The sequence below is a fragment of the Mesotoga sp. B105.6.4 genome (assembly GCF_002896535.1).
GTDB lineage: Bacteria > Thermotogota > Thermotogae > Petrotogales > Kosmotogaceae > Mesotoga.
Map to the genome: position 1 here is coordinate 1 of NZ_JWIM01000075.1, position 46,680 is coordinate 46,680.

The 46,680-nt window shown below is 46.6% G+C and carries 46 protein-coding genes and 2 pseudogenes; 23 read left to right on the top strand and 25 right to left on the bottom strand.

All coding sequences use genetic code 11. From position 1 onward, the window contains the following. Positions 1–1,917 precede the first annotated feature (1,917 nt). Together RJ60_RS13945 and RJ60_RS13950 are read left to right on the top strand one after the other, a co-directional pair. A complete protein-coding gene (locus tag RJ60_RS13945; protein ID WP_099829651.1) occupies positions 1,918–3,330 on the top strand; it encodes a radical SAM/SPASM domain-containing protein in 1,413 nt (470 codons plus the stop codon). Continuing rightward, positions 3,320–5,056, top strand: coding sequence for an ABC transporter ATP-binding protein (locus RJ60_RS13950; protein WP_099829652.1), 1,737 nt, complete (start codon positions 3,320–3,322; stop codon positions 5,054–5,056). The genes RJ60_RS13945 and RJ60_RS13950 overlap by 11 nt, the downstream gene beginning before the upstream one ends. 409 nt (positions 5,057–5,465) lie before the next feature. On the opposite strand, the gene RJ60_RS13955 is transcribed toward RJ60_RS13950, so the two are convergent. Together RJ60_RS13955 and RJ60_RS13960 are read right to left on the bottom strand one after the other, a co-directional pair. Further along, positions 5,466–6,011 (bottom strand): hypothetical protein, encoded by a 546-nt coding sequence (locus RJ60_RS13955; protein WP_099829653.1) that lies wholly within the window; start codon positions 6,009–6,011, stop codon positions 5,466–5,468. 25 nt (positions 6,012–6,036) lie between these two features. Next, positions 6,037–7,230: a hypothetical protein gene (locus tag RJ60_RS13960; RefSeq protein ID WP_099829654.1), complete on the bottom strand. Its 1,194-nt coding sequence runs from the start codon at positions 7,228–7,230 to the stop codon at positions 6,037–6,039. A 225-nt stretch (positions 7,231–7,455) separates the two neighbouring features. On the opposite strand from RJ60_RS13960, the gene RJ60_RS13965 reads away from it, so the two are divergent. From RJ60_RS13965 to RJ60_RS13975, 3 genes are all read left to right on the top strand, one after another. Further along, complete coding sequence (locus tag RJ60_RS13965; RefSeq protein ID WP_374704118.1) at positions 7,456–8,733, top strand: MFS transporter; 1,278 nt, start codon at positions 7,456–7,458, stop codon at positions 8,731–8,733. Positions 8,734–8,825: 92 nt separating this feature from the next. After that, positions 8,826–9,773, top strand: coding sequence for a phosphotransferase enzyme family protein (locus RJ60_RS13970; RefSeq protein ID WP_243392291.1), 948 nt, complete (start codon positions 8,826–8,828; stop codon positions 9,771–9,773). Between the two features lie 361 nt (positions 9,774–10,134). Next, positions 10,135–10,488, top strand: a complete 354-nt coding sequence (locus RJ60_RS13975) for a GntR family transcriptional regulator (protein ID WP_099829657.1) — start codon at positions 10,135–10,137, stop codon at positions 10,486–10,488. Between the two features lie 35 nt (positions 10,489–10,523). Here the strand turns inward: RJ60_RS13975 and RJ60_RS13980 are convergent. Further along, positions 10,524–10,742, bottom strand: a pseudogene (locus RJ60_RS13980) (ISNCY family transposase); the annotation flags it as partial. A gap of 171 nt (positions 10,743–10,913) precedes the next feature. Here RJ60_RS13980 and RJ60_RS13985 point away from each other — a divergent pair. Then, positions 10,914–12,203 (top strand): SLC13 family permease, encoded by a 1,290-nt coding sequence (locus RJ60_RS13985; RefSeq protein WP_099829659.1) that lies wholly within the window; start codon positions 10,914–10,916, stop codon positions 12,201–12,203. A 9-nt stretch (positions 12,204–12,212) separates the two neighbouring features. On the opposite strand, the gene RJ60_RS13990 is transcribed toward RJ60_RS13985, so the two are convergent. The 11 genes from RJ60_RS13990 to RJ60_RS14040 all read right to left on the bottom strand — a co-directional run bounded on the left by RJ60_RS13990 (position 12,213) and on the right by RJ60_RS14040 (position 21,444). Further along, entirely contained in the window at positions 12,213–12,656 is a 444-nt protein-coding gene (locus RJ60_RS13990; RefSeq protein ID WP_099829660.1) for a poly-gamma-glutamate biosynthesis protein PgsC/CapC, read from the bottom strand. Next, the gene (gene pgsB / locus RJ60_RS13995; RefSeq protein ID WP_099829661.1) at positions 12,653–13,759 is read right to left on the bottom strand and encodes a poly-gamma-glutamate synthase PgsB; all 1,107 of its coding nucleotides are present in this window, start codon (positions 13,757–13,759) and stop codon (positions 12,653–12,655) included. Before pgsB ends, RJ60_RS13990 begins: the two co-directional genes overlap by 4 nt. Further along, positions 13,756–14,859, bottom strand: a complete 1,104-nt coding sequence (gene pgsW, locus RJ60_RS14000; protein WP_103135148.1) for a poly-gamma-glutamate system protein — start codon at positions 14,857–14,859, stop codon at positions 13,756–13,758. The genes pgsB and pgsW overlap by 4 nt, the downstream gene beginning before the upstream one ends. An 18-nt stretch (positions 14,860–14,877) precedes the next feature. Then, positions 14,878–16,500 (bottom strand): OPT/YSL family transporter, encoded by a 1,623-nt coding sequence (locus tag RJ60_RS14005; protein ID WP_103135149.1) that lies wholly within the window; start codon positions 16,498–16,500, stop codon positions 14,878–14,880. 98 nt (positions 16,501–16,598) lie between these two features. Beyond that, on the bottom strand, positions 16,599–17,123 hold the full coding sequence (locus RJ60_RS14010) for a UPF0158 family protein (RefSeq protein WP_103135150.1): 525 nt from the start codon (positions 17,121–17,123) through the stop codon (positions 16,599–16,601). 138 nt (positions 17,124–17,261) lie between these two features. Continuing rightward, on the bottom strand, positions 17,262–17,894 hold the full coding sequence (locus RJ60_RS14015) for a methionine ABC transporter permease (protein ID WP_103135151.1): 633 nt from the start codon (positions 17,892–17,894) through the stop codon (positions 17,262–17,264). Next, positions 17,894–18,883 (bottom strand): methionine ABC transporter ATP-binding protein, encoded by a 990-nt coding sequence (locus tag RJ60_RS14020; protein ID WP_103135152.1) that lies wholly within the window; start codon positions 18,881–18,883, stop codon positions 17,894–17,896. The genes RJ60_RS14015 and RJ60_RS14020 overlap by 1 nt, the downstream gene beginning before the upstream one ends. A gap of 11 nt (positions 18,884–18,894) precedes the next feature. Then, complete coding sequence (locus tag RJ60_RS14025) at positions 18,895–19,674, bottom strand: MetQ/NlpA family ABC transporter substrate-binding protein (protein WP_103135153.1); 780 nt, start codon at positions 19,672–19,674, stop codon at positions 18,895–18,897. Between the two features lie 245 nt (positions 19,675–19,919). Continuing rightward, positions 19,920–20,294: a hypothetical protein gene (locus RJ60_RS14030; protein WP_103135154.1), complete on the bottom strand. Its 375-nt coding sequence runs from the start codon at positions 20,292–20,294 to the stop codon at positions 19,920–19,922. Positions 20,295–20,440: 146 nt separating this feature from the next. Continuing rightward, positions 20,441–20,857, bottom strand: coding sequence for a secondary thiamine-phosphate synthase enzyme YjbQ (locus RJ60_RS14035; protein WP_099829669.1), 417 nt, complete (start codon positions 20,855–20,857; stop codon positions 20,441–20,443). A 20-nt stretch (positions 20,858–20,877) separates the two neighbouring features. Beyond that, the gene (locus RJ60_RS14040; RefSeq protein WP_103135155.1) at positions 20,878–21,444 is read right to left on the bottom strand and encodes an isoprenylcysteine carboxylmethyltransferase family protein; all 567 of its coding nucleotides are present in this window, start codon (positions 21,442–21,444) and stop codon (positions 20,878–20,880) included. Between the two features lie 163 nt (positions 21,445–21,607). Between RJ60_RS14040 and RJ60_RS14045 the strand changes: the two genes are divergently transcribed. From RJ60_RS14045 to RJ60_RS14095, 12 genes are all read left to right on the top strand, one after another. Then, a complete protein-coding gene (locus RJ60_RS14045) occupies positions 21,608–22,033 on the top strand; it encodes a PPC domain-containing DNA-binding protein (RefSeq protein WP_103135156.1) in 426 nt (141 codons plus the stop codon). Positions 22,034–22,043: 10 nt separating this feature from the next. Beyond that, on the top strand, positions 22,044–23,210 hold the full coding sequence (locus RJ60_RS14050) for an exonuclease SbcCD subunit D (protein ID WP_103135157.1): 1,167 nt from the start codon (positions 22,044–22,046) through the stop codon (positions 23,208–23,210). Beyond that, complete coding sequence (locus RJ60_RS14055; protein ID WP_103135158.1) at positions 23,207–26,044, top strand: AAA family ATPase; 2,838 nt, start codon at positions 23,207–23,209, stop codon at positions 26,042–26,044. The genes RJ60_RS14050 and RJ60_RS14055 overlap by 4 nt, the downstream gene beginning before the upstream one ends. Positions 26,045–26,060: 16 nt before the next feature. Continuing rightward, positions 26,061–27,413 (top strand): 8-oxoguanine deaminase, encoded by a 1,353-nt coding sequence (locus RJ60_RS14060; RefSeq protein WP_103135159.1) that lies wholly within the window; start codon positions 26,061–26,063, stop codon positions 27,411–27,413. A gap of 228 nt (positions 27,414–27,641) precedes the next feature. After that, positions 27,642–28,295 (top strand): histidine phosphatase family protein, encoded by a 654-nt coding sequence (locus RJ60_RS14065; RefSeq protein WP_103135160.1) that lies wholly within the window; start codon positions 27,642–27,644, stop codon positions 28,293–28,295. A 326-nt stretch (positions 28,296–28,621) separates the two neighbouring features. After that, positions 28,622–28,894, top strand: coding sequence for a LexA family transcriptional regulator (locus RJ60_RS14070; RefSeq protein ID WP_103135161.1), 273 nt, complete (start codon positions 28,622–28,624; stop codon positions 28,892–28,894). A gap of 375 nt (positions 28,895–29,269) precedes the next feature. Further along, positions 29,270–29,695, top strand: a complete 426-nt coding sequence (locus RJ60_RS14075) for a type II toxin-antitoxin system death-on-curing family toxin (RefSeq protein WP_180979976.1) — start codon at positions 29,270–29,272, stop codon at positions 29,693–29,695. Positions 29,696–29,812: 117 nt separating this feature from the next. Next, entirely contained in the window at positions 29,813–29,953 is a 141-nt protein-coding gene (locus RJ60_RS15685) for a hypothetical protein (RefSeq protein ID WP_180979977.1), read from the top strand. A 6-nt stretch (positions 29,954–29,959) separates the two neighbouring features. Next, entirely contained in the window at positions 29,960–30,220 is a 261-nt protein-coding gene (locus tag RJ60_RS14080) for a hypothetical protein (RefSeq protein WP_103135163.1), read from the top strand. 138 nt (positions 30,221–30,358) lie between these two features. Continuing rightward, positions 30,359–30,727 carry a hypothetical protein gene (locus tag RJ60_RS14085; RefSeq protein ID WP_103135164.1) on the top strand — a complete coding sequence of 123 codons (369 nt, stop codon included), beginning with the start codon at positions 30,359–30,361 and terminating at the stop codon, positions 30,725–30,727. A gap of 231 nt (positions 30,728–30,958) precedes the next feature. Beyond that, positions 30,959–31,714, top strand: a complete 756-nt coding sequence (locus RJ60_RS14090) for a thermonuclease family protein (RefSeq protein WP_103135165.1) — start codon at positions 30,959–30,961, stop codon at positions 31,712–31,714. A gap of 11 nt (positions 31,715–31,725) precedes the next feature. After that, on the top strand, positions 31,726–34,482 hold the full coding sequence (locus RJ60_RS14095; RefSeq protein ID WP_103135166.1) for a hypothetical protein: 2,757 nt from the start codon (positions 31,726–31,728) through the stop codon (positions 34,480–34,482). A gap of 113 nt (positions 34,483–34,595) precedes the next feature. Here RJ60_RS14095 and RJ60_RS16370 read toward each other — a convergent pair. Both RJ60_RS16370 and RJ60_RS16375 read right to left on the bottom strand, forming a co-directional pair. Further along, a pseudogene (locus RJ60_RS16370) lies at positions 34,596–35,626 on the bottom strand (HD-GYP domain-containing protein). Continuing rightward, on the bottom strand, positions 35,611–35,832 hold the full coding sequence (locus RJ60_RS16375) for a hypothetical protein (RefSeq protein ID WP_258006355.1): 222 nt from the start codon (positions 35,830–35,832) through the stop codon (positions 35,611–35,613). The pseudogene RJ60_RS16370 and the gene RJ60_RS16375 overlap by 16 nt, the downstream one beginning before the upstream one ends. 212 nt (positions 35,833–36,044) lie before the next feature. Between RJ60_RS16375 and RJ60_RS14105 the strand changes: the two genes are divergently transcribed. The 3 genes from RJ60_RS14105 to RJ60_RS14115 all read left to right on the top strand — a co-directional run bounded on the left by RJ60_RS14105 (position 36,045) and on the right by RJ60_RS14115 (position 37,761). Next, positions 36,045–36,317 carry a hypothetical protein gene (locus RJ60_RS14105; protein ID WP_103135167.1) on the top strand — a complete coding sequence of 91 codons (273 nt, stop codon included), beginning with the start codon at positions 36,045–36,047 and terminating at the stop codon, positions 36,315–36,317. Between the two features lie 191 nt (positions 36,318–36,508). After that, a complete protein-coding gene (locus RJ60_RS14110; RefSeq protein WP_219725901.1) occupies positions 36,509–37,231 on the top strand; it encodes a DUF3800 domain-containing protein in 723 nt (240 codons plus the stop codon). After that, entirely contained in the window at positions 37,222–37,761 is a 540-nt protein-coding gene (locus RJ60_RS14115; protein WP_103135169.1) for a hypothetical protein, read from the top strand. The genes RJ60_RS14110 and RJ60_RS14115 overlap by 10 nt, the downstream gene beginning before the upstream one ends. A gap of 494 nt (positions 37,762–38,255) precedes the next feature. Here RJ60_RS14115 and RJ60_RS14125 read toward each other — a convergent pair whose 3' ends face one another. The 5 genes from RJ60_RS14125 to RJ60_RS14145 all read right to left on the bottom strand — a co-directional run bounded on the left by RJ60_RS14125 (position 38,256) and on the right by RJ60_RS14145 (position 42,324). Then, on the bottom strand, positions 38,256–39,023 hold the full coding sequence (locus RJ60_RS14125; RefSeq protein WP_103135171.1) for an ABC transporter permease: 768 nt from the start codon (positions 39,021–39,023) through the stop codon (positions 38,256–38,258). Beyond that, positions 39,024–39,785: an ABC transporter ATP-binding protein gene (locus RJ60_RS14130; protein WP_103135172.1), complete on the bottom strand. Its 762-nt coding sequence runs from the start codon at positions 39,783–39,785 to the stop codon at positions 39,024–39,026. 12 nt (positions 39,786–39,797) lie between these two features. Then, a complete protein-coding gene (locus RJ60_RS14135) occupies positions 39,798–40,664 on the bottom strand; it encodes a pentapeptide repeat-containing protein (protein ID WP_103135173.1) in 867 nt (288 codons plus the stop codon). A 14-nt stretch (positions 40,665–40,678) separates the two neighbouring features. After that, a complete protein-coding gene (locus tag RJ60_RS14140; RefSeq protein WP_103135174.1) occupies positions 40,679–41,008 on the bottom strand; it encodes a PadR family transcriptional regulator in 330 nt (109 codons plus the stop codon). 557 nt (positions 41,009–41,565) lie between these two features. After that, the gene (locus RJ60_RS14145) at positions 41,566–42,324 is read right to left on the bottom strand and encodes a M48 family metallopeptidase (RefSeq protein ID WP_103135179.1); all 759 of its coding nucleotides are present in this window, start codon (positions 42,322–42,324) and stop codon (positions 41,566–41,568) included. 159 nt (positions 42,325–42,483) lie between these two features. Between RJ60_RS14145 and RJ60_RS14150 the strand changes: the two genes are divergently transcribed. Continuing rightward, positions 42,484–42,840, top strand: a complete 357-nt coding sequence (locus RJ60_RS14150) for a four helix bundle protein (RefSeq protein ID WP_103135175.1) — start codon at positions 42,484–42,486, stop codon at positions 42,838–42,840. A 144-nt stretch (positions 42,841–42,984) separates the two neighbouring features. Here RJ60_RS14150 and RJ60_RS14155 read toward each other — a convergent pair whose 3' ends face one another. Further along, a complete protein-coding gene (locus tag RJ60_RS14155; protein WP_103135176.1) occupies positions 42,985–43,737 on the bottom strand; it encodes an ATP-binding protein in 753 nt (250 codons plus the stop codon). 25 nt (positions 43,738–43,762) lie between these two features. Beyond that, positions 43,763–44,968, bottom strand: a complete 1,206-nt coding sequence (locus RJ60_RS14160; RefSeq protein ID WP_103135177.1) for a hypothetical protein — start codon at positions 44,966–44,968, stop codon at positions 43,763–43,765. A gap of 152 nt (positions 44,969–45,120) precedes the next feature. Between RJ60_RS14160 and RJ60_RS14165 the strand changes: the two genes are divergently transcribed. After that, the gene (locus RJ60_RS14165) at positions 45,121–45,363 is read left to right on the top strand and encodes a four helix bundle protein (RefSeq protein WP_258006356.1); all 243 of its coding nucleotides are present in this window, start codon (positions 45,121–45,123) and stop codon (positions 45,361–45,363) included. A gap of 119 nt (positions 45,364–45,482) precedes the next feature. On the opposite strand, the gene RJ60_RS14170 is transcribed toward RJ60_RS14165, so the two are convergent. Together RJ60_RS14170 and RJ60_RS14175 are read right to left on the bottom strand one after the other, a co-directional pair. Next, positions 45,483–46,049, bottom strand: coding sequence for a hypothetical protein (locus tag RJ60_RS14170; RefSeq protein WP_308410922.1), 567 nt, complete (start codon positions 46,047–46,049; stop codon positions 45,483–45,485). A gap of 323 nt (positions 46,050–46,372) precedes the next feature. Continuing rightward, positions 46,373–46,680 (bottom strand): group II intron maturase-specific domain-containing protein (locus RJ60_RS14175; RefSeq protein ID WP_308410923.1); only part of this gene is annotated, 308 nt, incomplete at its 5' end.

A 46,680-nucleotide genomic window follows, 5' to 3' on the forward strand; every position in this document is an offset into this window, starting at 1 on the left:
TCATCTTGTCTGTTTGCTCCTTCCTTGTCTCTGTTCACAGTTCCTCCCTTTCGGTTGTCTGCACAGAGTTGGTTGACTAACCTACAAAACTGGATAACACAGTCCCTTCGCTCCACTCCCATTACAGGAGCTTCATCACTACTACGGACTGTTCCGCCCCTGAATCTGGCATCGGTACTTTCACCCTCGTGGGTCTTCCACTTGCGGCTTTTCCCTTAACATCCAGATCCAGGTTCCCAAGTTCCTAATCGAAGCCTGTACCAGGGTCACGCCACCTATATGCCGGTCACCATCTGGACAGTAAGCAGGTTTCCTCCAGACTTATCCCGGGATAGTTGGTCCTCCCGGTTTAGATGACACTAAAGGTCCTTACGACACGTTCACGGTGGTTCACTTGTATTCGTCTCCTCTGGTACTCACCTGACGGGATCGCTGTCCCGCCTTTTCCCGTAACGTTCACTACCATGGCTCTTTACCACAGCAGCTTACGGTGGTTTGAAGCCTCCACCTGCATGGCGGCTTCGAGGGGCCCTCCCTCATCTTCGATTAAGCATGGCTTGAAGTTTCCTTCTTCGCCTTCTTGGCACACACCAACCCCGAACCTCGTCATTTATTCTTGCAACTTGGAACAGTCAACTTCCAACTCTTCTCGTTCGCGAAGCGGAACTGGCATCCGAAGGTGACCGCCTTTTCTCTCGTTTTCTCTTGAGCATAGCGAAGCCCTCGACAAAGCTCTTTCTCGGTTATTCTCTTCAAAGAATCGAGGTCAGCATGACGAATAGGGACGCTTCCAGAATTTCTTAATACTGTCATCCGATGATGCCTCTGCACGGGATCTCGCTCCAAAATCCCTCTCTTGTTTTGAGCATCTTGGAGTGCAAATGTCTCTTCCCGAGATTCACTCTTCACGTTATTTGGTCAGTAATCCATATGTATGTTCCTTCCAGCAACCAAGAACGGGCATCGAACAACCTTTCTTGTGGAACTATTTCAGATCGTTGCCTTTTCTCGTAAACAAAGACTAACACCCTCCTCGCTGCATGGCCCTCCTCACGTAATGGAGTACTCAAAATCATCAAAAACAAGCTCGCGTAAGAACCAGTATATTGGCGGTATTTAACTCCCTGACTTATGTGTAATGAGGAGCTCGCTGAACGGGATAAGTTGGAAGAGAATGAGAAACGGACTGGAGAGAATGTACTGGATTATTTCTCTTTGGATATGAGTGAATTCTCCAAGAGAAGTGAACTGTCTGGTAAACAGTGTGAAATCCTTTCCAAGCTAAAGGGTGAGGCACTTCCAGCTTGCTTCGAAATCCGGCCAAAAATCTGCAAACATGCTCACAATTTTCACAAGCTCTATAACCTCTCAAGATATTGAGCTCATTCGTAGTGTTCAGCACATGATATTGCATAATGTAACACTAATGTAGTTTATAGTCATAATATAAGTCAAGTATGCTACAATATAAAGTGGATTCTGCAAACATGTTAAACATGTTAAACCGCAATTGGTTGGACAGGGCAAATTCGTGCTTTGTGTACATTGTGGAAGGAGTTTGTTATTGACAAAGAAATGGAGGTGTTAGGATGCTCAGTGGGTACTATGAGATCAGTACTGACTTAGTGAACCTGTCTTTGTGCTCTTTTTGTGAGAGCGCGATTGTCATTTGTGGAATAATTTGGTAGCTGCATCTAGCAGACCATAAGTGTTCTGATTGTTCTGATAAAGGAGTGGTTTTATGCTTTTGGGATATTACATGTTGTCAAGTGATTTTCCTGAAATTGTCTCTTGCAGCTTCTGTCGAGATGCTATTGTCATCTGCGGAATAACGTGGTAATTTGTTGATATTGCTATCTGCCCTGTCCATTTTGGCAATTGTCCAGTTTAGTTAGGTCAAACCAAGGAGGTAGGAGCATGAGTTTACAAGAAGGCTTTCCATTTCGTTCTCCAGGAATTGACTTGATAAAAACTAACAAAGGCGGAATACTGAAGTTCATTGGAAAAACTGTTGCACTTTATGTTACACAAACCGACGCTATCTTCCTTTCATTATGTGATGGCACTAGAAGTATGAGCAAAATCGCCATCCTCTTGTCTGAGCTTTACAAAGTAGATTCTAGAACAATTCTAAATGATATAACAAGGCTTGCTGAAAAACTGCATGAATTGCATGTCCTTGTTATGCTGCCTATGGCTTTAGAGAAGAGGCTATCAACTATGGAGGATTGGCATGAATTTGTTTTCATTCCTGCAGATGAAAGTTGTCCAGTTGTTCCTGCAAGGATAAGCAGCATAGGCTTTGCATTAACCAATTACTGTCCTTACAATTGCGAATATTGTTATGGAGCTTTTGGAAGCGAAAACGAAGCTTTCTACCTTCCTACGGCGAAGGTAATATCGATCATTGAAGATGCTAGAAAACTCGGAAAGGTAGAGTATGTAAGTTTGGGAGGCGGTGATCCGATTGCCCATTCAGGGTTATCAGAAATAGTAAGTTATCTTGAAAGTTGCCGAATAACCTATGAGCTCTCTACCAAGGGATTGTTACTGAGCAAGAAGAAAGTTGATGAGCTTGTTGTTGCTGGTATTAGGAACATTCAGATAAGTATTGACGCGTGGCATCCTGAGGTGTGGTCGGAAATTGTTGGATTACCTAAACACGCCTTCAATAGCGCAATTGAATCGTTCATATACTGCAAGAGTGCAAATGTCTCTACACGAGCAAGAATAACTCTATCAAGGCGGAATCTGGAAGAGTTGCCCTATTTATTAGAAAACCTCCCATTTTTGGGAGTAAGCGAGATTAGAATAGTGACTCTGATGCCTTCTGGAAGAGCCAGAATCAATGAGATCCCTAACAGAGATCAGATTGAAAGTGCATTGGAGGTTGTGGAAGCGTTCAGATCAAAGTATGGCAATAAGCCAGAGATTGTCTTTGGGGTGCACAGATATACTAGTTCACTCAGTTGTGGTGGTGCTAAACTCGCAATGCAGATTGGTGCAGACGGGGAGGTTCTACTGTGTGATGTTGTAGAAGGTCTTGACAGGGCACGTTTCAGTTATGGAAATGTATTCCGTAACTCAATAGAAGAGATTTGGTTCTCTAAACAAGCTGATGCATTTAGAACGAATCGCGAAATCTCAGAGTGTCTTGATTGTGTAAAGTTTGCTCAATGTAATGGAGGTTGCAGAGCTCTAGCCTTTTCTTACTATAATTCGTACGATTCACCAGATCCCCGGTGTTCAAGAATAAGCGGAAAAGAAGGAGATATCCTCGAATGGCCTGTGAAAAGACAGCCCGGTGGGGGGGAGAAATATGGAGAATGAAAAGAAGATAGTTCGCAGGTTTGTCTTCAAGCTGTTCAAAGTCTATTGGAAACGGGAATTGCTGGCTGCAGTTCTGGTCGGAGTGATGATTGCTCTTGCAGTTGTCTTCCCGCTCTTGATAAGACTGCTAATAGATGTTGTTATCCCTTCTGACAACATGGATCTTCTCTTAAAGTACGTTTTGCTTGTCGTCGGGCTCTGGTTTGGAAGCTTGATCTTTACCTATTTTGGCGAGGTGGTTTTTGAAACCACGGCCCTCATGGCAAAATCGGACCTGCGAAAGCAATTGTTAGAGAAGATGTTTGTTCTTCCTTTCGACTATTTCCACAAGAATAAAACCGGTGAGCTCGTATCGAGACTAATATCTGATCTGGAACTTGTAGGAACCGTTATAGCGCAGGTATTTCCGATACTGTTATTGGGAGTCGTTCAGATATCGGCGATTCTAGCTATCATGTTTTCTTTCAACTGGAAACTGACTCTTTTGCCCCTCGGCTTCATCGTGTTTTCCTTTCTTGTGATAATGTTCTTCAATATTATGGTGGAGAAAAGGAGCAAAGTAGAGAGGGAGAAATTCGGCGAACTGGCAGGAGTCACAAGTAACATAATCGATAATATGAAACTGATCAGAATCGCCATGCCATTTGCCTGGGTCATGAATTTCTTCGATCGTTTTCAGGGAGACCATGTTTATGCGGGCAAGAGGTTCATAAAGGCAATAAAGATCGCCGGCACACTCAAGACGTCGATAAACGGACTTATCTCCTTTTCACTGCTTGCCTATGGTGGTTACCTGGTAATGAAGGGTGAGATTACCGTAGGAATTCTGATTACTTTCTGGGCTTATGTTCAATCATTGTTCAACCCTATTCAGCTCCTCATGCAGGTGAACATTCTTCTAAGACAAAGCTGGGGAGGGCTCCTGAGAACAATCGAGGTACTGGAAGGTCCTGAAGAAGAAATGAGTGATAGTAGTCCTAAGTTAGAAGATGTTCGGAGCATTTCTTTAGAGAACATTGAGTTTGGCTACGGCAAGAAGCAAATTCTGAAAGGCCTGTCTCTTGAACTGAGGAAAGGGGAAATTACGACGCTGGTAGGTGAGAGCGGCGCCGGCAAAACCACTACTCTGAATATCCTTATGGGACTACAAAAACCCCAGTCGGGAACCATATACATAAATGGCGATCCGGTATCGAATTCGGCATTACTCAGACCATATATCGGCTTTGTGGAGCAGACACCAACTTTGTTTGAAAGATGTACTCTCCTGGAAAACATTACCCTGGGTAGATCGATTTCTGAAGCCGGTTTGGAAAACATCTTCGAAAGAACAAACCTTGACGTATTGTTGAGAAGATTCGAGAATGGACTCGACACATTGGTTGCAGATGTTCAGCTTTCTGGTGGTGAGAGACAGTTGGTCGCGCTGGCCAGAGCGTTGGTCTCGAAACCACAACTACTGATTCTTGATGAGATCACGTCAAATATCGATTCAAAGACTGAAGAAATAATTCAGAATACTCTTGTAAGTCTAAAATCTGAAGGCATAATCGTGCTGATGGTTGCTCATAGATTATCAACTGTTCTATTGAGCGACAGAGTGGCGTTAATCAGTAATGGGGTTATAGTTGCAAGCGGAACTCACAGCGAGCTTTTAAAGACCAGTTCCGAATACAAGAAGCTTTACTCGCTTCAGTTGATAAAGGATGAACAGCAGGATAATTGATCAAGCGCATAGCGGTGAACTGTAAAAGCCCCGGACAGGAACGTATCAGGCAGGCTTCCTGGTGTAACTTCTAAAGCAGACAAGATCGGGATGCGGGTGTAGAGCTTGGCGCATGATACCAGATGTGAGAGTTTTAAGCTGACTTTCAAACTCCCAACGCTTTGTCCGGGAGCCGTTTAGGGTTCTAAAAACCATGGATGAAATCTCGGAACAGAGTCAAGGGAGAAAGACAGGTTCAGTTGTGTTCCCGATCTCGTACCTCGGACGACACTTTCGCTCCTCAAGATTTCCATCTATCAAGAACTTACCCTTACTACTGCTTCAAAAACTCTTTTCCTGCTAATTCTAACCTCGGATCCGCGACCTTTCAGCTCGTAGCGAACGAAGACGGGCCGTAGGGCCCGTCTCACTAGAAATCGAAATTGTATCTTCCTGCCAGATGAAAGTGGGGGAAGAAGGTCGAGTGTCTTGCGAGCTGCCCTCCGAGATTGAATCCCACATTTATGATTGAAGTTGCCAACTCAAGACTGAAGTCGCTGATGTCGTAGCCTACTCCGACATGAGAGACTAGCGGAAGATACTTTATGTCTCGAGCGGCAAGGACGCTGGACAGTTCAGTCATCACCGTTGCCTTGAAGAAGACAGGCGGAAGAGAAGGCGCGAGATCTTCGAGTCCCAGTTCGGCGTAAAGTCCTATGAGGGCTTGCATGGGGTCAAGAGAATAGAGTTCCATTTCCTCAAAGCCGAATCCAAAGACTGGAACATCTGCAATAATGCCTAAGACGGGTTTGTTAAACAACATCCAGCCTACCTGAGCCCTCCCGAAGAACTGAAGATCAAATTCCTTTGTCTGTCTGTCCTGATTGAGAACAAAGCCCATTCCCACTGAGAAGTGGGTTGCCATAAGACCTGCGGCCAGACCAATAATCAGAACGAATACTGCGAGCTGTTTCACTTACACACCTCCTAAGAGTCTTATGTCAGAATCGCAGTCTTGCAGCGATCTCACTTTGAAGGAGTTCCTTATCAACCACCACGACTTTTCCGTCGTTGTTTATTACGCTTCGCACGATCCAGGGGCCCAAATTTCTAACTTCTCTGCTTTCCTTTACGGCATGCGTATATACTAGCTCTCTGTCAAGAACATAACCTCTTTTTCTCTCAAGAGGATTAATGAAAAGCGTGTCGATCCTTCTGTCATTTGCTGCTTTAGAGACTTCCGTCCAACCTTCGACATACTTGTCGAAATTCTCCCGGGCCATCTCCAGAAATTCCTTTCGAAGTCTCCTGCTTTCGCTATCTATCAGTTTGTCGACTTCTTCCTGAAGTTGCCTCTCCAGATTGAGTGTCTTTTGAACGAAGATTGGATATGCTTCTGGAATAAGGTGTTTCGCTTCCTTCTGGAACTTTTCAATGCTTTCACTGAACGAAGAAGAGTGAAAGAAGACGAGGTATTCGACGTCTTTTGGAATCTCTTCGTCGTTCTTTATCAATGAGGCGTTCTTCTGAAGGAACCTCCTGTTCTCTTCTTCCTTTGCCTTGCTAACTTTTTCCGAAGCGTTCCCGTGATACATCGCTCCCGATGAAGGCGAGGGAGAGTACCCCTCCAGATACTCCTGTTCTTTTTCTCGAATGAACTCATTTTCGACGCTCTTAATAAGAGAGAGTTTTCTTCCTTCCATTAGATAGTATGTTGATTTTTCCCTCTCCAGCGAGACAACAAGGGCCTCCGCAGATGAGCTTGAAAGCCATATCAGTTGATCAAGATCGAATGTCTTACCTACGTAAATCTCCTTCTCGGGCTTTCTATGAAGCGGGATGATTTTGACACCTTCGATTGCTTTATCGTTTTTTACATCTTCGCCTGTGTGGAACTCGATAAAAATAGCCAATCCCCTCCCCAAATCATCGATGTTTCCGAGTTTGGTAAGGACTGCTTCAACAACCTTCTGATGAATTTTCCCCATACCGGTTATCTTCTCGTCCTTCCTCAGACAATCTAGGATATTTGACTTCAAATGTTTTTCCGCATCGCTCCTTTTGAGATTCTCCATTGGAAAGTAGAAAGTGAGAAGATATGAATCTGATTTGATCCCGGCCTCTGCACTGAGTAGCTGTTGAAGTTCTTTTTCCATCTCAGCTTTTCGAAGAACGCGTGTAGCGACATTATCCATTTGATTTGCCTCCTTCCTTCGCTTCTTGGTGGTTAAGAACCTACGGGCTTTCACTCTTGGCACAGTCTTCCATTCTCAGTACTCTCTCTTCAATTATAGTATCTGAAGTCTATTGACTACACTTCAATTATAACTACCATATCGCAAAGAAAAAGAAAAAGAAAAGAAGTCTATTGACTACACTTCAATTATAACCCCGGGAAATATAGTACAATAGCCACGGAGATGATTCGTTTGGCTAACAGTTTACATGATTTGTTCTTCTCTAGAATGGAAAAGACTTTTCCGGCACTCAAAGTAAGGAACTTCAGATATTTCTGGGTAGGTCAACTGATATCCGTCATGGGAACATGGATGCAGACAGCCGCTCAGTCATGGCTCGTCTTGACGATAACGGATTCCCCTTTCCTGTTGGGTCTTCTCGGTGTTGCGCAATTCACGCCGGTACTCATTCTGTCACTACCTGCGGGGGTCTTCGTAGATCGTTTCCCCAAGAGGAGCATCGTAATCTTAACTCAGATAGCCTCGATGGTCCTGGCATTTATACTTGCGATTCTTGTCTTCACGAATACAGTTCAATACTGGCACATCTTCCTTCTGGCGTTTGGTCTCGGAATGGTCAAGACACTCGACATTCCAGCAAGACAATCTTTCATGATCGAATTGGTGGGTCGTGATGTGGTTCTTAATGCAGTTGCGCTGAACTCAACGGTCATAAATCTTGGAAGAATCGTAGGACCGGCCTTGGCGGGGGTAGTAATGGCTCTTGTCGGTGCGGGTTGGTGCTTCCTCATAAATGGAGTCACTTTCATAGCTGTGATAGTCGGTCTGTTCAAAATTGACGTAGCGCCGGTCGTAAAGAAGAGACCAAAGGGGACTGTGATACCTGACATCAAAGAAGGCCTAATCTATCTTTTCAAGAGTCCGATACTGACTACCACCACTTTGATTCTCGCAATCGTCAGTACGTTCGGCATGAATTACAGCGTTTTGATTCCTGTCTTTGCAAGAAATCAACTCGGTCTCGATGCTCAGGGATATGGACTTTTGATGTCTTCTTTGGGAGTCGGGTCGTTGCTTGGAGCTTTGATTGTAGCTGGGGGGAGTTCCAGAGGGCCGAAGAGAGTAAGGCTTTTTGTTGTCCCATTCATAACTTCTTCTCTTTTCATCATTATGGGATTCAATAGTTCGTACTTGCTTTCGGCTTTGCTGATCGGGAGTATGGGGTTCGCGAACATCTTCTTTACTACAACTGCAAACAGCCTCATGCAAATTCACTCCGATAACGAGTATAGAGGAAGAGTTATGAGCGTTTACTCTCTCGTATTCGCAGGCTCAACGCCGCTCGGAAACATGTTTGTCGGATCGATCGCGGACCGAGCCGGCGCAGGGAGCGCCTTCTTCTGGGCAGGTGTAGTCACGGTTCTGCTGGTTTTGGGAACAACGATGGCCCACAAAGTTAGGAAGAGAATTTCAGCGGCGAAGAGTGATTCGGAGGCATGACGTAATGCATCATAATTAAATCTACTCAAGAGAGAGTTATCGGATCGAAATGTTGTATAATGATTTTGTTTGAATATCCGGGGTGGTTATATATGTCTAGAATTCCCTTCTCCCGGATTACCAGGTTCTGGGGGTTTAAGGAAAAGATCAGGTTTGAGAGAGCATTGAATGGCAGAGCTTCGGTAGTCAGCTCAGGTAGTCGTTTGTATGTGTTGAAGAGAAGGGCCGCGAGTGTTCCTGCCGGATCTTGTCGTTGTGATCTTCTGGCGAATCTTGTCGGTACCGGAGTTCCTGTTTCGGCTCCCGTTTATGCCCGCAACGGCGAGTTTGAAATAACAATCGGCAAGTACGTTTACTCATTGTTTTCTTACATAGAAGGAGAAAAGGCCGACTCCGACATCTCTCATGCCACTCCGGAGTTGGCGGTTGAGCTTGGCATTTTCACTGGAAGGCTCCACAAAGCTCTAGAAGAAATCGACGACGATCAGCTTGAAAGAACGAATCTGCTGAAGTCGCTGACAGCTGCCCTGCGGTACTTCAGTGCAGGGGACTTAGAAATGGAACTCGAAAGTGTTGAGGAATTCTTCACCGATTTCTACAAGATATATTATAGACTGCCGGTCCAGATCATCCATGGCGACTACCATCCAGGGAACATAATCATCCACGAGGGGAAGGTCTCGGGGATAGTAGATTTTGATTGTGCGACTCGAGAAGTGAAAGTGCTAGATCTTGCCTATCTAGTTCATAGCGTCTTCGCCGAGTTTCTGAAGATGGGTTCTCCATCGCTTTTCCTCTATTTGCTTCCGTACTTGCTTGAAGGATACTCCTCAGAAAACACTCTTTCCTCGAGCGAGAGGGAGAGTTTTGTCTATCTTCTTTCTGCTATTTCGATCATCCAGATTCATTACTTCACTGCGAAAGAATTGACTGAAGAAGCGCGCTTCGCAAAGAATGTCTTCAAATGGCTGTACAAAAACAGTAGTCGTATCAAGGAAAAGGCGGGTCTCGTCCTGGCCGGTTCCGAAAAGATGATCTAGTGTAGTTCAAGAGATAGTTAATTTCCCGCCACGCTTTCTTTTCTCCTTAGCATCGTTTCTTTTCATTTGTTCCTCCCTAATTGAATATTTCTTATAGAATACCGAGAATCCCTCGCCTCGATTTCTGCCAATCTATCGCTTTCGCATATTCAAGCTATATGTCTGCCATCAGAACAATGGCAGTCGGATCCTGGCAATTGGAGCGATCCGCTTTGCATTGAAGTCTTTGACCATGTTATTCAGCTGAGTCATTTTAGAAGAGAAACAGATCGATGGAAGATAAACGGCATGTTTTATTGACGGCTTAATGGTATGGTCAATTGCTAGTGTCGAAGTATAATCTGTTTGAGGAGGTGAATCCATGCTTGGGCTGAAAATCGTCGTCGAAAGAGGCTCTGGAGTCCCTTTGTTCAAGCAGCTGATAGATCAGTTGAGAACAGCGATAATGAGGGGGGGAGATTTCTTGGGCACAAGACTTCCTTCCGAGCGAGAGCTTTCGAAGTTGCTCAGGCTGAACAGGAGCGTTGTTGTGAAAGCATATAACGAACTGAAGATGGACGGCCTTCTGGATTCCAGATCGCGAAGCGGTACTTACGTCATTTCAGTCCGGCCGGAACAGCAGTGTCATTTCGTCGGTCGCTTTTCGACGATATTATGCAAGAGCGCTTATCAAAAGCACGATACATATGCCTGCGGCCTGACAGTTGTCGTTTAGCCGCTTCGGCAGGGACCGCAGGTGCTTCCGTCCTTTAGTTTTCTCAATACTTCGAAATCATATTTCTTCTTTCTTCCGCGACTCCTTGTGAATTTGCTTCTCTTGTTCTTCTTAGAATAACCTCTCCTAAGTTTTAGTGATGCATAGCTCCGGTTGTACTTAGTTAATTCAATAAATTCGTCAAGGATTCTACTCTTCTCCTTCTTTCCAGCCTTCCTGTACTTCTCTGAGTGTTTCTCAATCAATCCAGTCATGTCTATTCTCTTCATCTTCGCCCCTACCTCTTTCAACTTGGCATTCGCGAAGATTATCCCCTTCATCCTTACCTTTCGAGTAGTTTCATTTTTGATGCAACGTTCCCCTTTTCAAGTAGATTATTTGTGATGCATATCGCCCTCTTCATTTGTTAAGCATTTTGGGATAGAATGAGACTTGTGGACAGAATATTCATTGTAATCTATTTCATATTGACTTTCACTCTGATTGTCCTTTCGAAAAGACGGAGAGTGCTGATTGCCTTTACGGCAGGTATGTTGCTGGTGGTGCTCAAAGTCTCTGAGACAATGAGAATAGAGACAATATCTGAGTTTGTCGACTTCAACGCCATATTTCTTCTCATAGGAATGATGGTGATAGTCGGCGTGCTCAAATCTACCGGGTTCTTTCAATATGTGGCGGTCCGTACTCTCAGAGCAACGAAGGGGAACATTCTTCTGCTGTCGGGGCTCTTTTCGGCGCTAATCGCTCTCTTCTCTATGGTTCTGGACAATGTCACTACAATGATAATGTTCATGCCGATAATCTTCTTCGTTGCAGATACTGCGGGATTCAACCCCTTCGGGTTCACGGCGGTGATGATTCTGGCTTCAAACATCGGCGGCTGTATGACTCTGGTAGGCGATCCTCCAAACATCATTATTGGTAACGCCTCCAAGATTCCTTTCATGACTTTCAGCGGTCTTGTGCTTGCTCCGCTCTTATTGACCTATGTCACCCTGATGATGATCTCCAGATTCAAGATTCTGAAGGGTCTCTCGTCAATATCTGGAAAAAAGGAAGAGATTCAGGGGTTAAGACTCGATGGAGTCATAACCAATAAGAGATTGATGTATGTCAGCCTCGGAACAGTGGTAGTTGTGGTCATCGGATTTATCATGCACAGTATCGTTGACATAGAAATGTCGCTATTCGCAGTGCTTGGAGCTTCATTCTTGCTTCTCTATACGGGAAAGAATTTCGAATCGGTTGCTACCGAAGTGGACTGGAACGCGATTCTCTTCTTCATTGGACTTTTCTCGCTTGCACACTCTCTTGAAAGCACGGGAATAACGGGAGAGCTTTCCGCACTGGCTTTGAATCTTTCGAGCAACCCGGCCGTTCTCTCTATGCTTATTCTCTGGGTAAGCGGAATGATAGCGATGGTTACTGGAGCCATTCCGGTTGTTACGATCTTCATTCCTATCGTGGCGCAGCTTTCCGTTCACTACCCTCTTCAGTACGATCTATGGATTGCTCTTGCTCTTGGGGCAAACCTCGGGGGAAACGGAACTGTGACCGGTCATCTTGCGAATGTGATGTGTTTTGAGATGGTAAACAAGGAGTATGGAAACAGGCACAGTTTCCTCGACTTCATGAAGATCGGGTTCCCTTCGGCAATTATATCTCTCGGCATTTCCAACCTTTATCTTGTGTTAAGACTCGTGCTCTTCGGCTAGCGGGAACTCTTAGACAAGCATGATCGATTTTATCAGTATGTTTGTCAACCAGACAACCACTGTGACGAAGATAAGCGAAAGAGAGGTCTTCACTACTCCTTGCCTGTAAAAGTCATTCGCGATCAGCCCTGGAACGACGGTTCCAATTACGGTTGAGAACAGTTCTACCGGGAGATTGGGCATAAGAAAGGTGTCGAGGGAAAGCTTGACGACGACTCCGAGAAGAATTCCTATTGCGAGTCTCTTTCTTCCGTAGAGAATCAGATATCTCTGGAGAAGGTTCAGAATCAGGAATGTGACCAGACCGACACCCCATGTATACAGCAGCCTCAAAGGCTGTTCAATGAAGATGAACAGGTAGACCGGTGTTACAAGCCCTCCAGCCGACAACCCTGTCACCCACCAGAATACAGTACTTATGACGATTCCAATCGAGAACAATGCAGGACTCATCGAATCTCCTCCAACCCGCTCAGCCACTGGACAAGGCCGCGTATATTTCCGAATCCGAAAACGAGCTCGTGCCCTTCAAGAAGCAAATCGAGCCGGCTCGGGTCTTTCAGCTTTTCTACGTTCTTGTTCTTCAGTATTCGTTGAGGAACGGGTCCTCTGACTATTATCCTGTCGAACTCTCTAATCATTTCTTCGAAGACGAGAGCTCTGTCCGGCCTATCGTCTCTGGAGTTGAAGAATCCGACGAGTGGTCTATCGGGAAAATCCTGTCTTGCCTTTTTCAGAAGCAGAGAAGTGGACCGAATGTCATTGGCCGCGAACGCATTTGCCAGGACGGTATCATTTATCCCGTCGCCGAGATGCAGATACCTGAATGTCCCCACATCAGGCAGCGCCTCTCTCATTCCCTCAAGCGCCTTTTCTCTGTCCAGACCAATTAGTTCTACAACCTTCAGTGCGATAGAAAGGTTTTCCTCATTTGGCTCGAATTTGAATCCGGCCGTGTCCTCTCCTTTCGGGATGACAGTAACCAATCTAGTATTCATTCTAGAACAGTGTTTTTCTACAGATTCCAATGCGTCAGACGAAACGTTTCCCAGAACGCAAATTCCGCCTGGAGTAATAGATAGAGAAAGCACTTTGGCCGTCTCGATTTCGTCGGCTCCAATCTCTTCGATATGATCCGGATAAGCGTTCGTGATGACGGTAATGTCTGCTTCGACTATTCTCATGCTTGAAAGCTGCATCTCGGGCTTAATAGCCATGCATTCCACGACCAAAGCATTGCAGCCGTCCCTCTCCGACTTCTTCAATGCGAGGAATTGCTCTTGTATGTTTGCAGGGCCGCGACGAACCACTTCGACGTGTCTCCCGTCGGGGGTTATCCATAGAGGAACGGTTCCCGTCGTCTTTCCCAGTACGCTGAAGCCGTTTGCTTTTAGGGCCGCGTGAATTAGTCTTACTGTCTCGCTCTTACCTCTGGTTCCGTTCACTTGGACTGCGATTTTCAACCGTTTTCTTCTCTTTCTCGAGAGAATATTCTCAATGACGAGAAAGAGCAGAAGGATAGACAATGCGACCAGAGCCAGCAGCCAGTTTGTCATTTCTTAATCACCTTTCCCGCAACAACGCAGAGGATCATAAGGAATAGAAAGGTCAAAGTCAGAGGCAACGAGTAGCTATCGACAAAATATACTCCGCTGGTTCCAGGCTCCGGAAGAGGAACGGGGTCGATCGGAATCCCATTCTCCATCGCGAGATCTCTGATGTTCAGCAGATGAATCACGGGCACACCGAGCTCCGCAAACTCGAAAATCAGTCCCCTTTCATCTCCTTTAGGGATCGAAGAGAACGAAGTCAAAACACCGTTATCCAGGCTGAGAGCTAGATGGCTGTTGCCGAAGTTTGTGCTTGCTCCCCCGATATTGACGAAGACAGAAGGCAGTCCGGCCGACTCTTCAAGATAGAGCTCAAGTCTCTTTTCAATGCTTGCTTGAAGAGACTCTTCATATATAAAGGTCTTTCCGCTGGATAAAGCAATCTCCGTCATCAGTTCACGAGCTTTCGGGAAAAACATTCCACTTGCCGTATCGTAATTACCGCCCAGAGAGACTGCGATCAGGCTGTCTTTAAGCAGCCCTACCTCTACAAGTCTTTCCTGCATCGTAACGAAGGTAAACTCCGGATGTGTGGCGCCGTGCTCTGAAGCGCCAATCGAATAGATCACAAGGGGTTCAAGTTCCAGAACTTCACAGGCGCAGAGAGTGGCTAGAAGAAGCGAGGGGAAAGAGCCGCTCGCTCCTATAGCAACGGGATCGCCTCTCTTGAGATTGAGTTCTTTGAAGTACTTCACCAGGAGAGCCGCGAAGTCCGGATTGGTCGAGGTTCTCTTCGCCTGCAGATTTCCTAGAGTAGTTGTCAACTCCGTGAATTCCGGTCCAATAAGCCCTGTCAAATTAGGGTCGACAGATGGGTCGATTTCTATGCCCAACGACTCCCGGAAAGCTGAAAGTTCAGCTATGCAAGAGGCCATTAGTCGAGCCGCGGACAGCTGGGCAGAGAAGTGAGGTGACTCGATCCTCTCCATTGAAAGATTGACGATGAAGAAGGCCGCTACCCCGACAACAACGCCAAGCAATAACCATTTGAGAGAAATGTGAACGCGATTGAAAGGGACTCTGCCCACTGCGTGAATGTGTTTCAAAACAACTCCTCTATTCTATTAGCTAACTGTTAGAACCCTGATTATTGCCAAAACTACTCCCGTTATACCTTCGCCTCCAAGAAGTCCCGACGACACTACCATGCCGGTCTCCTTCGATTCTGGCTTGATCTTGCCGACAATTAAGCTAATAACTCCTCCAACGAATGCTGCGGTAGATATCTCCATAGGGAGGTACATGCCAATTCCAAGCGTCATCCCCGGTAGTTTCATAAGATAGATTATGATCCCAATCACCAAGCCGAAGAAAAAGGCCGGAGTATTTGGGAGACCACCGACCATGGTGGAAACGGCGTACGCTTGTGGCGCGGGGAGTTCCGTTCCCGGGCCCATTGTACCATAGGCTCTGAACATAATAAAGAGAACGATTACCGAGACTACTGCGCCAATTACTCCGCCGACCGTCTCGGCGACGATCTGAGCCCTGGGGTTGGTCTTCAAAAGGTAACCGGATTTGAAATCGTTCAGTACATCGCCAGCGAGGCCGCAAGCAACTGCCACTACTCCCGCCACCAAGAACGCTTCGATTGTGCCGAGACTGGCGACTGACTTCACGGCAATAAGAATGATGATGCCGAATATCTCCATAGGATTGATCCCCGATTGTCCGGTTATCGAAGCGGCCATGGCCGTCGTAAGCCATACGCCAACTATTGTAAGTAGAGAAGAGACAAGAGTCATTTCCGTCAAAGTTGTTAGGAAGAGAGCGATGGCCGCAAAAACCAGAGGTATCCATCGAAGCGTCTTCATTCGCGATCGCTTCCCGCTGCTCTTTACGGGAAGGTAGATCTCTCTTGCCCGCGGCAAGATTCCCTTGAGCAGTATCCCAACACCGGTGCCGACCATCAGTCCGATCCCGAGACTATCTTTGAAAGCCGTCGCAGAGCCGACATCAGCAAACCATCCGGCCGCAACTCCAACGGGGATCAAGAAGAAGTAGCTTATAACAGCTCCAAGGAACCACACTCCTGTGAAGAGCGGTCCGATTATGTAACCTATGCCAACGGCCATAGGGGATATCCACATTCCAAAGAAGATGTTTCTTGAATACAGCCGGACCGAAGACCACGCAGAAGGAATCCATCCCAGCCCGTCCCTTACTGCGACAAATACGGCAGCGGCCCCCATGGTGGAAAAGAGGTACTTTGCCTTCTTCCCCCCTTTGTCACCGGCAACAACTGTCTCGTAGGAAGCCAAACCCATGGGAAAAGGCAGCTTCTCCTTCTCGATGAAATAACGTCTAATCATTCCAGTGAATACAACTCCCAGAATAGTGCCTGACAATGTAACGACCAGGAGAGACAGGAAACTTACCTCTGAGGAAGCCTCAAGAATCCAGATGCCCGGAACTGTAAAGGCCAGACCGCCAGCCACCATTGCTCCGGAGGACATAGCAGTGTGCGTAACGTTTATCTCGTTCAGGTTAGTCCTGCCCAAGGCCTTGAGTATTGCCAGCGACATTACTGCAACAAAAATGGTCGGCCAGGGAAGAGCCCCCATTCTCAAGGCGACGTACATTGAACTGGTAGTGATGATTATCGACCCGAGCGCCCCTATTACCAGGCTCCTAAACGTCAACTGCTTTGAACTACCTTCTTCCAGCGACACTCCAGTGTTCTTCACGCTCTGATCCTCCTGTGAACCGACAAAAGAAAAGGCCCGGGCAGTCTTTCTTATACAGACGAATCTCCGCGAGATTTACTTCAAAGAGAAGACCGAGATCACTGTTCAGAAGTATCGATCGGATCGATTCCTATCGAGTTGAGCCACTCAACAGCAATCCTTGTCAAGTTCTCACTTTCGAATTTGAACCATGCGTCCTTGTATTCTCCGTGATGTTCGAGAAACGTGCGGAACTTAGAGAATGCACCTCTTCCCGAAATCTCGTAATAGACTTCATCCCTGACGCTTTCTTCTACTCTTGTGTAAATGAACTCTTCGATCAGTGCGAATTTTTCCCCTGGAGTAATCCACGGTATATCCTCGAATCTTTCCGATTCATCGCCGCAAAACAAGTCATAATAAGTGTACAAATCTTCGATTCTCATCCAGGAGTACTTCAGAAGGTCTTCAGTTATCTCTTCTCTTTCAACCTCGCAGTTTACTAGTTCATCCGGAAAACAATCTTCTTGATAGAAGATGATCTTTCCTGTCTCCGTATCTAGATACGAAATCGCGTCGTACTCTCTCTGGTCAATATCCATCAAATTGACCAACATATCGATGTCGACCGGCAGTCTTTTCATAGTGCTTCACCCTTATGGGCAAACCTGTATTCCAATCAACTTGTTTTGCCCGGTACCAGTTTACAACATTCTGGCTTCGACGACGAAAGTCAAAATGATTCAATTCCGAGACGCTTCCGAAAAACCTTGTTTCCAAAGTTATTTTCGCAATCCCTTCGCCAGTTTTCCTCCAGTGAACTGAAGAAGCTGACTGATCGCCACGAGAACGATCACAGCGTAGAGAACCACGTCCCACTGGAACCGGTAGTAGCCATAGTTGATTGCCAGCTGACCGAGACCTCCGGCCCCGACTGCACCCGCTATGGCGGTATAGGTTACGAGATTGATCAAAAGCACGGTTATATTGCCGATCTGATCTGGCAGTGTTTCCGGTATCAGAACCTTTGTGACCATCTGCCACTTATTCAATCCCATAGAGTTTGACGAATCGATAATTCCCGAAGGCACGGCATTGAAAGAATTCTCTGCAAGCCTTGCCATGAAAGGTATAGCTGCAATAGTAAGATTGAAGATCGCGGCATTCGGCCCGATTATCGTTCCCATTACGTTTTTCGTAACGGGAATCAGAAGCAACACGAGAATAATGAAAGGTATTGATCTGAAGATATTTACCAGCAGATCGAGCAACGCATAGAGGGTCTTCAACCTTCGTGATCTTGAACAGAGGTAAAGACCTACGCCTAGCGGAATACCGAAAACAGTTGCCAGGAAACCGGAGAGAAGAAGCATGTATAGAGTTTCGAGCGTCGCCTTAAGTATTTGTGAGAACATCAGCGGACCTCCTCGAGAAAGAAGACGGAGTCCCTAAGTTTCTCTATGAACAGATCCTGTCTTTGCCCATCAATCGCGATGATCATTGTTCCGAAGGGCCCGTTCTTCAGCTCTTCGATCTTCCCGTACAGAATGTTGATCATTATATCGAACTCCCTTGCTATCTCCCACAAAACAGGTTCGTGGGTTCGCTCGCCCCAGAAGAGTACTCTCAAGAGCCGCTTCTGCCCTGAAAGGACGCTTCTTTCCAGCTCGAGAGGGCTTCCAAAGTCACTCACTTCATTGTTCTCGATCTTGACGAAGAATTCGTGCGTAGGTCCGAAGAAGTGCAGCTTCCCATTCTGCAAATAGGCGACTCTGTCACAGGTTCTCTTAATGACATCCATATCGTGGGTTACAACCGCGAAGGTGACGCGGCGTCTTTCGTTGAGATTCACTACGAGGTCGAGAAGTCTGCCCGTAGTCCTCGGGTCGAGAGCGGAAGTGGGTTCGTCAAGAAGAATCAGCTTTGGATCCATTACGAGAGCGCGGGCGATCGCCGCTCTCTGCTGTTCGCCGCCGGAGAGCTGCGAAGGGTAGGCGCTCAGCCTGTGATCCAGGCCGAGCTCCGAAACGATACTCATAACTCTTTCTCTGATCTCGCCCCTGCCGATTCCCTGAATTTTCAGAGGAAAAGCGATGTTCTGGTAGACGGTTCTGTAGCGAAACAGGTTGTAGCTCTGGAAAACCACTCCTATCTTCTTTCTAATGCTCCTCACTTTGCTTTCGTTAAGCCCGACTATGTTTTGGCCATCGAACATGATCGATCCGCTGTCCACCGGCTGGAGTAGGTTAAGGGTACGGAGCAGAGAGGTTTTCCCTGCTCCCGACAACCCTACGATTCCGACAATCTCGCCCTCTTCGATAGAGAAGCTGACATCATCGAGGATCTTTCTCCTTCCCGATTTGTCTTCGAAAGAGAGGTTAAGTCTGTCAACGCTCAGTATCAAAGCATCAAACCTCAGAAGACGGGTACTACCGCACCATCATACTTTTCGTTTATGAAGTCTCTTACCTTCTCCGACGTCAAAACACTGATGAGAGCTTCGAGCCATGCTTCGCCTTTGTCAGTTTCTCGAATTGTGATTATGTTTGCATACGGAGATTCACCACCTTCAATGAACTCCGAGTCTTTGACTGCATTTAGGTTGATGGTAAGAGCGTAATTGGTGTTAATGACGGCACCGGCGACGGTCTTGTCGTCTGTGTAGACCCTTGGAATGAACCCGGCCTCGATTTCAACAAAGGTCAACTGCCTTGGGTTCTCTTTGATGTCCAGAACTGTGGATTCCAGCTTCGAAGGATCCTTGAGCTCAATAAGCCCGTTGTTGTGAAGCAGAATGAGAGCTCGGCCCTCGTTTGTCGGATCGTTCGGAACCGCGATCTTATCACCTGGTGCGAGCTCTGAAAGAGGTTTCTTGAGAAAGAACCCCATTGGTTCGACGTGAATGGCCTTTGCTGAGACCAGCCCTTTTATTCCTCTTTGTGAAGTGAAGGACTCCAGATAGGGTACGTGCTGGAAGTAATTCGCGTCGAGTTCCCCTGTGGAAAGGGCGATGTTTGGAAGCACATAGTCATTGAACACAACGATTTCCAGCTCATAGCCCAGCTCGGCTAGGTCGGCCTTGATTACCTCGAGAATCTCGGCGTGGGGAACTGGAGTGGCGCCAATCCTGATCTTCGTGGTACCGAACGCAAATACGACTCCCAGTAGAACCAGTAACACTAGAAACTTCTTCATACAAATCCCTCCTGATATAAAAAAAGGGCGTCTCCTTTGAGACGCCCTGCTTCTATTTTCTCAGGTACAGCTAAGCACCCGAAGAAACAAGGGCGTTGCCGTACATCATCATAGCTTTTCTGTTTTTTCCTCTGTAAGTCTTATTGTTCATATGCAAACCTCGCGTTCGTTTAGCTCATTATAGCTCAACGACTCTTTCCAGAACAAGTCGATATTGTAAATAAAAGCTCGTGCCTGTTCCAGAGTCAGTTAGATTCGTTGTAACCAGAAATCCTTATGAACCGATTACCGTCATCTCTTTCCTTGTAGCAGGCTTTCAGAAGCCTGCAACTGGTTGTTTTCGGGTCTTTGCAGACCAGGAAAGTGAACGAGAGATCCTTCGCTCTACCCTTAAGCAGTTCCATGCTCAATGTGGAAAGCAGGCTGTCGAGCCGCTTCTCTTCTTTTTGTCCGTACATCCTGGAATTCTCGTCGGTCTTAACCATTTCATTCCAGAGATTCTCCGTGATAACTACCGGCAGTTTGATCCCAACCCTCTTCGCAAAAGGCGTAACATCAACCAAACCCCCGTCGAGAAAAACAACCGATCGGGAGTTTAGTGATGCTTCTCCAATGCTCATTGATAGCACCTCCATAATAAGTGTTACTATTACCATAACACCCCGAGGAGGTTATCGCAAAGCGAAACAGGGGACTCCGCACCGGTCTGTGGCTGTTTAGGCCGGTATATCTGACAAAGCCTCTGAAAACCGTTACAATTCGAATCTTAATTGCCGATTATTTTTATCAGAACTCGCTTTCTTCTCATACCGTCCAGTTCATAGTAGAAGATCTGCTCCCATGGTCCAAAGTCCAGTCTTCCTTCAGTAACGGCTACCACAACTTCCCTACCCATAACGGTCCTCTTCAGGTGGGCGTCCGCATTGTCCTCGAATCCGTTGTGTTCATACTGCGAGTAAGGTTTCTCGGGCGCAAGCCTTTCCAGCCATTTCTCGAAGTCATTATGAAGCCCGGATTCATTGTCGTTGATGAACACACTTGCAGTTATGTGCATTGCGTTCACGAGCAGAAGTCCTTCCTGGATTCCGCTTTCTTTGAGCGCTCTTTCGACATCTGGAGTGATATTGATTATCTCTCTCCTGGTAGCGGTGTTGAAGAAAAGTTCCTTCCTGTATGATTTCAAATCCTTCACCTCCTAATCGACTAAAACACGTAAGGAATTAGCCGCCACGTCTTCTTGCAGTAATCCCTATAAGCATCTCCGAAGATGTATTCGAGATTTCTTTCCTCCACGGCGATTCTGTACAGTATGCCTGTCGTCGGTAGTATGAAAGCAAGGATCGAACTGAGCGGGTAATCGAAGACGAGCGCGAGACCCAGAAACCCTGCTATCTCGGCGGCATAGGCTGGATGACGGATTACTCTGAACAGTCGATCCGTTCTCAGCTCTTGACCGGGAAGGGCCCCCACATCGATTGCAAAGGAAGAGCCCAGCTGCCTGACTACGAGGAAACGGACCACGATCGCGAAGATCATCGATGCAACCCCAACCCATCTATGAGGACGGAACGGCATCATGAACGCTTCCTTTGAGCTGCCGTCGACAGCCACCGCTCCAAACATGCCAGATAGAACGAAAGCAAGCATAATGTACTTCGATCGCTTCTCCTGGAGTTTTCCACTGATCTCTCTGTTGTGAAAGAAGAAAAGATAGATGTCGAATCCGACCCAGAAAATGAGAACGAAGAAGAAGAACAGTTGACCAGACATAACGAAACCTCCAGGAGAAAGTGAATGCAATTCAATTCTATCATCAGACCAGGGTGAAGAAAATCTCACATCAAAGCCCTTGCTGGATGTCTTCCGACTGTAACTGTTAGCAAATGTGGGGGTGCGGCAGATGTAGTAAAATCGTAATACAGGTGGTGATGAGATGATTTTTGGAAAAGGTGAGAGAGTACTATTCTTTCGCTTCGAGGATGGCGAGGATTTCATCCACACTCTAGTTCATACACTTACGGAGAACAACCTGGATTCACTTGTTGTTATCAGCGGAATAGGAATGTTGAGAGATTTCGAGATCGGCTGGTACAACGTTTCCAAAAAGCAGTACGAAAAGGAGATGATCTCTGTTCCACATGAGCTCATTCACATATCGGGAAACGTATCGTCGAAGGGCGGTTTTCCATTCCCGCATCTTCACGTTGCGTTAGCCGGACCTTCGAGAAGCGCAGTTGGCGGCCACCTGTTCGCAGGAACAGTGTGCAACACGACGGAGCTCTTTGCCGTCAGAACCGGTGACCTGAAACTCATCAGAGATGCTTCCGGCGCCGCAACGCCTCTGGAATTCAGAAAGTGAGTCCATCGAATTGAGATTCCTTCACTGCTCCGATATTCACCTTGGGAGAAGACCGATCGGCTCCCCGAACAGCCCCTATTCGTCTGCAAGATACGAAGATTATTTTTCAGCCTTTGACTATGTAGTTGATTGGGCCGTACAGAACAAGCCGGATGCCTTCTTCATAACGGGTGATCTCTTTGACAAGAGAGACATCAATCCCGACACTCTTGCCAGAACGCAGAGTATTCTCTCCAGACTGAAAGAAAACGGTATCAGGGTGCTGGCTATAGAGGGGAACCACGACAAGAGCTTCAGCGCAAACGAGTCCTGGCTGAGATTTCTCCATGAGACAGAGTATCTGGAGCTGCTCTGCCCGGTTCAGGGCGAAAAGGACATCATCTTTCCGAACGTCAGCATCGAAGGATTCAAGGTGTTCGGACTTGGCTATCCCGGCTTCATGGCAGAGGAGATGATCCTCAAAGCTTCTTCTTTTCTTGAAGGCAAAGACAATATAATACTTATCCACACCGCGCCCGGGAACGACAACTTCATTCCCGGCCTTGTGTCACCCGAAGTCTTGAAGATTCTCAGGTCGAAGGTGATCTATGCCGGAGGCGGACATCTGCATTCTCAACTCGCTTTTCCTGCGGAAGAGCCGTTCTTCTTCGTGCCCGGATCTCTCGAATACTGGGACGTCTGGGAGAGAGATAGTAAGGGATTTTACGTATTCGATACGGAGAGCGGAACAGCCGATTTTCACGACTCTCGCAGGAGGGAAAGACAGGAATTCTCCGTTTTTCCCGGCGAGGGAGACGACCTTGACGGATTTGTCAACGAACATGAGATTCATAGAGGCGCAATAGTACTCGTTACGGTAACGGGAAGCGGAGAGTTCTACGTAGATCCTGTGCGTCTTGAGAGGGAGATAGAGTCTTCCGGAGCCCTTAAGGCCTTTGTTAGAGTCAGGAGAACGGATAGAGAGATCACTCTCGACGACTACAGACTGATGAGTGCGAGAGACATCGAACGAGAGGTCATACTCGGCTCCAGGGAGTGGAAGGAGCTCGGAGCAAGAGGCGAGGACCTTGTGGCCGCAATAGAAAAGATGAAGCAGTCTCAGGAAGATGGAAGGTATGACCTGTTCAAAGAATCCGTCGATGCCCTTCTTGAAGCCATAGTGGGTGGTGGCTCTTGAGGATTACTTCGATAGATCTCGAGAACTTCCGCAGCCACTCCAGATATTCCGAAACCTTCGAGAAGGGAATAAACCTCATCCTTGGAAGAAACGGCTCGGGGAAATCATCGATAATTGAAGCTATCGGACTGGCTCTCTTCGGAGGAGGACTGCGCGACAAACAGGAAGACGCAATCAAGTGGAACGAGAGAAGATCGAAAATTACCGTGACTTTTCTGGCCGACGACGGTCTGGAGTACAGGGTCGAGAAAGTCTTCGGCACCGGTTCAAGTCACGAGCTGCATCAGGGGGAACTTCTCATTGCCCGCGGGAAGGAAAACGTGATAGAGAAGATCAGAATTATCTGCGGTCTTCAGGGAGACATCTCGAAGACATTCGAGAACGTGATAGTAGCTTTTCAGAATAGAATCGCCGATCAGTTTCTCGGCAGTCCTGCTGCGAGAAGGGACTATTTCAACAGGGTCTTCCAGGTCGACCTTTACAGGAAGATCTCAACGGATTTCATGCGCAGTTATCTCACCGACCTGAGGAGTGAGAACGAAACTCTTGAGAGAGAGATCGCGTTCATGGAGCAGCAGCTGGAGAGAAAGGCAGAAGTCGAAGAGAGGATGAAGACTCTCTCGGAGGACCTCTCGAGGGCAAGGGAGGAACTGAAGTCTTTGGAAGATGCCCTCAAGAAAGTCAAAGCAGAGAGACTTCGTCTCGAGGAAATCGGAAGAGAGCTCTCTTCGAAGAGAGGACAGTTTGAGCAGCAACTGAAGTCGTTGAGGGACGAAGCTGCTGCACTGAAAGGCAACCTGAGGCAAAGAGAGAGGGCGGTCGAGGCCAGAGAAATCATTGACAAAAGCAGGGACGGCCACGATCTCTATGAGAGACTTCTGGAAAAAGAAAATGCTCTAAGCGCCGAAAAAAGAAGACTGGAAGGTCTTGGCGAGCGCTCGGCTGCCATTGAGAAGAGAATAGCTGAACTGCAGACGGAAGTTGCCAGGTCAAGCGGAGCGCTCTCGAATTCAGAGGAAAGACTGGAAGAGAGCGAGAAGCAATTTGAAGAACTGAAGAAGGAACGAGAAGAGCTAAGAAGAGAGATGGAAGCGGCGGAACTCGAGGCAGGCAAGAAGCGCGAAGCCCACAACCTGTGTCTTTCGAGAAAAGAGGCGTTTAAGGTGATCCTCGAAGAATACAGGAAGCCTGAGCGACGGCTGGCCGCTCTTGAAGATCTCTTAAGGAGCCTTGGAGAAACGGAGGGTTCTGAGGAACTCAATGAAAGGCTGGCGAAAATCGACAGCGGTATAGAAAGAGCGAAAGAGGAAGTCCTTCTCCTTGAAAAGCTGAACGAGGCCTGTGTCAGCAAGGCTTCCCGGAGAAAGGCGCTTGAAGAATACAGAGGCTCTCTCGCCGTTGGCATCTGTCCGCTCCTGGATGAGAAATGCAAGAACATCGAAAATAGAAGTGATTATGAAGGATACATCGAAGGTCTTATAAACCAGCTTGCCTCCGGTGAAAGAGAGCTCTCGAAAAAGATTGCAGAAGTGAAGGAGAGCCCGTCGAGGCTAGGCAAACTGGCGGAAGAGAGGGCTCTTGCCCTCAAAGCGATAGAAGAGACGGATAAGAAACTTAAGGAAAAGGCTGATCTAGAAAAAGAGAAGCTTGATCTTGAAGAGAGAGCGAAGAGCTTCCTTCTTCAGCTTTCGACGATTTCAGGAAAGTCCGGAGAGATTGACGAGATGAGCGAGAGTGTAGAGAAAGATATTCGAAATGCCTCCACAGAGCTCGAGCTTCAAAAGAAACACATTTCCACGCTCAAGAATCAGATTGAAGAAAGGGATTCGCGCCTGGAAGAAGTCAAGAGCAAGATCAAATCACTCAACGAACTGAAGAAGAAGACGGAGGAAGAACTCGCTTCCCGGTCGAGCGAAATCGATGCTCAGACAAGCATTGTTAAGGAATTTGCGGAGGAACTTGGAAAGCTTCCCGGATTGAGAGCGGAGATTGAAGAGATTCGCAGAGCGATGGTTCTTAACAAAAACGATTATGAAAGATTCAACAAATATGTGACTCTTGCGGGCTATCTCGAGGAGTACTCAGCCCTCTGCCGGGCCTCGCTCGAAAGATGCAGAAAGAAGGCGGCCGGAGTGACCGGCCTCAGAAAAGAGATTATTGCTCTTGAGAAGAGCTTCGATTATGGCCGTCTAGAAGAACTGAAGAGAAATGAGACAAAGGCCGAAGAAAGTTATGCTCTCAAACGAGACGAAACAATATCCATCGGCAGAGACATAGTCTCTCTGCGGGCAGATCTGAAGAACTTCGCAGAGATGGAAGAAAAGAAGAAGCTCAAGAAGAGAGCCGGCGAAAAAACTTCCAGAAAAATCAAACTCGCAGAGATGATTAGAGACAATCTCAATCTCACCGGAGAGAGAATAACCGCCGGATTTCGTGATGCGATAGAGCGAAAGGCGACCCTAGACTACCAACGAATATCCGGGACCGAAGAGTCAATAAGATGGAACGAAGATTACGAAGTCTCCGTCAAAGCATCCGAATACGGCGACGGTAGCATCAGAAGTTTCTCTAATCTCTCAGGCGGGGAGCAGGTGTTGGTCTCTCTTTGTCTGAGAGCCGCAATGACGGGGGTCCTCAGCGGAGCGAGATTTGCCGTCTTCGACGAGCCGACATCGAATCTCGACAAGGAGAGGAAAGAGCTGCTTGCCCATTCTCTCAGAGAGCTCTTTGGCGAACTCGATCAATCAATAATAGTTACACACGATGACGTCTTCTCTGAAATGGCTCAGAAGGTCATAAGACTGAACGGCAGGAATGAAGACGAATCTCTTTGAATCGGAGGTGCAGTGCTTGAAAACAGTACTCAAGAACATAGACTATCTTGTGACAATGAATGAAAGGAGAGAAGAGCTGAAAGACGCTTATGTCGTCGTCGAAGATGGAATAATAGTCGATGTCGGCAGGGGAACTCCTCCTCCGGGCGACGTCGAGATCGACCTGGCCGGACGGATCATCACTCCCGGCTTTGTCAACACTCATCATCATTTCTATCAGTCGCTTTTCCGCAGCGTAAAGGAAGTCGCCTCAGCCAAGCTGTTCGACTGGCTTGTCTTTTTGTACGAGAGGTGGAAGAATCTCGACAACGAAGCGATATATGTCAGCAGCAAAGTGGCGATTTACGAGATGATGGCCTCCGGCGTGACAACGACAACCGACATGCTTTACCTTCACCCAACGGGAAGGAAAGAGTTCATCGACAGCGAAATAGAAGCGGCCCGCAGTACCGGCGTGAGATTTCACCCCACCAGGGGCTCGATGTCTCTCTCCAGAAAAGACGGAGGCTTACCTCCCGACTCGGTCGTCCAGAGCGAGAGAGAGATAATCGAGGACTCCGTAAGACTGATAGAGAAGTATCACGATAGAGAAAAACACTCGATGCTGCGGATAGCTCTGGCGCCCTGCTCTCCCTTCTCGGTGACCGAAGAGTCGATGGTCAGAACGGCCGAACTCGCCGGGCAGTATGACGTGCTTCTTCACACACATCTCGCCGAAACCAGGGACGAAGACGATTTCTGTATCGAGAAAAAGGGATTAAGACCGGTCGATTTCATGGAGAAAGTAGGCTGGCTCAACGAGCGAAGCTGGTTCGCCCATCTCGTATGGCTGAGCGATGAAGACATCAAGAGGCTCGCCGAGCATGACTGCGGCATGGCTCACTGCCCTTCCTCAAACATGAGACTTGGATCGGGAATCGCCCGTGTGAAAGAAATGAAGGAAGCCGGAATCAGGATCAGCCTTGCCGTTGACGGAAGCTCATCGAACGATACGGGAAACATGCTTCTTGAGATACGAAATGCCCTGATGCTTCAAAGAGTCCTCAAAGGAGCCGACGCCCTTTCGCCGAGGGATGTTCTGGAATTCGCGACGCTGGGCGGAGCTAAGGTCTTGAGAATGGACGACTTCATCGGTTCGATCGAGCCGGGAAAGTCTGCCGACTTGGCCGCTTTCAGACTGGACACTCTCTCGATGGCCGGAGGGTTATCCGATCCGGTGGCTTCTCTCGTTCTATGCGACCCTCACAACAGCGACCTGGTAATGATTGACGGGAAGATCCGCGTCCAGAACGGCAGGATAGTCGATGGCGAACTCTCAGAACTAATCAAGAGGCACAACGAAATATCTTGCAGATTGATTGAAGCCTGAGACAAGCCGGGTGAATTATCCAGAAGTTACCGAGTGAGTTACACAACAGGATGGCTTCCGTAAACTGTCTTCATGCATCATAGTGTGAGGCGTCGTAACTCGTTAATAACCGCGATTCTTCAGCGGCGAGGGACTGGCAACCACAGATCAAAGTAGTTTTCGGCCGGACTGCATCTTGCGAATCATTCGCTATCGTCTTGAATTCTAGTACTAATCCTGGAGGGATAAATGTCAGAGATCTATTTCTTGCGCCATGGACAAAGTCAATCAAATGTTGAGAACCGTTTTGCGAATGGGAACGATGGTTATCCTCTGACTGATCAGGGGAGGAGACAGGCGGAAAAGGCATCTGCATTTCTGCGTTCCAGAGCGATTCGGAAGGTTTACACCTCGCCGATTCACAGAGCCGTTCAGACGGCAGAGATTGTCTGCTCAAAATGGGGGCTCACGCCAGTTATTGCAGATGAAATCAGAGAGTTCTCCGTAGGCATTTTCGAAGGAAAGAAAATTGCCGGGCAAGCCAGGGAGTTGTACGTTGATCTGAAAGAGAAATGGGCCACCGGGGAAATGGACACAAGAATCTCGGAAGGCGAAAGCCACCGCGAGATAATCGACAGGCTTTGGAAAGGTATTGAATATGCACTCGAAGAGGGTTCTGGAGAGCCGGCTCTAATGGTCAGCCATGGCGGTCTCCTGTCAATGGCTCTTCCATATATGTGTGACAATCTAGACATCTCCACCTTCTACGAGCGAGAAGGAGTTTTCATAAGAAATTGCTCGGTTACCTCGGTAGAAGCTCGAAAGGAGAACTCGAGAATTACTCTCAGCCTTCTAGAATGGGCAGACGACTCTTATCTTGATGTTGCTGAAAGGAGTTATTAGATTTCCGATAAGATCGAACAATCTTTTCATTGAAGGAAAATGCTGAAGATGGCTTTGCATAAGATTCTAACATTCAAACAGTGACGTGTCCTATTTGCTTTCTTCTAACCGGTAGCTGTATTGGACTGCGAGAGCATGGGTATCATGGTCTGCAGCTCGCGGAAGAGTGTCCTGACCCTGCACGGGGAGGGGAGCTTCGACGGAAACTGCGCACGGTAAACTCTGGGCGCTTTGTCGGCTATCTAGTAGTAAATAATGGATTCTGTACTCATGGTTTCGGGCTACGCTTTAGTCAATCAGAGTGATGCAGTTGACTTTGCCCTGCAGTGACCGACTTCAGTATGTTCCGTAAACTGCTTGACGGTGATGTCGTATTCGTTCGAAAGCAACCAGTCGCCAGGAATGGCCAGATCTTGGTTGTGAGAATAAGCGGCCAGGAAGGCGTCACAAAATACTTTCAGAAGCGATCTGACATGATATTTCTTACCTCTGAGAACCCTGACTATAAGCCTATTAGAATAGACAAGGATAGATGGGACGCCGAATGTGCTATTATAGGGGTAGTTGTTGGTTTGAAGAGAAAGTTTTCGGATTCATGACTCTTTTATTGACTGACGATACATACATAGCAAAACCACGAACATCGTTATACTTGAGCCTAAGAACCCGGAATTTGAAGGGGTTGCTCTAATTCTTAGGAATAACCCGAAGTGGGGAATTACCGGAGTAGTGACAGGTAAGCATTCTAAAGAAAATTCTTAAGAACCTAGTTCTGTTATTGTGAGTCAGTAATAGTAGCAGAATGAAAGGAGTTTTATTCATTATGAAAAGCGGAAAGGCAAATAAAACAAAATCCAGAACTGTTTTGCATAGAAAAACAGTTTGCAGTTATCGAGCGGTGCGAGCAGAACCACATTTCAAAGAATCAGATTCCAAAATAATGGAAGACATTATCGAGCGCAGGAAATCTGCTTTTGAAAAATTATCGAAGTATTGAATGGCTTTCGGAAGAGACAGTTAATTGGGCCATAGATTTACTTGCGAGAGAACACCCGAATGACCCAATCAATATTATCAACAATGGTCCATTATGCTATGTATCAGGATTATGTGCGGTAAGCGAGTATTACGAGGACAATGTACTCATGTTAGCCGCAGTCGTCATAAGAAGTATTATAAGAGGTCATCCTCTTTATGATGGAAACAAGAGACTTGATATGTTCTTAGGTGAAACATTCTTAAACAAGAATGGCTATAAGCTAAATGTTGATAACGATGAAATAGTTGAGATCGCAGTGCGTGTAGCAGATTCCAATAAGAACTGGGAAAGAGCAGAGATCTACAATTGGCTATTAGGCTGCTGTATCAAGAGCTCAAGACAAGAGTTCGAGAAACGTTGAACATTACTAATTACCTACTTTTAATACAGAGCACTTTCTGATTAATCTTTATTGTTCACTAATGGGGAATGTACAAGTAAGTGCGGATTGCGGCCACAATTGATAGGAGGCGTGGCCGTGAAGATCTTGCTTTTGGTAACTCTGCTTATCTTACTTCTTGTAAGCACTTCTTTAGGTCTTACAGCGGTTGCTGAGAACGGAAAAACTGTCATCTTGAACGCAAATGGAACCTGGAAGTATGACACGACTTCTGAATAGAGAGTCGTGAGATCTTACACAGGATCAGCTAGTAAGAATACTGACGCTTTTGTCATAACAGGGAACACCTGGAGAATAAAAGCGAAGACGGAAGTTCTCCTGCAGAGATACCTTTACAAGTTTGGGGAAGAGATCTTTTTCGAGGCCCCTCTTATGATTGGAGAAGCAGGGGAAGATGAATCTTACTTCTGCATTAAGGGGACTTTCTACTGCAACATCATAGCGATGGGCAAGTATGAGGTGATTAATGAAGAGAAGATCAGGTGATCGAAATGATGATCAATGCAAACTACGTCTCAGGTCGCATGGAGATTTCCTGTCGGAAGCGTTCACAGACTGAACAGCATCTAGAAAGGAAGGGCACCTAAGTGTTGTCTTGGACAAATTCCGTAAAGGAGGAGAGATATGTCTATTAGAATTGAATGCATTGATGAAAGTAGGTTTAATAGGATTGATTCTGTGATTCTTGAGTTCTATGTGCAACTATCTGAAAGTCCATCAGAGGAATGGATAGAATGCTTCAAAAAAGCTCTGCAAGAATCATTTGATTCTATGAAACGCAAAATGAGAATCAGCGGCGAATGTGTGATCATTGAATGTCGAGAAGATGAGTTGGAAAAACATCAGATTCCAGCATTGGAAGGCTACATCGAAACCGCAAACAAATGTCTCAAAGAAACTGCTGAGAAACCAGAGAGAACTTCTTCATATGATGAGGATAGAGAATTGACAGAGAAACTTAAAGACATTAACAGAAGACTGTTCAATCCGTAATTTGGACAACAGTCCAGATTGTCTCGGGAAGAGAGCCGCAACAGATTCAATGATGGTAAGCTGACTTGTTTGAGAATCAGAAGCAATCAGAAAGGAATCTCAAAGGTAGATCGTTGTATCAACGAAGTATGGTTCCGCTCATTTTTCATTATCACCTGATTGTAGTATCGTACTGTCATTCTATTAGCCACACTTATCATGGGGAATGGAAACGAGTACTAGGGGGACAAGATGAAAGGACTGACTCTTTTCTTGCTGTTCGTTCTGGGTGTACTTTCGTTTTCGATCACTCCGATTAGTATTCAGCTAGGGGACGTATCAGCTTACTACGCGCAGGAATACCTATGCCTCTTCGACGAGGTTTCTGACTTCACAGAAGCAGAGATAGCCTTGATCACTGATTCAGACACAATAAGCGTTTTGAGGAGCAAGTCGCTGAACTTCGCAGAATCTGTAAGACTAATCGGTTTGGAGGTTCCGAAGATCATTGATAGCTCGGACCCGGACGGTTCTCTGAGCAATACAGCTTCTGACTTTGCAAGAGAAGTTCTTGTTGACAAGAAGATACTTCTCTCATACGACTCTGATCCTGTGGATGAATTTGGAAGGATTCTGGCATACGTTTGGATCCCCGTAGAGTATCAGGGCGAGACAAGATACATTCTCTTCAATCTCCTGGCGATCATTAACGGTTATGGCAATGCGTGCACAACCTGTGCTTTTGACGAGAGCTACATGACGATCTTTGCTGAAGCCGAAACACTCGCCAGAGATAATTCGCTTTGTATCTGGGGAGAAGATTCTTCCGTAGTCGAAGCGCAAAGAGAAGGAAGCGCTCCTACTTACGATCCGATTGTATACATAACAGACACGGGAACCAAGTATCACAGAGACGGATGCAGATACTTGAGTGAAAGCGTGGTAGCAATAAGACTTTCAGAGGCCATCAGGAGAGGATATGAACCTTGCAGTGTTTGCAAACCGTAGGGAGGCGAATCATGTCAGACTTTTCCTTGAGGACCAAGATCGTTTATATAGGACAATGTTTTTACCGGAATCTGATACCGGTTCTTGTTTGTCTGAACATTGTCGTTGCGTTTCTCCTCTTTCCTGTTCTTAAGCTATCCGGTGAATTCACAAGAGATGTGATCTCTTTGTCCTCAGCGATGGTCGGAATTGCGGCTCCAGTTCTACAGGGGATACTATCCAGACTCAGAGAAAAGTACGGATATTATGCCGGTAAGAAAGTGAAACTAGATAGAGACATTTTCAGACTTCTAAAATGTGCTGTCCCTTTGATACTTCTAGCTTTGCTTCTGAGAGCAGAGGTGTTTGGGGTTTGTGATGCCAATTCTCAGTGTTCGCCTTTAGTCAACTACATGAGGATTCTATCATTGGTGGGCGTTTTCACAGTATTCATACCTTTCGTGATTGCTATTCTGAGGGTATCCTTATATTCAAACCCGGGGTATCTTGTGAAGGAGATTACCGAGGAAATCTATAGCACTGATTTCACAAATATTATGGGTTTCAAGGATATTGAGAACTCCAAGGATGTTGAGGATTTCAGAGAAACAATAATAGCTGCAAGAGATGTGTGTGTAGCCGAAATGAACAACAACGACGAGAACTACGTATTTGAGCAAGTCACAATGTGTTTTGCCTCGACAATCGTCAAAATAGCAAAGTCAGATGACTTGGAGACCAGCAAGGAGAAGCAGAAATCACAACAGATTGAATTCGCAATCGTAGATCATATTGTCAAGCAAATGATTTCCATCAACAAGGCAGTTCTGAATAGCGGATATAACTCCAGAATTGCCTCGGCTATGGACTCATTCATATTGGTGATAGAGGAAATTGTTAGAGATGGCCACAATATGGGCAGGAGATCTCTTAGTAATTCATTAGTAGATACTGTTCTCAGAGGACTACTGGAGTTTGATGATTTTTGCCTGAATAAGATAGGAGGAGCCTCTGGCAACGCTCTGAATAATCACGAGACAGCGTTAATGAGAACTGTGGAGCTTTTCTCTTTCGCAACTTCCAGTCGCCACTTCAGTATGTCATTCCGTTGGGTTGAAAAAATAAGCAGATACTTGAAAAACATAATGGTATTGATGCTCAAGTATGATCAACTGAAGCTCTTCAAGAAAACGATTCGTGAGACCTGGCGCTGGCAGCACAACTTGAGCAAATTCAGAAGTGGCTCTTTGCTCATGATAATTGACAGGTTTTGTGATCAAACAAATAAGACCAGATTTGATGAGCTTTGGAATGAAGCCAAGGCCATTGAGGGCAAGGTTTTCTTCGCTTACACTCAGGAGAGGTTTGAGGAAGTTCTGGCAGACCTAGACAAACTGGAAAAGGATATCAGCAAACTCCAGAAGACTCCAGAATTGCCGGAACAGATAGATGGAGCTAGAGTGCAAATATTTGAGACATTGATCCAAGAGAAACTTAGAGAAATCATGTTCGAGATCTGTGTGTATGCGTTGTCTTTCAAGTCTTATGATTTTGTTAGGGCAATATGGGATTATTCGGACTCAAGAAAAGACTATCAAGAACCTGTCAGCATAGTTCCAAAAAGACCAATAGAGACAATAGGGTTGTACTTACGACTACCGGTAATTCAAAGACTGGACTATAATCACTCGCTCGATGGTTTAGAGTGGTCTCACTCAAGTTATTATGTTCTCTCGCTACTTAGATCCTATCAGTTCTCGGAAATCAATTTCGGCAATAAGGACTTTACTAGTAGAGTAAGAAGGATCCTTGAGAATACGGAGATCGAATGCCTGGCACACATCAATTACTTACACGATCAGTTGGTTGCACAAACAGAAGAACTGAAAAGTAGTAAGGAATTGCTCGAAAGACTTGGCTTCGATTCCAGCAAAGCCGAAAGTAAGCTCAACAGTATACGAGACGAATTCCTGAAATGGCTAAATATCCATGTGGAAAACGAAATAAGTAGAAGATCTGAGACTGATGAACTCGATGATTCCTTAATGGATGAACTCTGCAGAACAATCGGAGACACTTTCAAGGAAGCCTCTGTCTCTTCGTTCTTGCTGAAAAATGGAGCTTCAAGTAAGTTGGGGGAATCACCGACATTCTTTCCTGAAGAGAAGCTAGAAATCGAGAGGAAGTACTTAGTCTCTGAGAGAGCATCTGAGCCGTATTTTTATCCATTGGCAAGGCAGTTTAGCGAGAAACTGGCGCGCAAAGAAATAAGTGAACTTGTTGAAGTCATTGAGAAAAAGACGGGGGAAAACCAGTATACTCTCGAGCAAATTGAATCTTTAGTGGCAAATGAAAATACGGATTCAAAATACGTGGTTCTTTTCATATCAAGTTTTCCGCGTTACCCAAAGGTGATCGAGAAAAGAATTCATTGTGATGATCAGAACTGCTTAATGAAGATAGGAAACTGTGAGATCTCCATAACGAGATTTCTCTGCGACTCTGATAAGAGCATACTGTATCTCATTCCCGCTTCGAAAGTTAGCATTATACGCAGGAAAACTTACTCTGAACCAACCAGAAAGAGATTTCGGGATCTATCGTTTGATATTAGGGATCCAATCCCTGGAAACAAATATTCCGTGAAAGAGTATGAAGTTACTGACGATAGTGAAAGAGTAGAAGTGAGCATACTTATTAGATTGGGTATTGATTTCAAACTTGCAGAAGATGCGAAAGTAAATAAAATCGTCGTAAGCAATTCTGCAGACGAACATGATTTGCTTTGAGAGACCAAGCCCTTACTGAACCCTCTTCACCGGCTTCTGGCATCTGTGATCATGCCTTCAGGGACAACAATTCACAACCAAGCTACTCTGTTTTGCCCTCCACTATTACTAACTCACGTTCTCTCCCAACACTTCTCCGGATTCCTCCCGCTTAGTTCCGTCTCAAGCTCGGGAAGGATCTCTATGAGTGCAGAGACTATACTCTGATCCAGCGGCATTTCAGTCATCATATCAATTGCTTCGACAAAGGAGTAAGCGTCTCGGTAAGGTCTATCGGCAGTGAGGGCTTCGAAGACATCGGACACAGCAATGATCTTAGCCTCTAGCGGGATCTGCTCTCCCTTGAGATCCTGAGGATATCCGGAGCCATCTTCCCGTTCATGGTGCATGTAAGCGTAAGGAATGAACTTCTTCAGGTATTGAAGTGTTGAAGCACTTCCTTTCCGTGCTCTGGATGTCCTTGAATGACTTCCCTTTCAATCTCATCGAGCGGTCCTCTTTTTCTCAAGATCTTATGTGAAATTCCGATCTTTCCTATGTCATGAAGCTTGGCTCCATTAACAATGTCTCGGATCTTTTTTCCAGGCAATCCAATTTTCTTCGCAAGAAGTCCGGCGATCTTCGACAGATTCTTAGAATGAAAGGCAGTGTATGAGTCCTCCATCTCCCACAAGTACATGATCTCCTGAAGACCATGCATCTCATAGTATCTGGAAAGACCGAGCGCCAGCACTTCCATCATAATTAGGACGCCTATGATTCCAGACGCCAAAGAGTGAAAAATCAGCCACTTCGTGAGGTCGTAGCCTTTTACTTCAGCCCTCAGCCCATAGGCAAAAGACTTTGATCCTCCGGAAGTTAAGCTCACTCTTTCATCCAGATGCATCTCAGACAGTAGAGCATCCTTGTCTATGCTGGCGATCACGACTTTATCGGGGATCTCTCTTTCCATCAAGCTGTCATATATGTTGAGATAAAGATAGAGCTCTTGATCAATGTTATTTAGCTTGTATTGTCCTTCAAGAGGTACCTCGAGTGGTCTATCTATTAGCCTGGCGGACCTCAGTCCCGGGAAATCCTGCTGTATTTCTTGGAGCATCTCTTCAATGAAAACATTGTCACCGGAGTTCACCGCGTTATACATCGCATGCCATTGAAAATAACCGACTGATAAAGAGGAAGCAAGATTCTCGACAGATGTCTCGAAAATTCCCGAGTAAATCTCCTGCTGTAGCTTATCGCTTCGTTCTGAAAGACGTGGTACGGCAGCAGCATTAGAAGAACGGTAACAACAAAAATGAATATGACTAGCGTAGGTCTGATGTACCTTAGCTCATCAAATCCTTTCATTTTCCACCTCCCATTGCTTTACTGAACTTGAATAATTTGCTTAATCATAACACTTAATCTTTCGATAGAAACAAAAGAATACTAGCAGTAGCCATATTGAGAGCTTGACAACCGCTCTGTGCAAATAAGTCGAGTTAATTAGTGCGTATTGTTCTGAATGTTAACTGATGTAAAATGACAGACGTGTAGTAATAACATTCAGGGGGGTAGCATTGAAAAGCGGGGATATTGACTATGAGATCCTGAGCATCAGGGATTTTGGAGAAGCTATGCGGAGGAGAAATGTTAAGGTCCAACTGTTTGAGAATAAACCATCAGAAGACAAGCTAAGGGAAATTACTGAAAGTATCTGGCAAGAACATGGCCAGGACGTTGAGGAGCTTACAACTGTGTTCTATTTGCCAGGGATGGATCCGAGGTCAGTGGCTTATGCGTTTGGGGGATGTATGAAGGGGAAGGGGTGCTATCTGTCTCTGAGAGAATGACTGGATAAACTGAAATCAGACCTTTCTGTCTAGTTTTTCTATACAGCTGTGATCTTCCTTTCGGTCTTTCATCTGCATTGGGTACGTTCTGTTGTGTATAATCTAAGCGGTTTTGTTTTACGACTATTGACTAGGTGAAAAATGTCATCTCTATGAAGGATTACGGTAGAGATTTGCGAGAGGTGAGTGCGATGGAATTTAACGTGTACTGTGATGAAAGTTGCCATCTTGAATACGACAAACAGCCCGTGATGGCACTTGGTGCGGTCTGGTGCCTGAAAGATAGTGTACCGAGAATAAGCGATGGGTTAAGAGAGCTCAAGGCAAAACACGGTATATCTAGAGGTTTAGAGGCCAAATGGACTAAGGTTTCTCCTGCCAAACTGGAATTCTATCTTGACCTCATATCATATTTCTTCGCAAATGATAGCTTGAATGCGCGAGTCTTGGTGGTTCCAGACAAATCCATTTTGGATCATGATTCTTACAATCAGGACCACAACACTTGGTACTACAAGATGTATTACGATATGCTCAAAGGGCTTTTCTTCGATAGAGAGTCTAGATACAATATCTACGTTGATGCCAAAGACACACAAGGCGGAAATCGGATAAGAACACTACACGAAATCCTATGTCGCAGCGAATATGATTTTGATCATCGTGTAATCAAGAAAATTCAAGAGATCCGTTCTCACGAAGTGGAGATAATGCAAATAGTTGATCTCTTAGTAGGAGCTTTCGTGTATGCTAATAGACCGATAGAGTTACAGCAAAGTGCCGCCAAGAGATCCGTTGTTGAAATGATTGAGAGTCTTTCACGTCGCTCCTTATCTAGGTCAACGAGTAGAAATGAAAGAAAGCTTAACGTCCTTGTTTGGAAACCAGGGAAAGGTGACCGAACGTGGCAATAAATCTTCCGTATCCTGCATGGGCGCCAGAAAAACTTGACAGAGCCTACTTTGACTCAGATGAAGCGCTAATTGACAAGGCATACGAAGTATTCTGTCAAGATACCCTCTACAACTCGCTGTTCTCTTTCAGAAGGAAGCAGATATTTCTTGCAGAAGTTCAGAAAGAGAATACCAACAGTATTTTGCCTAACTACAAGGGGTCGATACAGAAAGAGCGAACATTTCATCATATAACAAGCGAGGAAATTAAAAAGGAAAGAGACCGAAGAAGATTAGGCAGAGAAAGGGACTTCGAGATAGTAAGATGCGAAAGCGTTCCGTGGATATTACCAATTATGTTGAATGTGAAAGACCAATTCACATGCATATACGACTTCCAGAAGAATGGAGAGACTAGGGTAAATATCTGGAGCAGACCATTAGATTACGTAGTTGTATTGATTAAGAGAGGATCAGTGTATCTTCTTTTGACAGCCTATAATGTTCTCTATTCGTCAAAAAGGAACGATCTGGAAAAGCACTGTCACTAAAAACATGAGGACGCCATAGCGTCCCCCGAGCTCTGTCCACATCATGGTGGATGAGTACAACTATGATAGCACAGTTGTATGCAAAATGTCAACGCTCTCTCTTGAGTAGATTTAATTATGATGCATTCCGCATCTATGCGGACAAATGGTGTTACTGATTGGGAGGAAGAAAATGGCAACCATGTCGGCTTGTATTCCATTGGAAAAGATGGGCTGCTATACATTGTGAAAGGCATTTAAGTAGCCGGGCAGAAGCCCGGCTTCGGTTCAGCTATGTGAATATGCAGTGGCAAAACGAATCATGTTACCCTTTGACTGTTTGTATTTCTCCGGAAAACATCAATCGAAAACTCTGTGAGTTCGTTGAAGTAAATGCTCCCGGCTCTTGTCTGTCGATCCCTGTAGAGTAATGAAATCCATGTTCCGCAGTTCCATGAAGCCGGGTTCTCGATTTGGAGGGATGATCTTAGTATCTTCTTCGCGGAAACAGGCATCTACACATGCTTCTCATATGCCTTCATAGCGAACACATATGCCACAACCATGATTCCGACGCACCAGGCAAGGGCAATCCATATGTCATTGCCAGCGGGCCGGCCAGACAATAAGGAACGGATGGCTTCCACTATTGAGGTCACTGGCTGGTTTTCGGCAAAGGCACGAACAGCCGGCGGCATCGATTCGGTCGGCACAAAGGCCGAACTGATAAACGGCAGGAAGACAATCGGATAGGAAAAGGCGCTTGCGCCGTCCACAGATTTGGCAGACAATCCTGCAAGCACAGCAATCCATGTCAGGGAAAGTGTAAACAAGGCGAGTATACCGGCCACGGAGAGCCATGACAATACCCCCGCCGACGAGCGAAAGCCAATAGTCAACGCAACGAGAATTATTATGACAACGGAGATCGCGTTGGATACCAGAGATGTCAGCACATGCGCCCACAGCAGGGTTGAACGAGCAATCGGCATGGAGTGGAAACGCTCGAGTATGCCCCGCTGCATGTCGATAAACAGCCGATATGCCGTATAGGATATACCGCTTGCAATGGCAATCAGCAGGATACCGGGCAAAAGATAATTCACGTAGTTATCCGTGCCGCTCTGAATGGCGCCGCCGAAAACATAGACGAACAGGAGCATAAGCGCGATCGGCATGACGGCCACCGTGATGATCGTGTCCATACTGCGAAGAATGTGGCGCATGGAACGTCCAAGCATGACGCCCATATCGCCGAAAAAGTGTTTCTCTATCGCTTCCATCTATCTTTCCTCCTTTCTGCCGATGATGGCGAGAAATATCTCCTCCAGAGTTGGCTGTTTCTCCACATACTCCACCTTTACCGGGGGGAAGAGTTTTTTCAGTTCTTCAAGCGTGCCGTTGGCGATAATCCTGCCTTCATGCAAGATGGCAATCCGGTCGGCAAGCTGCTCGGCCTCCTCCAAGTGCTGCGTTGTCAGGAAGACCGTGATGCCGTTGTCGGCTAGCCCTCTGACAATCTTCCAGATCCCGATGCGTGCCTCGGGGTCGAGCCCGGTGGTAGGCTCGTCGAGGAAGATTACCTGTGGTTTTCCTATTAGGCTCATAGCGATGTCGAGCTTGCGCCGCATACCTCCCGAATAAGTTGATACCCTTCGATCTGCGGGCTCGTCAAGGCCGAAGCGCCTGAGGAAATCATCTGCAACCCGACGAGGATCTTTCAGGTGGCGCAGCCTGGCAATCATGACCAGATTTTCTCTTCCGGTCAAAATCTCGTCCACGGCGGCAAATTGCCCGGTCAGGCTGATCGACTGTCTAACATTCTCGGGATGTGAAGCAACATCGAAGCCGTTTACGGTGGCCGTTCCACCATCCGAGTTCAACAGCGTGCTCAGGATCTTGACAATCGTTGTCTTGCCCGCGCCGTTGGAGCCGAGCAGGGCGAAGATCCTGCCTCTTTCCACCTCAAAATCCACGCCCTTTAAAACATGAAGCTTCTTGTAGGACTTATGAAGTCCTTTCACCTTTATCGCAACATTTTGCATATTCTTTGCTCCTCATATGATTGTGACCTTTGATAAATCGGCCCCCATGGCTTTGAGTGATGCGTAGGTAAGCTTGTCCATCATCGCGCCGTCGAAGCTTATGGTTTTGATGGCGCGGTAATACTTCTTGGTCAGGGAAAAAGGCGGTGTAAAGGACACGTTTTTCAGCGTCGCATCCCGAAACGTCACTTCCTTTAGCGCTGCCTCGCCAAACTTGACACCGATGAAGGTCTGCCCGTCCAGGCACAGCCCCGACAGGTCGGAGTGTTTGAAGTCTACGCCGTTGAAAATGCATCTTTCAAAGATCGTTTTTCTCAGGTCGCTCGTTGTAAATTTAACGTTGATCAGCTTCACGTCTATGAATTTCGTTCCCTTCAGCCCGGACGCATTGAAATCGGTGCGAACAAGGATTGACTGTCGGAAGCTCGCACCCGCCAGTTCCAGAGCACAGAAGCTGCAGTCAGTTAGATTTGCGCCGTCGAAATTTACATCGCGCACGTCGCAGGCCTTGAATGAGCTCCCGGTCAAATCCGCGCCCAAAAAGTCGGAGCCGCGCAGATCGCTCGCTTCAAATTTTCCTTTCTGTGCAGTGACACCGGCGAAGTCACTCTTTTGCAATTTTCCCGCGCTGAAGTTGATCAACAACTGCCGCTCCAGTGTGCGTGAAAGGCCCGCGACCTCCCGGACAGTTTGCTCAATGTCGCCTATGCTGTCGACGGTCATCTCAAAAGCCGTTTCATCGTCCTTGCCCTCCTCTTTGAGCTCGCGGAACCGCTCCTGCAAGTCGGAAAGCAGATCGGCCTTAAGTTCGTCCACACTTTTGACTCCATCGTAAGGCGAAAAAACGCCGTTCAAATAGTCTCTCAGTTTCTCATTCATGACATCACACTCCTTCACAATAAGTTGTCCAGCACGCGCTTGGCGTACTCCCAATTGCTCTTGTTACGGGCATAAGTGGCCTTACCCTTTTCGGTAATCCTGAAATACTTGCGCCGTCCGCCCTGAGATTCATCGCCCCAATACCATTCGATATCGCCGTCCGCCTCGAGCCTTCGGACGCTGGAGTACATTGTGGCTTCCTTCAGTTCATAATCGCCGCCCGAACGCTCTGCTATCAGCTTGACAATCTCGTAGCCGTAACGGTCAGCCTCCGAAAGGAGCTTTAGTATCATAGTATCTGTATGGCCACGTAGCAGGTCAGATGCGATTCTCTTCTCACTCATACCATCACCTCTAGGAATATTGTATATCATAGTACTATGTCTGTCAATGTACTGTGTTAAATGAATTACTTTGCAAGAGAGACTATTTGAGAGTTAACTCTACTTCCTCCTTGCGTAACCGGAACTGGCCCTTGAGAATTGTGGCTGAACTGATATACTGCATCGTTTGAACTTCCAGTTGTTCTTGTCACTGCTTGTGCAGTGACTGGCCTCAGCCTAATGCTGAGACTAACACCACAAGCACTCCTGCCGAAGATGAATTACGCCTTCTGGCTGGTCCGCGTCAGCAAATAGGTATTATGCGTGCTCTTTCCTTCCACCCGCTCCTATTAAGATGCTTCCTGCGAAGCAGCATCACTTCCCCGAATAATTTTCCGGGCATCACTTCCTCGCGCCAGCGAGCATCACTTCCTGGCGAAGCCAGCCGGTCCTTGCTCTACCCAGCGTTCAGCGCTCAGCGGTTCTTCTCAGCGGATCTTTGCTCTACCCAGCGTTCAGCGCTCAGCGGGTCTAAGGACAGAGCAACCTGTTTTGGAACTAGTTACTATCTTGGTGCTCTAACTCGGAGAACGGTCAACCGCGTGCTGATTTTTGCCTACCCATTCCTCAATAACCTCTCTGGCATCATCAAGATCAGCAATAGTAATCGATTCGCCGAGTTTGTCTTCGTAGAAGTTCTGAAAGCTTGATCCTCTGGAGCTGGAGAGATCGAGGATCATACCTGCTATGATGTATCTTCGGCTTTGCTCTGGTTTGTCGAGGTTCTCGAGTGCCTTGCCTGCAAGAAAGTAGCTTTTCGGAGTCCGGGGATCGAGCCTCAGCAGCTTCTGAGCCCAGGCGAGGGCATCGAGAGGCCTGTCAGTATCGAGATAGAGATAAACAAGCTCTTCCACAGCTTTCATGTTGTCTTTGTCTTCCCAAAGAGCAGCCCTGAACATTAGTTCGGATTTGTAAGGCTTCTTTCGCTTCTTGTAGATCTTTCCGAGGAAGACCATTCCTTCTATGTCATTCGGTTTCCTGGAATAATGCTCTTCAATAAGAGACTCTGCAGTCTCTGTGTCATCGAAGAGATAAGCGATATGTCCGAGATCCCACAGCTCTTCCTCGTTCAGAGTTACCCAGCTTTCGAACTCGCTCGCAACTGATACGCCTTTCTCAGCCTCAGAAGCGCATTGACTACTTTCTCCATTTAGAACTGTTTCTGAAACACTCTCCTTCTTTGAGAGATCGTTTATTATCTCGCGATAAAGCTTGGCCGCTTCTTTCCATCTTGCATCCAGAAGCAGAGCCATCGTCTTGGTTATTCTGTCTTCCATGATATTTCTCCTTTCGTCGAAATAGTTGTAAGTTCTGAGTTGCAAGAGAACAATCAGTTCCAAGTTCTGAGTTGCAAGTTGCAAGTGAAACCAGTTGCATGAATCGATGATTTCGGCGAAACTTTGATTGATTATCATTCAGAAAAGGAGGTTCTAGCTGTGTCGACGTCTTTCAAAGATCTTCTTGTATGGAACGCCAGTATGGATTATGTAACCAGCATCTACAAGATAACTAGAGACTTCCCGGATTCTGAACGTTTCGGTCTCGCTTCCCAGCTCCAAAGAGCAGCGGTATCAGTCCCCTCGAATATCGCCGAAGGCTCCGGAAGGTATTTCAAGAAGGAGTTTGTTCATTTTCTTTATCAGGCTAGAGGATCTCTTCTCGAAACCTTCACTCAGATAGAAATAGCCTTCAGACTTGGTTACATCCCTGATCAAGTTCGGGACCAGCTCATCGAGACAGGAGAGGAGATAAGCAAAATGCTCAATGGCCTCATAAAATCTCTCAAAGACTGATCTTTCAGCGGAGCTAGGCTCATGAGCAGTTCTAGATCCCTTCTGTTGTACAGTTCTTCTTTCTTGCAACTGAGAACTTGCATCTTGGAACTTGCATCTTGCAACTGCTCTTCACAACTTGGAACTTGCATCTTGGAACTGTTCTTAATCTTCTTTTCGCTCTTCTTGCAACTTGGAACTTGCATCTTGGAACTCATCTCTCGTCCATGCCACATACCTCTCCCTCTTCTTCTCGCGGTAGGACTTGACTCCTTCCAGCCGCATGATCGCGGTCCTCTCGCTCAGTCTGCTGAAGATCCTGGCCCCCACGGTTCCATCGAAATCAGTTAAGTTCAGGTTGGAGGTTATTATAGTTCCAGCCCCCTGTTCATACCTGTGGTTTATCAGTTCGAATATCTTGTCGGTTGTCATCTTGTTTTCCGTCTCGTTGCTGAGGTCGTCAATAACGAGAAGGTCAACCCCCGAACACTCCTGTATCTTCTCGGAGATCGTCTTGAAGTCTCCGATCTTCAAGGAGGGAGCGGTTATGAAGGCTACCGTATCTCCCATATTCACCGCCTCTATCGCAATTCCCGCCGCGAGGTGAGTCTTTCCGGTGCCGTAGCCTCCCAGAAGGACGAAGTTCGATCCTATCTTCCACGCCCTGTGTCTCACATACTTCTTCGAGAGGTCCAGCGCCCTTTCGGTCACTTCATCTTCAGCGATGAAGTTGTCCAGTCTTCTCTCCCAAAGTCCTTTGGGAAGAACTTTTATCAGCCTCTCCATGTTCTCCTTTACCCTCCTGAATTCTCTGTATATCGAGCACTCGTACATGAGGTCGCTGTACTGTGGGTCTTCGCTGGCGTAGATTATATATCCCCCGTAAGGGCACTTCTCCGGACCGGGACAGTTCCTCATGCACTCTTCTATCGCCTCGTCTTTGCTACACGGTGTATTTGAGGAGTTCTTCAAGTGTTTTGGGTTTTTCTCTTGCGGGATTCTTGAACTTTTCGATAGGATCTCTAAACGATCCAGAATCGCTCCAATCTTTTCTTCCATTTCTATTCGCTCTCCTTCCGAATGCGCCCCTTAGAAGAGGCTGCATAAGATATTCGAAGCCTATCTCTTCGAGGACTTCGTGTTTCGATCTGTCTATAGCGATGATCGCAGTCTTTATCTGGGAGGGGTAGCATTTATTGAGGGCCTCTCTCAGCAAGGGAATCCATTCCCTCTCGAAGGGCCCTATTATCGCCTCCCACGTCTCCATAACGTCCCTCTCGTACCTCGAACAGGAGTCGAGATAGGAGAGATCCTCTTGCTCTGCATCTTCCCTGTCCGGATCATTCTTCTCGAACAGCGGAACAATCAGACAACCTTCAGCCCGCACTTCTTCCGGAGGTCCGCCTTCGCCTTTACGCAATTGTTCATTCCCGTTCGATTTGATTCCGGAAACGGCCATTTCGCCGGGAGGAGTGTCTCCGTGAAGAAGCTCTTGCGAATCATTCTCCAATCCTGTTTGCACAAGAGAGACTTTCTTCGTGACTTCAGAAATTTCTTCTTTCTCTCCATTCTTAACCCCTTTTTCCGTTGATTGCGAAAGCAAAGCTTTCGTTTCTCCGTAAGGAGAAAGAATGTTTTTTTCTCTTGTTTTGTTTACTTTACTTTTCTTTAGTTTAGTTTTGTTTATATTACTAGCAGGCGTCGGGTAGGCCTCCGGTAGGTCTCCAGTAGGCCTAGAGTAGGCCTCGGGTATGGTCTCATCTTTAATGACGCTATTCTCTTGTTCATGAACAGACGCTTTCGCAACCCCGCAGGGTGGTGTGTCTTGAGTAGGTCTTGTGTCGGCCTCGGGTAGGTCACGGGTAGGTGTCGGGTGCGCAATTACTGTGTATTTTCCCGGGTTATGTCGGTCACCCGTTTCATACGCCAACAGACCGAATTTACACAGTTTTCTCCTCGCCCTTATGAGCTGGTCCCTGGTGCAGCCGAACACACTCTGAACTATCCCGTTGGGAACTATGAAACTCTCGGGCCATCTAGCGTTATTCGCATAGTCGAGTATGAAGAAATAAAGAGATGTCTCGAGAGAGTTGAACTTGTGTATCTTGTTCGCTATCCAGAAGTTGTTTATAAGTTCTATGTAATTCATACGAAAACCTCCATAGAAATAGTTGTCAGTCAACGGTTCGCCGTTCTCCGAAAGAGCCAGGTCAATGGCCTAACCGCTCTTATGTTCTCTCAATAAACCGCTTCCTTGGACTGCTAAAGGTTCTTCTGCTTTCATCATCATCGGGAGGTGTGATGATGGCTTTTAGATTCAAGGACCTCGAGGTTTGGAAGTTGAGCAAGGACTTCGCAAGGGATATCTACTCAGTTACCTCAACTTTTCCGGAGGAAGAGAGATACGCTTTGGTTTCTCAACTTCGCAGAGCCGCAGTCTCCGTTATGTCTAACATTGCCGAGGGTGCCGAACGGATTAACCGCATGCTCTGGAAACTTTCGAAATCACTTGCTCCTTCCACCTCGGAGAACGGTCAACGGTGAACCGTTAACTCTCTTGGGGTTGGTCAAGATCTTACGTACCCGCTACCCCATACCCCCAGCCTTCAGCGGCGATCAGCGGCTCTCTGATCTTCCCAGCGGGTCCTTGCTCTACCCAGCCTTTAGCGATCAGCGGCTCTTCGAAACCTCCTCACCGGCTTCAGCTTCTCTTTCTTCTCGTACGCTTCTTCGGGAAGATAGTCGACCAGCTCCGAAAGGTTTCTGAACGTGATGAATTTGAATGGATCTGGAAGCCCGACGACTGTATCCAGAGCCGCCTCTCTATCCAGAAGCCTTATTTGAGTGGGAGCTTCATCGCTCGCGTATTCATAGCCATTTATCTCCACCTTTCCTATCCCTTCTCTGTCTATGAATTCATCCGCAAGCTTCTTCATCTTCTTCGCCCCTTCCTGAAAGGCTACTGTCTTCTGAAGGGTGTTCTTTAGAGAGTCACTGTCACTTATCGTGAGATCCTCTCCAAGCTTCTCCATGAGAGGACAGAGTGAATGATACAGGCAGTAGGAGCAGTGATCTCCGGCTTCGGGCGAAAAGTCGCTCTGAAGGATCTGGTTTATCCAGGCGTAGAGATTGATTCCCGCCTCTTCGAGGTTCTCTTTCGTTATCTCTTTCGAGAAGGAAGCGCCCGCTGAAAGAGAGACCCATTCGATCCTGCCTATGTTATATCCCACTCTCGAGAGAGCCCAGGCGTATATAAGAAGCCTCTCCCAGTCGGGATCGCCAAACCCCGCCTTGAAGTGGCAAAGGACGAGGGGCTGGTTGACCGTCCCCGGTCCTCCGTCCTCCGAAAGACCAAGAAAAGCAGATTCAAAGCTCTTTATAGCTTTTTCGGCGAACGGTGAACAGACATCAGAAGACGCTTCCTTATCATCACATTCTCCATTTGAATTAAATTGTGATCTTACGAACCTGCTACCGGTGAGTAGCCCAGGGGGATTTCACCCCCAGGCTCTCTCAGAACCGGACTTGAACCTCTCGATTCATCCGGCTCCCATTATCCAGCCGAATAGAATATCCCCATTGTCCAGTGTACAAATAGATGAGGCTCTCTGCGAGCAAGAGCTTCTAGCCATTTACCCGCTTTTGTACGACCTCTCCTTTTCTTGTACTTGTTTCTTACCCACTGAACTAAGGCTTTGTTTAGCCGACTCAGTACTGTATACATTTCAAATCTGCGAAAGTGTCCGTAGTAGTTTATCCAACCTCTTATTACCGGGTTGATCCTTTCTGAGAGTTCTTCAATACTCAGGTATGACTTGGTTTGAAGTCTCATTCTCCGGATCTTCTGTCTCATCGCCTTCT

Coding starts and splice junctions, on each gene's coding strand:
- RJ60_RS13945 (WP_099829651.1), top strand. CDS start 1,918: ATGAGTTTACAAGAAGGCTTTCCATTTCGTTCTCCAGGAATTGACTTG.
- RJ60_RS13950 (WP_099829652.1), top strand. CDS start 3,320: ATGGAGAATGAAAAGAAGATAGTTCGCAGGTTTGTCTTCAAGCTGTTC.
- RJ60_RS13960 (WP_099829654.1), bottom strand. CDS start 7,230: ATGGATAATGTCGCTACACGCGTTCTTCGAAAAGCTGAGATGGAAAAA.
- RJ60_RS13965 (WP_374704118.1), top strand. CDS start 7,456: ATGATTCGTTTGGCTAACAGTTTACATGATTTGTTCTTCTCTAGAATG.
- RJ60_RS13970 (WP_243392291.1), top strand. CDS start 8,826: ATGTCTAGAATTCCCTTCTCCCGGATTACCAGGTTCTGGGGGTTTAAG.
- RJ60_RS13975 (WP_099829657.1), top strand. CDS start 10,135: ATGCTTGGGCTGAAAATCGTCGTCGAAAGAGGCTCTGGAGTCCCTTTG.
- RJ60_RS13985 (WP_099829659.1), top strand. CDS start 10,914: ATGAGACTTGTGGACAGAATATTCATTGTAATCTATTTCATATTGACT.
- RJ60_RS13990 (WP_099829660.1), bottom strand. CDS start 12,656: ATGAGTCCTGCATTGTTCTCGATTGGAATCGTCATAAGTACTGTATTC.
- pgsB (WP_099829661.1), bottom strand. CDS start 13,759: ATGACAAACTGGCTGCTGGCTCTGGTCGCATTGTCTATCCTTCTGCTC.
- RJ60_RS14010 (WP_103135150.1), bottom strand. CDS start 17,123: ATGAAAAGACTGCCGGTCGACATCGATATGTTGGTCAATTTGATGGAT.
- RJ60_RS14015 (WP_103135151.1), bottom strand. CDS start 17,894: ATGTTCTCACAAATACTTAAGGCGACGCTCGAAACTCTATACATGCTT.
- RJ60_RS14025 (WP_103135153.1), bottom strand. CDS start 19,674: ATGAAGAAGTTTCTAGTGTTACTGGTTCTACTGGGAGTCGTATTTGCG.
- RJ60_RS14030 (WP_103135154.1), bottom strand. CDS start 20,294: ATGAGCATTGGAGAAGCATCACTAAACTCCCGATCGGTTGTTTTTCTC.
- RJ60_RS14040 (WP_103135155.1), bottom strand. CDS start 21,444: ATGTCTGGTCAACTGTTCTTCTTCTTCGTTCTCATTTTCTGGGTCGGA.
- RJ60_RS14045 (WP_103135156.1), top strand. CDS start 21,608: ATGATTTTTGGAAAAGGTGAGAGAGTACTATTCTTTCGCTTCGAGGAT.
- RJ60_RS14065 (WP_103135160.1), top strand. CDS start 27,642: ATGTCAGAGATCTATTTCTTGCGCCATGGACAAAGTCAATCAAATGTT.
- RJ60_RS14085 (WP_103135164.1), top strand. CDS start 30,359: ATGTCTATTAGAATTGAATGCATTGATGAAAGTAGGTTTAATAGGATT.
- RJ60_RS14090 (WP_103135165.1), top strand. CDS start 30,959: ATGAAAGGACTGACTCTTTTCTTGCTGTTCGTTCTGGGTGTACTTTCG.
- RJ60_RS14095 (WP_103135166.1), top strand. CDS start 31,726: ATGTCAGACTTTTCCTTGAGGACCAAGATCGTTTATATAGGACAATGT.
- RJ60_RS16375 (WP_258006355.1), bottom strand. CDS start 35,832: ATGAAAGGATTTGATGAGCTAAGGTACATCAGACCTACGCTAGTCATA.
- RJ60_RS14110 (WP_219725901.1), top strand. CDS start 36,509: ATGGAATTTAACGTGTACTGTGATGAAAGTTGCCATCTTGAATACGAC.
- RJ60_RS14125 (WP_103135171.1), bottom strand. CDS start 39,023: ATGGAAGCGATAGAGAAACACTTTTTCGGCGATATGGGCGTCATGCTT.
- RJ60_RS14130 (WP_103135172.1), bottom strand. CDS start 39,785: ATGCAAAATGTTGCGATAAAGGTGAAAGGACTTCATAAGTCCTACAAG.
- RJ60_RS14135 (WP_103135173.1), bottom strand. CDS start 40,664: ATGAATGAGAAACTGAGAGACTATTTGAACGGCGTTTTTTCGCCTTAC.
- RJ60_RS14140 (WP_103135174.1), bottom strand. CDS start 41,008: ATGAGTGAGAAGAGAATCGCATCTGACCTGCTACGTGGCCATACAGAT.
- RJ60_RS14145 (WP_103135179.1), bottom strand. CDS start 42,324: ATGGAAGACAGAATAACCAAGACGATGGCTCTGCTTCTGGATGCAAGA.
- RJ60_RS14155 (WP_103135176.1), bottom strand. CDS start 43,737: ATGAGGAACTGTCCCGGTCCGGAGAAGTGCCCTTACGGGGGATATATA.
- RJ60_RS14160 (WP_103135177.1), bottom strand. CDS start 44,968: ATGAATTACATAGAACTTATAAACAACTTCTGGATAGCGAACAAGATA.
- RJ60_RS14165 (WP_258006356.1), top strand. CDS start 45,121: ATGATGGCTTTTAGATTCAAGGACCTCGAGGTTTGGAAGTTGAGCAAG.